54 protein-coding genes and 4 pseudogenes (2 of these 58 running past the window's edge) are annotated in these 55,859 nt (G+C 62.6%); 42 read left to right on the top strand and 16 right to left on the bottom strand.

All coding sequences use genetic code 11. From position 1 onward, the window contains the following. The 5 genes and pseudogenes from AC10V3_RS40725 to AC10V3_RS40705 form a co-directional block, all read left to right on the top strand. Positions 1–1,432, top strand: partial view of an aminotransferase-like domain-containing protein gene (locus AC10V3_RS40725; RefSeq protein WP_022539910.1) — the 3' portion only. Its footprint begins 29 nt before the window's first position; 1,432 of the gene's 1,461 nt are visible here — the last part of the coding sequence; the start codon falls outside the window, past its left edge; it ends in the stop codon at positions 1,430–1,432. Between the two features lie 185 nt (positions 1,433–1,617). Continuing rightward, a pseudogene (locus AC10V3_RS40720) lies at positions 1,618–1,695 on the top strand (H-NS histone family protein); the annotation flags it as partial. Between the two features lie 1,190 nt (positions 1,696–2,885). Then, positions 2,886–3,002 (top strand): annotated as a pseudogene (locus AC10V3_RS40715) (AMP-binding protein); the annotation flags it as partial. A 105-nt stretch (positions 3,003–3,107) separates the two neighbouring features. Continuing rightward, positions 3,108–3,290 (top strand): annotated as a pseudogene (locus tag AC10V3_RS40710) (AI-2E family transporter); the annotation flags it as partial. A 154-nt stretch (positions 3,291–3,444) separates the two neighbouring features. After that, positions 3,445–5,301: a SagB/ThcOx family dehydrogenase gene (locus AC10V3_RS40705; protein WP_022539913.1), complete on the top strand. Its 1,857-nt coding sequence runs from the start codon at positions 3,445–3,447 to the stop codon at positions 5,299–5,301. A gap of 141 nt (positions 5,302–5,442) precedes the next feature. On the opposite strand, the gene AC10V3_RS40700 is transcribed toward AC10V3_RS40705, so the two are convergent. Beyond that, positions 5,443–5,655 carry a hypothetical protein gene (locus AC10V3_RS40700; protein WP_022539914.1) on the bottom strand — a complete coding sequence of 71 codons (213 nt, stop codon included), beginning with the start codon at positions 5,653–5,655 and terminating at the stop codon, positions 5,443–5,445. 517 nt (positions 5,656–6,172) lie between these two features. Here AC10V3_RS40700 and AC10V3_RS40695 point away from each other — a divergent pair. The 3 genes from AC10V3_RS40695 to AC10V3_RS40685 all read left to right on the top strand — a co-directional run bounded on the left by AC10V3_RS40695 (position 6,173) and on the right by AC10V3_RS40685 (position 8,011). Further along, positions 6,173–6,913 carry a hypothetical protein gene (locus AC10V3_RS40695; RefSeq protein WP_022539915.1) on the top strand — a complete coding sequence of 247 codons (741 nt, stop codon included), beginning with the start codon at positions 6,173–6,175 and terminating at the stop codon, positions 6,911–6,913. A 147-nt stretch (positions 6,914–7,060) separates the two neighbouring features. Beyond that, entirely contained in the window at positions 7,061–7,477 is a 417-nt protein-coding gene (locus tag AC10V3_RS40690; RefSeq protein WP_490924404.1) for an NUDIX hydrolase, read from the top strand. 123 nt (positions 7,478–7,600) lie between these two features. Then, the gene (locus AC10V3_RS40685; protein ID WP_349608469.1) at positions 7,601–8,011 is read left to right on the top strand and encodes a hypothetical protein; all 411 of its coding nucleotides are present in this window, start codon (positions 7,601–7,603) and stop codon (positions 8,009–8,011) included. Positions 8,012–8,177: 166 nt separating this feature from the next. Here AC10V3_RS40685 and AC10V3_RS40680 read toward each other — a convergent pair whose 3' ends face one another. After that, on the bottom strand, positions 8,178–8,846 hold the full coding sequence (locus AC10V3_RS40680; protein WP_022539917.1) for a GntR family transcriptional regulator: 669 nt from the start codon (positions 8,844–8,846) through the stop codon (positions 8,178–8,180). Between the two features lie 333 nt (positions 8,847–9,179). Here AC10V3_RS40680 and AC10V3_RS40675 point away from each other — a divergent pair, with 333 nt between their 5' ends. The 6 genes from AC10V3_RS40675 to AC10V3_RS40650 all read left to right on the top strand — a co-directional run bounded on the left by AC10V3_RS40675 (position 9,180) and on the right by AC10V3_RS40650 (position 16,135). Further along, positions 9,180–10,466, top strand: coding sequence for an MFS transporter (locus AC10V3_RS40675; protein ID WP_022539918.1), 1,287 nt, complete (start codon positions 9,180–9,182; stop codon positions 10,464–10,466). A 4-nt stretch (positions 10,467–10,470) separates the two neighbouring features. Continuing rightward, on the top strand, positions 10,471–11,226 hold the full coding sequence (locus tag AC10V3_RS40670; protein WP_022539919.1) for a LamB/YcsF family protein: 756 nt from the start codon (positions 10,471–10,473) through the stop codon (positions 11,224–11,226). A 23-nt stretch (positions 11,227–11,249) separates the two neighbouring features. Continuing rightward, the gene (locus AC10V3_RS40665) at positions 11,250–12,062 is read left to right on the top strand and encodes a putative hydro-lyase (RefSeq protein ID WP_022539920.1); all 813 of its coding nucleotides are present in this window, start codon (positions 11,250–11,252) and stop codon (positions 12,060–12,062) included. Positions 12,063–12,090: 28 nt separating this feature from the next. Next, complete coding sequence (pxpB, locus tag AC10V3_RS40660) at positions 12,091–13,704, top strand: 5-oxoprolinase subunit PxpB (RefSeq protein WP_022539921.1); 1,614 nt, start codon at positions 12,091–12,093, stop codon at positions 13,702–13,704. 29 nt (positions 13,705–13,733) lie between these two features. Continuing rightward, positions 13,734–15,464 (top strand): acetyl/propionyl/methylcrotonyl-CoA carboxylase subunit alpha, encoded by a 1,731-nt coding sequence (locus AC10V3_RS40655; protein WP_022539922.1) that lies wholly within the window; start codon positions 13,734–13,736, stop codon positions 15,462–15,464. A 203-nt stretch (positions 15,465–15,667) separates the two neighbouring features. Then, positions 15,668–16,135 (top strand): nucleoside deaminase, encoded by a 468-nt coding sequence (locus AC10V3_RS40650; RefSeq protein ID WP_022539923.1) that lies wholly within the window; start codon positions 15,668–15,670, stop codon positions 16,133–16,135. Positions 16,136–16,350: 215 nt separating this feature from the next. Here the strand turns inward: AC10V3_RS40650 and AC10V3_RS40645 are convergent, their stop codons facing one another. Both AC10V3_RS40645 and AC10V3_RS40640 read right to left on the bottom strand, forming a co-directional pair. Further along, on the bottom strand, positions 16,351–17,691 hold the full coding sequence (locus AC10V3_RS40645) for a type II toxin-antitoxin system HipA family toxin (RefSeq protein WP_022539924.1): 1,341 nt from the start codon (positions 17,689–17,691) through the stop codon (positions 16,351–16,353). A 3-nt stretch (positions 17,692–17,694) separates the two neighbouring features. Further along, positions 17,695–17,943: a helix-turn-helix domain-containing protein gene (locus AC10V3_RS40640; RefSeq protein WP_022539925.1), complete on the bottom strand. Its 249-nt coding sequence runs from the start codon at positions 17,941–17,943 to the stop codon at positions 17,695–17,697. A gap of 241 nt (positions 17,944–18,184) precedes the next feature. On the opposite strand from AC10V3_RS40640, the gene AC10V3_RS40635 reads away from it, so the two are divergent. Further along, the gene (locus AC10V3_RS40635; protein WP_490924403.1) at positions 18,185–18,622 is read left to right on the top strand and encodes a histidine kinase dimerization/phospho-acceptor domain-containing protein; all 438 of its coding nucleotides are present in this window, start codon (positions 18,185–18,187) and stop codon (positions 18,620–18,622) included. Between the two features lie 217 nt (positions 18,623–18,839). Here the strand turns inward: AC10V3_RS40635 and AC10V3_RS40630 are convergent, their stop codons facing one another. Continuing rightward, positions 18,840–18,980, bottom strand: a complete 141-nt coding sequence (locus AC10V3_RS40630) for a hypothetical protein (protein WP_349608481.1) — start codon at positions 18,978–18,980, stop codon at positions 18,840–18,842. Between the two features lie 439 nt (positions 18,981–19,419). Here AC10V3_RS40630 and AC10V3_RS40625 point away from each other — a divergent pair, with 439 nt between their 5' ends. Then, the gene (locus AC10V3_RS40625) at positions 19,420–19,965 is read left to right on the top strand and encodes a winged helix DNA-binding protein (protein WP_022539927.1); all 546 of its coding nucleotides are present in this window, start codon (positions 19,420–19,422) and stop codon (positions 19,963–19,965) included. Between the two features lie 42 nt (positions 19,966–20,007). Here the strand turns inward: AC10V3_RS40625 and AC10V3_RS40620 are convergent, their stop codons facing one another. The 4 genes from AC10V3_RS40620 to AC10V3_RS40605 are packed head-to-tail and all read right to left on the bottom strand — an operon-like array spanning position 20,008 to position 25,214. Then, entirely contained in the window at positions 20,008–21,417 is a 1,410-nt protein-coding gene (locus AC10V3_RS40620) for an amidase (RefSeq protein WP_022539928.1), read from the bottom strand. A 33-nt stretch (positions 21,418–21,450) separates the two neighbouring features. Then, positions 21,451–22,779 carry a M20 family metallopeptidase gene (locus AC10V3_RS40615; RefSeq protein ID WP_022539929.1) on the bottom strand — a complete coding sequence of 443 codons (1,329 nt, stop codon included), beginning with the start codon at positions 22,777–22,779 and terminating at the stop codon, positions 21,451–21,453. Positions 22,780–22,816: 37 nt separating this feature from the next. After that, entirely contained in the window at positions 22,817–23,839 is a 1,023-nt protein-coding gene (locus AC10V3_RS40610) for a ring-hydroxylating dioxygenase ferredoxin reductase family protein (RefSeq protein ID WP_022539930.1), read from the bottom strand. A 25-nt stretch (positions 23,840–23,864) separates the two neighbouring features. Beyond that, a complete protein-coding gene (locus AC10V3_RS40605) occupies positions 23,865–25,214 on the bottom strand; it encodes an aromatic ring-hydroxylating dioxygenase subunit alpha (RefSeq protein ID WP_022539931.1) in 1,350 nt (449 codons plus the stop codon). A gap of 216 nt (positions 25,215–25,430) precedes the next feature. On the opposite strand from AC10V3_RS40605, the gene AC10V3_RS40600 reads away from it, so the two are divergent. The 9 genes from AC10V3_RS40600 to AC10V3_RS40560 all read left to right on the top strand — a co-directional run bounded on the left by AC10V3_RS40600 (position 25,431) and on the right by AC10V3_RS40560 (position 33,597). After that, on the top strand, positions 25,431–26,537 hold the full coding sequence (locus tag AC10V3_RS40600) for a porin (protein WP_490924402.1): 1,107 nt from the start codon (positions 25,431–25,433) through the stop codon (positions 26,535–26,537). An 88-nt stretch (positions 26,538–26,625) separates the two neighbouring features. Beyond that, entirely contained in the window at positions 26,626–27,747 is a 1,122-nt protein-coding gene (locus AC10V3_RS40595; protein ID WP_022539933.1) for an alcohol dehydrogenase catalytic domain-containing protein, read from the top strand. Positions 27,748–27,784: 37 nt separating this feature from the next. Continuing rightward, positions 27,785–28,330 (top strand): cupin domain-containing protein, encoded by a 546-nt coding sequence (locus AC10V3_RS40590; RefSeq protein ID WP_022539934.1) that lies wholly within the window; start codon positions 27,785–27,787, stop codon positions 28,328–28,330. A gap of 92 nt (positions 28,331–28,422) precedes the next feature. Continuing rightward, the gene (locus AC10V3_RS40585; RefSeq protein WP_022539935.1) at positions 28,423–28,929 is read left to right on the top strand and encodes a bacteriohemerythrin; all 507 of its coding nucleotides are present in this window, start codon (positions 28,423–28,425) and stop codon (positions 28,927–28,929) included. A 2-nt stretch (positions 28,930–28,931) separates the two neighbouring features. Beyond that, complete coding sequence (locus tag AC10V3_RS40580) at positions 28,932–29,873, top strand: 3-carboxyethylcatechol 2,3-dioxygenase (RefSeq protein ID WP_022539936.1); 942 nt, start codon at positions 28,932–28,934, stop codon at positions 29,871–29,873. A 29-nt stretch (positions 29,874–29,902) separates the two neighbouring features. Beyond that, positions 29,903–30,694, top strand: coding sequence for a 2-keto-4-pentenoate hydratase (mhpD, locus tag AC10V3_RS40575; protein ID WP_022539937.1), 792 nt, complete (start codon positions 29,903–29,905; stop codon positions 30,692–30,694). A gap of 13 nt (positions 30,695–30,707) precedes the next feature. Next, entirely contained in the window at positions 30,708–31,676 is a 969-nt protein-coding gene (locus tag AC10V3_RS40570) for an acetaldehyde dehydrogenase (acetylating) (RefSeq protein ID WP_022539938.1), read from the top strand. Continuing rightward, entirely contained in the window at positions 31,673–32,731 is a 1,059-nt protein-coding gene (gene dmpG, locus AC10V3_RS40565; RefSeq protein WP_022539939.1) for a 4-hydroxy-2-oxovalerate aldolase, read from the top strand. The genes AC10V3_RS40570 and dmpG overlap by 4 nt, the downstream gene beginning before the upstream one ends. Next, the gene (locus tag AC10V3_RS40560; protein ID WP_022539940.1) at positions 32,728–33,597 is read left to right on the top strand and encodes an alpha/beta fold hydrolase; all 870 of its coding nucleotides are present in this window, start codon (positions 32,728–32,730) and stop codon (positions 33,595–33,597) included. The genes dmpG and AC10V3_RS40560 overlap by 4 nt, the downstream gene beginning before the upstream one ends. A gap of 261 nt (positions 33,598–33,858) precedes the next feature. Here AC10V3_RS40560 and AC10V3_RS40555 read toward each other — a convergent pair whose 3' ends face one another. Both AC10V3_RS40555 and AC10V3_RS40550 read right to left on the bottom strand, forming a co-directional pair. Next, positions 33,859–35,451, bottom strand: a complete 1,593-nt coding sequence (locus AC10V3_RS40555) for a SagB/ThcOx family dehydrogenase (RefSeq protein WP_022539941.1) — start codon at positions 35,449–35,451, stop codon at positions 33,859–33,861. Positions 35,452–35,644: 193 nt separating this feature from the next. Further along, positions 35,645–35,884 (bottom strand): hypothetical protein, encoded by a 240-nt coding sequence (locus AC10V3_RS40550; protein WP_490924401.1) that lies wholly within the window; start codon positions 35,882–35,884, stop codon positions 35,645–35,647. A gap of 412 nt (positions 35,885–36,296) precedes the next feature. Between AC10V3_RS40550 and AC10V3_RS40545 the strand changes: the two genes are divergently transcribed. From AC10V3_RS40545 to AC10V3_RS40525, 5 genes are all read left to right on the top strand, one after another. After that, positions 36,297–36,431, top strand: a complete 135-nt coding sequence (locus tag AC10V3_RS40545) for a hypothetical protein (RefSeq protein ID WP_349608513.1) — start codon at positions 36,297–36,299, stop codon at positions 36,429–36,431. A 67-nt stretch (positions 36,432–36,498) separates the two neighbouring features. Next, positions 36,499–36,804 (top strand): DUF485 domain-containing protein, encoded by a 306-nt coding sequence (locus tag AC10V3_RS40540; RefSeq protein ID WP_022539943.1) that lies wholly within the window; start codon positions 36,499–36,501, stop codon positions 36,802–36,804. Beyond that, the gene (locus AC10V3_RS40535) at positions 36,804–38,468 is read left to right on the top strand and encodes a cation acetate symporter (RefSeq protein ID WP_022539944.1); all 1,665 of its coding nucleotides are present in this window, start codon (positions 36,804–36,806) and stop codon (positions 38,466–38,468) included. The genes AC10V3_RS40540 and AC10V3_RS40535 overlap by 1 nt, the downstream gene beginning before the upstream one ends. Positions 38,469–38,617: 149 nt before the next feature. Continuing rightward, positions 38,618–40,780 (top strand): 3'-5' exonuclease, encoded by a 2,163-nt coding sequence (locus tag AC10V3_RS40530; RefSeq protein WP_022539945.1) that lies wholly within the window; start codon positions 38,618–38,620, stop codon positions 40,778–40,780. Positions 40,781–40,794: 14 nt separating this feature from the next. Further along, positions 40,795–41,913, top strand: coding sequence for a DUF294 nucleotidyltransferase-like domain-containing protein (locus tag AC10V3_RS40525; RefSeq protein ID WP_022539946.1), 1,119 nt, complete (start codon positions 40,795–40,797; stop codon positions 41,911–41,913). 116 nt (positions 41,914–42,029) lie between these two features. Here AC10V3_RS40525 and AC10V3_RS40520 read toward each other — a convergent pair whose 3' ends face one another. After that, a complete protein-coding gene (locus AC10V3_RS40520) occupies positions 42,030–42,941 on the bottom strand; it encodes a LysR family transcriptional regulator (RefSeq protein ID WP_022539947.1) in 912 nt (303 codons plus the stop codon). A gap of 111 nt (positions 42,942–43,052) precedes the next feature. Here AC10V3_RS40520 and AC10V3_RS40515 point away from each other — a divergent pair, with 111 nt between their 5' ends. Beyond that, positions 43,053–44,219 carry a mandelate racemase/muconate lactonizing enzyme family protein gene (locus AC10V3_RS40515; protein ID WP_022539948.1) on the top strand — a complete coding sequence of 389 codons (1,167 nt, stop codon included), beginning with the start codon at positions 43,053–43,055 and terminating at the stop codon, positions 44,217–44,219. A 36-nt stretch (positions 44,220–44,255) separates the two neighbouring features. Further along, positions 44,256–45,248, top strand: a complete 993-nt coding sequence (locus AC10V3_RS40510; RefSeq protein WP_490924400.1) for a tripartite tricarboxylate transporter substrate-binding protein — start codon at positions 44,256–44,258, stop codon at positions 45,246–45,248. Positions 45,249–45,559: 311 nt separating this feature from the next. Here AC10V3_RS40510 and AC10V3_RS40505 read toward each other — a convergent pair whose 3' ends face one another. Next, positions 45,560–46,474 carry a sterol desaturase family protein gene (locus AC10V3_RS40505; protein WP_022539950.1) on the bottom strand — a complete coding sequence of 305 codons (915 nt, stop codon included), beginning with the start codon at positions 46,472–46,474 and terminating at the stop codon, positions 45,560–45,562. A 317-nt stretch (positions 46,475–46,791) separates the two neighbouring features. On the opposite strand from AC10V3_RS40505, the gene AC10V3_RS40500 reads away from it, so the two are divergent. The 3 genes from AC10V3_RS40500 (at position 46,792) to AC10V3_RS40490 (ending at position 48,516) form a co-directional block, all read left to right on the top strand. Then, entirely contained in the window at positions 46,792–47,079 is a 288-nt protein-coding gene (locus AC10V3_RS40500; RefSeq protein WP_490924399.1) for a hypothetical protein, read from the top strand. A gap of 114 nt (positions 47,080–47,193) precedes the next feature. Further along, a complete protein-coding gene (locus AC10V3_RS40495) occupies positions 47,194–47,487 on the top strand; it encodes an EF-hand domain-containing protein (protein ID WP_022539952.1) in 294 nt (97 codons plus the stop codon). A gap of 264 nt (positions 47,488–47,751) precedes the next feature. Then, entirely contained in the window at positions 47,752–48,516 is a 765-nt protein-coding gene (locus AC10V3_RS40490) for a DUF4410 domain-containing protein (RefSeq protein ID WP_022539953.1), read from the top strand. 247 nt (positions 48,517–48,763) lie between these two features. Here the strand turns inward: AC10V3_RS40490 and AC10V3_RS40485 are convergent, their stop codons facing one another. Continuing rightward, complete coding sequence (locus AC10V3_RS40485) at positions 48,764–48,895, bottom strand: cupin domain-containing protein (RefSeq protein ID WP_349608533.1); 132 nt, start codon at positions 48,893–48,895, stop codon at positions 48,764–48,766. A gap of 558 nt (positions 48,896–49,453) precedes the next feature. On the opposite strand from AC10V3_RS40485, the gene AC10V3_RS40480 reads away from it, so the two are divergent. Further along, positions 49,454–50,722, top strand: a complete 1,269-nt coding sequence (locus AC10V3_RS40480) for a patatin-like phospholipase family protein (protein WP_051370050.1) — start codon at positions 49,454–49,456, stop codon at positions 50,720–50,722. 57 nt (positions 50,723–50,779) lie between these two features. On the opposite strand, the pseudogene AC10V3_RS40475 reads toward AC10V3_RS40480, so the two are convergent. Beyond that, positions 50,780–50,959: pseudogene (locus AC10V3_RS40475) on the bottom strand (integrase); the annotation flags it as partial. Positions 50,960–51,009: 50 nt separating this feature from the next. Here AC10V3_RS40475 and AC10V3_RS40470 point away from each other — a divergent pair. Further along, entirely contained in the window at positions 51,010–51,489 is a 480-nt protein-coding gene (locus AC10V3_RS40470) for an isochorismatase family protein (RefSeq protein WP_490924398.1), read from the top strand. Between the two features lie 526 nt (positions 51,490–52,015). Continuing rightward, positions 52,016–52,585: a cysteine hydrolase family protein gene (locus tag AC10V3_RS40465; protein ID WP_349608539.1), complete on the top strand. Its 570-nt coding sequence runs from the start codon at positions 52,016–52,018 to the stop codon at positions 52,583–52,585. A 66-nt stretch (positions 52,586–52,651) separates the two neighbouring features. On the opposite strand, the gene AC10V3_RS40460 is transcribed toward AC10V3_RS40465, so the two are convergent. Further along, the gene (locus AC10V3_RS40460; protein ID WP_490924397.1) at positions 52,652–53,134 is read right to left on the bottom strand and encodes a YiiX/YebB-like N1pC/P60 family cysteine hydrolase; all 483 of its coding nucleotides are present in this window, start codon (positions 53,132–53,134) and stop codon (positions 52,652–52,654) included. 156 nt (positions 53,135–53,290) lie between these two features. On the opposite strand from AC10V3_RS40460, the gene AC10V3_RS40455 reads away from it, so the two are divergent. The 4 genes from AC10V3_RS40455 to AC10V3_RS40440 all read left to right on the top strand — a co-directional run. Beyond that, positions 53,291–54,052, top strand: coding sequence for a helix-turn-helix domain-containing protein (locus tag AC10V3_RS40455; RefSeq protein ID WP_022539957.1), 762 nt, complete (start codon positions 53,291–53,293; stop codon positions 54,050–54,052). A 254-nt stretch (positions 54,053–54,306) separates the two neighbouring features. Further along, a complete protein-coding gene (locus tag AC10V3_RS40450) occupies positions 54,307–54,921 on the top strand; it encodes a glutathione S-transferase family protein (RefSeq protein ID WP_022539958.1) in 615 nt (204 codons plus the stop codon). Between the two features lie 134 nt (positions 54,922–55,055). Then, complete coding sequence (locus AC10V3_RS40445) at positions 55,056–55,628, top strand: TetR/AcrR family transcriptional regulator (protein ID WP_022539959.1); 573 nt, start codon at positions 55,056–55,058, stop codon at positions 55,626–55,628. 34 nt (positions 55,629–55,662) lie between these two features. Beyond that, positions 55,663–55,859 carry the beginning of an NmrA family NAD(P)-binding protein gene (locus AC10V3_RS40440; RefSeq protein WP_022539960.1) on the top strand. Its footprint extends 685 nt past the window's final position, so only the first 197 of its 882 coding nucleotides appear in the window; it begins with the start codon at positions 55,663–55,665; its stop codon lies off the right edge, out of view.

Raw genomic sequence — 55,859 nt, 5'->3', positions numbered from 1 at the left:
GTATCAGATCTTGGCTGATGATTTGACCGCGGCTATCTCGTCAGGACGTCTTCCCGCAGGGTCCAACCTGCCTTCCCTTCGTGAATGCGCGACACAGCGCAAACTCAGTCTCAACACCGTCACCGCCGCCTATCGGCTGCTGGAAGATCGGGGCCTGATCGTGGCTCGCCCTCAATCCGGCTTCTATGTGTGCAGTGAGCTGGCAGAACCAGAGTTCGCTTTCCGGCGCATTGCTAAGGACGTGGTGGGGGCAGCTCAGGAAGATTTAATGACTGCAGTTCTGGAGGCGCAGCAGCGGCCAGGCTATATCGATCTGGCATTCGCCGCTCCTCGCGGGAAAAAGTTCTACCCCGGCGAACGCTTGGCCCGAATGACCAGTTCGGTTCTGCGCCGCCAAGGCAACGTTGTCGCCTCTTACGCAATGCCACCGGGTTCGGAGCTCTTGCGCGACCAGATTGCCAGGCGCAGCCAGAGATTGGGGATGGACCTTACGGCCGATTGCATCGTGCTCACGCATGGCGCCATGGAAGCACTTCATCTGGCGCTTCGAGCGGTGACTCGTCCGGGCGACTTCGTCGGAATCGAGGCCCCCTCCTACTTCAATCTTTACCCCCTCTTATCCGCACTCGGGCTCAAGGCCATCGAGATTCCGACGCATCCGCAGCACGGCTTGGATGTTGACTCCGTGGAGAGCGTCCTTGCCGAGAAGCGAGTTGCAGCCCTGGTTGCCATGCCGAGCGTCCACAATCCGCTCGGATGCTCAATGCCAGTCGACGCGAAGCAGCGGCTTGCCAAGCTGCTCAATCAATACAAGACCCCATTGATTGAGGATATGGTGTACGCAGAGCTTCAGTTTCTTGAGCCCTTGGCGCCCACCGTAAAAGCCTTCGATCACGGAGGATGGGTGCTGGCCTGCGGAGGATTCTCAAAAACATTGGCTCCCGACTACCGCTTGGGCTGGATCGCGGGCGGGCGCTTCAGTCAGGCCGTACAACGGCTTAAGTTTGCCTCCAGTGCGTCCGAATCCATGCTGCTGAGCGAGACCGTTGGGCAGTTTCTCAAAAGCGGAGGTTATGAACGTCACCTCAGCAGTTTGAGACGGTTGTACTTCGCTCAGGTCGCCACGGTACGCGGATTAGTCGCACAATTTTTCCCTGGGGGCACGCGCGCGACTCAGCCGGCAGGAGGGTTCGTTCTTTGGGTTGAGCTGCCACCTCAGGTGGACAGCTTGAAACTGTTCCACGCGGCTTTGGAAAAGGGCATAGTAATGATGCCAGGCCAAGTTTACGCCAAGGGCCCACGCTATCGTCACTATCTCCGATTGTCCTGTTGCCAGGAGATTGATGAGCGTTTTACCAGCGCCGTTCGGACCTTGGGAGAATTAGCGGTCAAAATGCAAAAGGACGGTAACAAGGCGCCGAAGGGTCGGTGAGCCCTGGCGGTCATCCTGTCACTGAGCACCGTATGTTCTAGCCACCGTAGCGCGGTCAGGAGCGCATTGACGATGGAACCAAGATCTTAGGCGGACTGCGTCTTAGACGGACTGCGCGCCTGGCGGACTACGCTGGACTTGCTCGGCTTGTCGCAATGGCGGGACGCCCGTGATCGCCGCCGCACGGGCAGGGTGAGATGCCGGCGTGGCTGCGGCGGGCGGTCCATGCGGGGCAGAGCGTGGAGTTTTTCCGGATCGGATAGCTTCGACAGCGGATTAGCTTGGGGCGTTCGTCTTGTAAAAGTGGGCTCACGCCATTCCGCGGGACCGCGCGAGGGCGGTGGCCAGCAGGCAGGAGCAGCCAATATCCACGTAGTACCGCGCTCTGTGGCATGGCTGCTCCGGGTGCCCCGGTAGTGAAACGGTCAGCTCGGGTGGCGCTCAGCGCGTGCACATTCCATACTAGAAGTGTTCGTCTCCGCCGGAATGAGCGATGCTCGTGGGGACGTCTCCGTCTTCCGAAAGGAGGTATCCCATGTGCTTCCGGATTCATTATCTGGATCATCCTCGTGAGAATGCGGCCCAGCAGCGGCCTAGCTCGACAACCTTGTCGCTTCGCTCTCGTCTCGATGGGCGTCGGGCGGCGTTGATGGCTTGGCTGCGTCCGTCTCCAAAACCAACCAGCCCGGTGACGGCCACATCCTTGGAGCAGGCCGAGCCGGCTGAAGCCGCGGCGAAGCCGGTCCCTCGGCCCATTGACCAGGCTTGCACCGTCGCCGGCACCGCCCGCGAGCGGGACGTCGAGACGGCGTAGGCCGCCATTACTCCTACATGAGCCTCCCGAGCCCACCGGCCAGGCCAGCGCAAGACCGCTGGGCTCGGGGGGCGTGAAGCCCGCCAATAGGGCTTGGCCGGTGGAGGCAATACGCACGGACTGGCGATCTATATAGAGAAAGGGGGCGAAGCTAGGTATGAAAGCGCTAGGCTTGCTTCTCGCCATATCAATGGCGGTAGGGGTTGCGCCGCACGCCAGTGCAATTGGATGCCAATATGACATGCAGTGCAAAGGGGAGCGAATTTGCGAGCAAGGCCAGTGCGTCTCTTCTGAGCAACCCGCTAGGGTTCCACCAGCGACGAGGAATGTCCCGGCACCCGGGCAGCCCGCCAAGGCTCCCCCAGCGATGAAGAATGTCCCGGCACCTGAGCAACCCGCCAAGGCTCCCCCAAGGACGAAAATCGTCCCGACACCTGAGCAACCCGCCATGGCGTCCCCAGCGATGACGAATGCCCCAGCACTTTCGACTGAGTTTCGTTATTGCTGCACTAAGGTCGGAAAATTCCCCCTCGACCGAGAACCGAACTCGGAAGGAATTGCCGTCAACCGGAGCGATACCTGTTATGGGATAACCAGTTATGGGACGCCTCTCCCAGGTACGCCGTGCAATTGAGTCACCAGTACACCTGCGGCAGCACCGGCGACCCGAAGGGCGTCGTGCTCACCCAGGCCAACCTGCTTGCCAACATCCGCGCCATGCGGCAGGCGGCGCGGGCGACGCCCGCCGACGTGTTCGCCATCCGCCGCTGAACCCTGCCGCAACAGACTGGCAGGCGGCGGTCGCCTTGCGCGACGATGCGCGAGCGGCCACCTCGCGCAACTGGTCGAGCCGGATGCCGGTTGATGTTCGGCGTTTTGGGCGGACTCGCCGCGTTTGGCCTGATAGGCTTGTTCGCCGGGCCAGTGGTGATCCTCGCAGTGCTGCTCGCCGTATGGCGCGAATGGCTGGAAAGGCAGGCGGAGCAGCCGGTGGGGCACCGCCGTCGTAGCGGGGGCGACACCTGTCGCGCATCCCATCGCTAAGGCAGACACTTCCTAAGTCAGCCACGTTGGCGCAGAGCGCGCCGGGTGCTGCAAGCTGCGCTGCAAGGGATGACAACCTGTAGCCTGGCCAGGCGGACAAGGATAGAGTTTAGGCTCCGTCGCGTTCCCACATTTCAGCAAGGCGTGTCAGGACATGGTGCCAAAGATCCTTTGGGTTCTGTTGCCGCTTTCGATGTACGCACTGTATGTCACCGTGTCGACGTGGCGCGGACGGACACCGTCGCGTCAGGCGCTCAATGTGCAAACCAGCCTGCTGTTGATCGCCTACCTGGTGACGACGGCAAGTCTCGGTGTGTTCTGGGTAGCCAATCAGCAGTTGCCGGTGTTCGACTGGCACTACCTGTTTGGCTACTGCACGCTGCTGCTTGTCTCCGTGCATCTGGTTTTCAACCTGCCGGCCGTGTTGCGCGGGCTGCGGCGTGCACCGTCCCAGCCCGCGCAGCAGTCCACCCGCGGCGGCAGGCACGGCCCGGTCGCGGTCGGCAAGGCGCTGACCGTCCTCGCCGCTCTCGGCATGGCGTTCTTCCTCGGCACGCGTCACGGCGCCAGCGAAGTCGCTGTCCGCTGGACCAACGCCGCCGAAGCCGGATTTGGCCCGATCGATGCGGTGGTCCGTTATCACGAATTCTCGTCCGAGTCGCGCAGCCGCGTGTTCCAGCGCGCGCCAGGGGTCGAATGGGGTGCGCCGCCGCCCGCTTTCAAGCGCTACCCCGACGTGCCGCACATCGCCCTCGCGCGGGACAGGACCCACGAGCGCGGCCTGAGCGACGCACTGCGCGCCCCCTCGCCGCGCACGCAGCGCCTGAGCGTTGCCGAGTTGGGCGAGATGCTGTACCTGTCGGCCGGCATCACGGCGCGGCGCGGTGGCCTGGCACTGCGCGCCTCGCCATCTTCCGGCGCCCTGTTTCCCAGCGAGCTCTATGTCGTGGCGCACAAGGTCGAGGGCTTGCCGGCCGGGCTTTATCACTACGACCCGGAGCACAATCGGCTCGACGCGCTGGGCGCTGCACCGGCCGCGCTCGGCGCGCCTCAGGCAGACGGCGCCGACGCGGCCGTGGTGCTGACTGCGGTGTTCCGCCGCACCGGCTACAAGTACCGCGACCGGGCCTACCGCTATGCGGTTGCGGACGCTGGCCACTTGCTCGAGAATCTGCGGCTCGCGGGGCATCAGGCGGGAATGCGGGCGACGCTCGTCGCGCGCTTTGACGAGATGCTGGCCGCCAAGGCCATCGGTGTCGATGGCCTCGAGGAAGGCGTGCTCGCTGTCATGGATCTGCGACCCGCAGCCAGCGGCGTGGCGTCCACCGGCGAAGCTTCGCGCGCGCGCTTCGCAGCGCCGCCGGTACCCTCCGGCCTGACAATCGGCGTGACAGGCATGGTGCACCGGGCCACGTCGCTGCAGCTATTGCCCGACGAGGTGGGCGCCGGGCACATCGCGCTACCGGCGCCTGAGCCCGCCGCCGCAGGCGTGACCGACACGATAGTCCAGCGGCGCAGCCAGCGGCGCTTCCTCGACGAGCCGGTGCCGCTCGCGACGCTGTCATCGATGCTGACCGACATGGCGCTGCCGCCCCAGCTATCGGGCGCCGTCCACATCAATCTGGTCGTCAATCGTGTCGCAGGGCTCCGGCCGGGCGTGTATCGCTACCTGCCTCAGCACGCGCTGGTACGCGTGCGCGACAGCGATTACGCCGCTGCTGCTCAGGCGGCCGCGTTGTCGCAGGAAGTGATCGGCAACGCCGCCGTGGTGCTGGTGCTATCCGCCGATCGCGCGCACATGCTGGCGGAAGGTGCGCGTGGTTATCGCCATGCCTTTCTCGAGGCGGGCATGCTGGGCGAGCGCTGGTTGCTCGGCGCGGTTGCCCGCGGCTTGGCGGCTTGCCCGGTGGGCGGGTTTTACGACGACGAAGCGGCGGCTCTGATCGATGTCGATGGGCAAAGTCAATGGGTGTTGCACTTCGCGGGTCTCGGTGCGTCGACGGGAACGTAGAAGGAGGCCCGCACAGGCTGATGGACGCGCTCGGGCGCCCGACCCGGCAATCAAAGAGATAATGCGTTGCCATTGGCACTTCAACCACCCCCGGGCTGAATGCGAGCGACAGCGCGGGGGCGGTTCTCTCGGCTTTAGCGCCTACAATGCCCCACGCGCGAATTGGTCAAAATTCCATTTGTCTATATCGAAGGTGACAAGGTTGTTTTCGTCTCCGTTCAACATCCCCACCGCGGATCGCCCGCCCGATATCCGGCGCAACTCCTCGCTCGAGAGTGAACGAATCGTCGTGGTTGGCTTGCCTTGCTGCTCGATGTCGAGCGGCAGCAAGTCCTTGATCGTCATTGTGCTCATGGCTTCTCCTAGCTGTGACTTAACGAGTGTGGTTTCAATCGAGCATGTTGCAGTGCTCGATTGAACAGACGCATGGAGCGTGCCGGTTGCGGAGAATAGCCAGAGGATTGTCGAGGTGGCCGCGCAAACGCCGGGTTTCCGGGCGGGACGGTCGGTATGGCCGCGGCGTGGCGAAACGCAACGCGGCGTGGAGTGTTGGAAGGCATCCGGCAGTGCCACGAACCTGTGTAGTGCTACCCAACACCTACAAGCGGCGCGACTAATGCAGGACCGGTGCACTGTGACGCCGCTGACGAGGCGGGGGCGCTGCTTCTCTCCGCGGGCCGCATGGGCGCGCCCGGGCCTATCGGAGCGCCATCAGCCTCGAATCCGATCCGGTGATGCGCCAGTTCCTGCAAGCAGAGCCTTTCGCGAGCCCGGCAATTCGGGCAGACGCGAAGGACGGCATTGGGTCGGGAAGAGCCGTTCGCTGGCGCGATGGCAAGGCGACCAAGGCTGCCGCATTACACTGCTACAAATGAGCTACCCTCCCCTGCAACCCCAGCCCCAAAGCCTCCTGACCTCCTATTTCTGGAGCGGCGACGCTATCCGCAGTCGGCGCGTAAGTGACATCGTGCTGTCTGGCACGGTCGACGTGCCAGAGCCGCCGGCGCGTCTGCTCGCGGATTGGGCTAGGGAGATATCGTCCCGCATGACCTTGGAACCCGGGGATGTTGAGGTGTTGCCTCTGGCACGAGCACGAGCGCGCTGGCCGGACTACTCGCACTGCGTGCAGGCAGTGTCTGATTGGGCAAGCACGCTTGGACTGCCCGGAGTACTTGCCTCCAGTGAGGTCGCTCTCATGGCTTGCCGCGGCGCGAGGTATCACCATGACGGAGAGCAGTACGGCGGTGCGGCCTTCTGCAATCTCTTCCTGAGTGAGGATAAGGGGCAGGACGTACACTTTCCGTCGTTGGGTCTTCGAATCCCCCTGACCCGTGGTTCGGTTCTGATATTCGATACCTGCCAGCCTCATGGGGTCATTCAACGCGGCAGCAGCGGTTTTGATGTGGCCGACTTCCCGCCCGACCAGGATTGCACGCAGCTATTCCTGACCTGGGAGCTTCCCATTGAGGATGTCCATGTCATGCAGACGCTCAACGTCGCCTTCGACATTGACCTTTCGACCTCGCCGAAGGTGAATGAGGAGCAAGTCCGGCTGAATGAGGAACGGGTCAGCGTGCGTCACGAGTCAGGTCGGTGGCGCCGAGCTGACTAATCGTCAGGACTGGTCACGATCCCACCTGACGCACGACGGCGGGCATCCGCGTACGGGTGGATCCAGAATCCTGACCTCCGGAACTGGCGTCGAACGGTCGAAGAAGTCTTGAGAATGCCTTGGCTAGGAAGCGGAACTTGGTCCACCATGTCCTCCCAGAAGAACTGGCCGGCTGCATCGATCTCGCCGTCGCCTGCCGGCCAGGTTCTGCCTGTCAGCGATCCTGTTGAGGCGCCATTTGAACTGCACTTCACTTTGAATCCTGCCGGACAACAGCCGAACCGAAGGCTACGCCGTCCCACTGAAATTGGGTTGTCTGTGCTCGAGCTTCGTTGGGGTGAAGGCTATCTGGAAACCGGACCCTATGGCCACGGCAAGATTGCCCGCTTCTATCTTGCCTTTTCGCCAAGCGGAGACGTGAGTTTGCCGATCAGCGCAGAACTCGGTCGCCCCGAGCACCATGAATATCGCTGGGTTACTTTTGCCGAAGCTCGGCAGCTTCTGCCGTCTCGGTTTGAACCGATTCTCGAATGGGCGTGGGGGACCGTCAGTATGTCCGGCTAAGTGCAAATCCTGCCATGCGATGGAATGAACATGGTCCTTGACGAGTTCTCTCCCTCTTGCTAGCGAGTGGTGGCACGGTGTCCGCATCGCAGGAGAGCATCGTCGAACTTCGCCGTGCCAGCCATGCGGTATATTCAGGCCTTCGACAACAAGCGCAAGACAGACGGCATGGCCCAGAAATCGATTCGGGTTTCACATGTAGGGGTACCCGGCGACCTCAGCGTCCTCAAACTGAAGGGCTATCTGAGATCCGCACTCGCTGGTGTAGCTGAAAGTACTGGCGACGACGAAATCCTGCTGGTCAAGGTGCTGGTGCCGCGGCCTCTGGGCCTGCGAGCCGGTGAAAAACTGTTCGACAAAATTTTGCAAGGGATCGTCGAGAAGGATCCACGCGTGAACCGGGTGTCGGTTGAGTTTATCGACGGCGAAGTCACGCCAGAGAAGATCGCGGCGAGCGAGGCCCGAACGCAGAAGGAAATTGACGCGTACGGGCACTTGCTCCAGAAGTCGACAGACAACGAACAACCCGGCTGAGTATCTAGATGTGGCTTGGCTATTCGTGCGCGGCGACGAATACTCGATAAGCACCCATGTCATCACCCAGAAAATCTTTCAGACCTCACCAGCTGGTGGACGAGAGCCTTGAGGATGCGTTCCATAGGAGGTAAAGGCCGATCTACTGGTCGCCGGGCACCAGCACTCAACGCCCCTTGAAAAGGGGGTGCCGGGCGCAGACTGACAGCACGATTCGCTCTGACTGCACCAGGTATTCGTTAAGGGCTGCGGCACACTCCGCGAGCTTGCCCGACTCGAACAGCTGCTGGATGTGCTGGTTCATCTCGACATAAGGGCCATGCAGGAATTCCGGATCCTGCAGCAAGCCGAAAGCCAGGCGCAATTCAGCCAGGAGGTGGGAGAACATCACGTTCAGCCGCTCGCTGTCCGCCAGTTCCACGATGGCCATGTGGAACTCCATATTGGCAGTCCCCGCACCTTGCCAGTCGCCGCTGTCGCGGCAGCGCAGTCCCATTTCCACAGCTTCGCGCATGTGCTTTTTGGCCGGATGGCTGGGGTAGGCCTGGGCGATGGCCTGGCACTCGATCAGACGGCGCACCCGGTAGATGTCGATGATGGCCGCGATGCTGGGAATGGCCACCGACACTCCGCGATTCGGTTCATGCTTCAGCAGGCCTTCCTTGGTCAGCACGCGAAAGGTCTCCCGCAAGGTATTGCGCGAGATCTGCAGGCTTTCGCTTAGCGCGGCTTCCGACAAGCGCTGCCCGGGCGCGAAGTCGCCACGCACGATCCGCTGGCGAATCTGTTCCGTGACCCGCTCGGCCAAATTTCTTACGTCAGTACTTGTTGTCATGTTGGCTTGAATGGGGCTGGCTGGTACCGGTATGCCCCCCGTGCCGGGATGTTAGCGCACTTTGTTCAACAATATGCACAAGATTGGTGCCAGTGACACCTTCCCCCGGTGGTTTAGGTGTATACCACGATCGATCAAGCCCTAATATTGTTCAACAATACAGCAAGGTGGTTGAGTAATACGTGCCGATAGATCAACATGGTATGTATTTTGCTAAACAGCGCTGGGAAGCAGCGGCGCTGGATAGCGTTCTCGCTCGCTACCGGAACATCGTCGCGAAGACCGCGCGACGAGCCTTTTCCAAGCTTTGTCCTATCCAAAGTGAGCGCAACCATGTGGCTTAAAGAAACAACGCAGGGAGAGCGCAAGACGCTCTTTGCCGCCTTCGTCGGCTACGGGGTCGATGCATTCGACTACATGATCTACACCTTCATGATCCCCACCTTCATCCTGGTGTGGGGCATGACCAAGGCCGAGGCCGGCTATATCGCGACGGGCGCGCTCATCAGCTCGGCCGTCGGCGGCTGGCTGGCCGGCATCCTGGCCGACAAATATGGCCGCGTGCGGATCCTGCAGCTGACCGTGCTCTGGTTCAGTTTCTTTACCTTCCTGAGCGGATTCACCCAGTCTCCCGAGCAACTGTTCGTGACCCGCATGCTGCAAGGGCTGGGGTTCGGCGGCGAATGGTCGGTCGGTTCGGTGCTGATCGCCGAGATGATCCGTGCCCGCCACCGCGGCAAGGCGGTTGGCCTGGTGCAAAGCAGCTGGGCAGTCGGCTGGGGCCTGTCGGCGATTGCCTTCTGGGCGGTCTATGCCGCGTTCGAGCAGCAATACGCATGGCGCGTGCTGTTCTGGATCGGCGTGCTGCCGGCGCTCTTTATCCTCTACATCCGCCGCAATATCTCCGAACCCGAGGTGTATCAGGAAACCAAGGCCAAGCTGGCCCGCACCGGGCAAAGCAATAACTTCATGCTGATCTTCAAGCCCGGCGTGCTGCGCACCACGGTGCTGGCCAGCCTGCTGGCGACCGGCATGCAAGGTGCCTACTATTCGGTGACGACCTGGCTGCCGACCTATCTCAAGATGGAGCGCAACCTGTCCGTGCTCAATACCAGCGGCTACCTGATGGTGCTGATCGCAGGCTCCTTCGCCGGCTATCTGACCAGCGCCTGGCTGTCCGACCGCCTGGGGCGCCGGCGTTGCTTCATGCTGTTCGCAGTGAGCGCAGCCATCCTCGTGATCTGCTATACGCAGCTGCCGATCACCGACGCGGCGATGCTGCTGCTTGGCTTCCCCTTGGGCTTCTTCCTGTCTGGCATCTTTTCGGGCATGGGAGCTTACCTGACGGAGCTGTATCCGAGCCATATCCGTGGCTCCGGACAAGGCTTTTCCTACAACTTCGGGCGCGCGGTCGGCTCGGTGTTCCCGGCCATGATCGGGCATATGAGCGCATCGATGTCGCTGGGCGTGGCCATCGGCTATCTCGCCGCGGGCGCCTATGGGTTGGTCATTATCGCGTGCCTGCTGTTGCCGGAAACACAGGGACGCGAACTACTCGGCGAACGCGAGGCTGGCACGGAAGGACCGGCTGACGCAGCAACTTCGCGGACGGTAGCCTGACACCATGCAAATCGACCTCAACAGCGATCTCGGCGAGAGCTTCGGCGCATGGAGCATGGGCAACGATGCAGCCATGCTGGATATCGTCAGTAGCGCCAACGTGGCCTGTGGCTTCCACGCCGGGGATCCGGCCGGCATCCTGCAGACGCTCAAGGCTGCCAGGATCCGTGGCGCTACGGTGGGCGCCCACGTTTCCTACCCCGACCTGCAAGGTTTCGGCCGCCGCAACATGGACGTGGCCAGTGCAGACCTGGTTGCCGATGTGATCTACCAGATCAGCGCCCTGACTGGAATGGCCGCGACGGTCGGTGCCACCGTGCGCTATGTCAAGCCGCACGGCGCTCTGTACAACACCATCGCCAGCGATGAACGGCAGGCGCGCGACGTGATCACCGCCATCCTCAAAGTCGATCCCGAGCTCACGCTGGTCGCGCTGGCGGGCTCGCCGCTGGTGGGTTGGGCGCGGGAGGCCGGCTTGCGCGTCATTGCCGAGGCGTTTGCCGATCGCGCCTACACGCCGCAGGGCACGCTGGTGCCTCGGCGGGAAAAAGGCGCGGTCCTGCACGATGCCTTGGAAGTGGCGCAACGCATGCTGCGCCTGGTGCGTGAAGGCACGGTACGGGCCATCGACGGCAGCGTGGCCCGCGTGGATGCGCAATCGATCTGCGTACATGGCGACAGTGAAGGCGCGCTGGAAATGGCGCGCGCCGTGCGCGAGGCACTAGAGCTCGATGGCGTGAAAATTTGCGCGTTCGCCTGATTCAAGGCATTGGAGAACCACTCATGCAAGATTCCGCACTGCAACGCGCCCGCATCGCCGCCCTGAACGCCGCGCGTGAGGCGCGTGAAAGCTATCGCGCCGGCACCGTACAGCCGACCGCCGGCATTGCACCGGGGATGACGCAAGCCAACATGATTGCGTTGCCGCGTGACTGGGCCTGGGACTTCCTGCTGTATGCGCAGCGTAACCCGAAGGCCTGTCCCGTGCTCGACGTGATCGAGGCGGGCGCGCACCGGACCGTGCTGGCGGAAGGGGCGGACATCCGCACCGACATTCCGCTGTATCGCGTGTGGCGCGACGGCAAGCTGGTGGAAGAGGTGGCCGATGCCACTTCCCTGTGGGTTGAGCATCCGGACCTGGTCACCTTCCTGATCGGCTGCAGCTTCACTTTCGAGACGCCACTGCAAGAGGCCGGCATCGAGGTGCGGCATATCGCCGACGGCTCCAACGTTCCGATGTACCGCACCAATCGCCAGTGCCGCCCCGCCGGCCGGCTGCACGGCGAATTGGTCGTGTCCATGCGGCCAATCCCTGCGCATCGGGTTGCCGATGCGGTTTCCATTACCGGACGCTTCCCGTCGGTGCACGGCTCGCCGGTCCATGTCGGCAACCCGGCGGCGCTAGGCATTGCCGACATAGCAAAGCCCGACTTCGGCGACGCCGTGCGCATTGAGCCGGGCGAAATCCCCTTGTTCTGGGCCTGCGGCGTCACGCCCCAGGCTGCCGTGATGGCGTCCGGCGTGCCGTTTGCCGTGACCCATGCACCGGGCCACATGTTCATTACCGACGTGCCTGACAGCACGTACCACGTCTAAGACCGCCGGGTCGTTTGCGGAGCTCGTTTTGCGTTTCCTGCCCGTTACCTCGAATGCACTGCTGGTGGAGCTGGCCGACCTGGACCAGACGCTGGCCTTGTTGACCTCGCTGCAGCGCGATCCTCTTCATGGCGTTGCGGAACTGGTGCCCGCCGCGCGCACGATTCTCGTGCACTTCCGCGCGTCGGCCACCAGCGCGGCCGCGCTGGTGCGGGCCATTGCCGCGCGCGACCTGTCGCAGCGCGTCGAGCGCAGCAGCATCCTGGTCGAGATCCCGGTGCGCTATGACGGCGAGGATCTGGCCGAGGTGGCGCAGCTGCTTGGGATCACGCCCGATGAAGTCGTGCGCCGCCACACCGGCAGCGAATACACCGTTGCTTTCACCGGCTTCGCTCCCGGTTTTTCCTACCTGAGCGGCGGCCATCCCAGCTTCGACGTTCCGCGCCGCAGTACGCCGCGTACGCGCATTCCCGCCGGCGCCGTAGGGCTGGCGGGCACCTTCAGCGGCGTGTATCCGCAGGCCAGCCCCGGCGGGTGGCAGATCATCGGCGTGACACCCATAGCCATGTGGGATTTGGATCGCGAACAGCCTGCGCTGCTGCAGCCCGGCTATCGCGTGCGTTTTGTCGATATCGCCACGCGCGATGGCGTGGTGGATGCGGACGGCGGCATCGCCGCTGACGCGCCGGCGCGCCAGCCGTTGCCGGCAGCTAAGGCGCCCGCTGCCGCGGCGCTGAAAGTGAGCGGCACCGGCTTGCAGACTGCATTCCAGGACTTGGGCCGGCACGGCCAGGCGGGGCAGGGCGTCTCGGCTTCCGGCGCGATGGACCAGGCGTCGCTCAAGACCGCCAACCGCCTGGTGGGCAACCGCAGCGATGCCGCGGCGCTCGAGACCATCGGTGGCGGCTTGCAGCTGCGGAGCATGGGCGAAACCGTGCTGGCGGTCACCGGCGCCGATGCACCGCTCACGGTGCGCGCGGCCGATGGCCGGCAATGGAGCGTCCCGAACCACCAGGCTGTGGCGCTCGCCGATGGCGACACGCTGAGCATCGGTCAGCCGCGCGCCGGGGCCCGCTGCTATGTGGCGGCGCGCGGCGGGTTTGCTGTCGCGCCGGTGCTGGGCAGCTGCGCCACCGACACGCTGGCCAAGGTCGGCCCCGCGCCGTTGGCCGTGGGCGATGTGCTCGAGCTGCGACCCGCGCCGGCCGGCGCCGTCGTGGGCGCCCCGGAGCAGCCTGCCGCAGACCTGCCCACGGTGGAGCAGGAGGTCGTGCTGGACGTGGTGCTCGGCCCCCGCACCGACTGGTTCACAGCCGAGTCCGTGGCGCGCCTTGCCGCGCAGCGCTGGCAGGTCACCCCGCAATCCAACCGCGTGGGTCTGCGCCTGGCCGGGGAGGTACCGCTGGAGCGCGCCATCACCGGCGAGCTGCCAAGCGAGGGCACAGCCCTCGGCGCGCTGCAGGTGCCGCCCAGCGGCCAACCCGTCCTTTTCCTGGCCGACCACCCGCTGACCGGCGGCTATCCCGTGATCGGCGCCGTGGCACCCCATCATCTGGATCGTGCCGGCCAGATTCCGGTAGGCGCCTGGCTGCGCTTCAATCCGATCGGCGCCTTTCAAGAACTGAACCCGTCTGCCGCCTGAGCGCGCACACGCACCAACAGAGATTTGCCATGAAGAAAGTCCTGATTGCAAACCGTGGCGAGATCGCCGTTCGCATCATCCGCGCTTGCGCCGACTATGGCGTGGCGTCGGTGGCCGTGTACGCCAATGCCGATATCGACGCGATGCACGCGCGCCTGGCCGATGAAGCCTACGGCCTCGACGGTGACCGTCCGGCGGACACCTACCTGAACATCCCCAAGCTGCTCGATATCGCTCGCCGCAGCGGGGCCGACGCCGTGCATCCCGGCTATGGATTCCTGTCGGAAAGCGAAGCCTTTGCCCGGGCGGTGATCGATGCTGGCCTGACCTGGATCGGGCCGTCACCGGAGACGATCGCCCGGCTTGGCGATAAGGTGGAAGCGCGCAAGATCGCCTTGCAGGTCGGCGCCCCGCTGGTGGCCGGCACGCCCGATCCGGTGGCCGACGCCAACGAGGTGCTGGCCTTTGCCGAGCGGCACGGCCTGCCGATCATCATCAAGGCGGCCTTCGGCGGCGGCGGCCGCGGCATGAAGATCGCCTGGCGCATGGATGAAGTCGAGGAGTTGTACGCGTCCGCCGTGCGCGAAGCGGTCACCGCCTTTGGCCGCGGCGAGTGCTTCGTCGAGCAGTTCCTTGACAAGCCACGCCATATCGAAGCGCAGGTACTGGCCGACCAGCATGGCAATGTGGTGGTGCTGGGCACGCGCGACTGCTCGCTGCAGCGCCGCAACCAGAAGCTGGTGGAAGAAGCCCCGGCGCCGTTCCTGACCGACGCGCAGCGCGCGAGCATCCACGCCGCCGCCCGCGATATCTGCGCCGCAGCCGGCTACATCAGCGCCGGCACCGTCGAATTCCTGCTCAGCGCCAGCGGCGCGATTTCGTTCCTGGAGGTCAATACCCGCCTGCAGGTCGAGCACCCCGTGACCGAGCAGACTACCAGGGTCGACCTAGTGGTCGAGCAACTGCGCGTGGCCGACGGCCTGCCGCTGTCGATCACCGAAACACCCGCGCCGCTGGGCCATTCGATCGAGTTCCGCATCAATGCAGAGGACGTGGGGCGCGGCTTCCTGCCAACCCCCGGCCCGGTGCAGCGCTTCGATGCCCCATCGGGGCCCGGCGTGCGCGTCGATTCGGGCGTGCAGGCGGGCTCGGTGGTGCCAGGCACGTTCGACTCGCTGATGGCCAAGCTCATCGTGACCGGCGCCACACGTGAACAGGCGCTGGCGCGTGCGCGCCGCGCGCTGCGCGAATTCCGCATCGAAGGCGTGGCCTCGGTACTGCCGTTCCACCGCGCCGTGATCGACCACGCCGATTTCCTTGGCGCGAATGGCTTCAAGGTTCACACGCGATGGATCGAGACTGACTTCGCCGAGCCCCTGGCCGCGGCTACCCGCGCCGAGCCGCAGCACGACAGCAGCCTGCTGCGTACCGCCATCGAGATCGATGGCCGCCGCGTGGTGCTCGGCCTGCCGGCGCAACTGCTGCGGGGCCTGGCTGACGCGCCCGCATCCGACAGCGCCGCAGCGCCGGCGCAGGCAACCGCCACCGACGCCGCCGAGCTGCCGTCTCCTATCGCCGGCACCGTGCAGGCCTGGAAGGTCGCGGAGGGCGACGAGGTCAAGGAAGGCGAACTGATCGCCGTGATGGAGGCAATGAAGATGGAAATTCAAGTACATGCCCATCGCGACGGCCGCGTGACCTGGCAGACGCCCGCCGGTGTCTTCCTCGCGGCGGGCGCGCGGCTGGCGAGCATTGAGTGAATTCCTTTAAGGAGTCAGTGCTGGAAGGGGGGAAAGGAACTGACTCCACGAATAGCCAGCAGTACCAAAGCCAATTGCAGGGGCTGGACCAAATACGCCGTATAACAACTCGCAGCACGCCGCGCGCGCACGCTGGCCTATAGTCTGCTGGCCCGCCAACCCATCGGCCTGCCCCGGGCCAGGTCCTTCACCGGAGACAAAGCGTGTCGACCACGGAAGCCTATCTGATCGATTCCATCCGCCTCGCCATGGAAAACGTGCGCGAGCGCAATACCTGGCCTTTCGGCGCCGTGGTGGTCAAGGATGGACAGGTGCTGGCGCGCGCGGTCAACGAGGTGGAAGCCACCTGCGATCCCAGCGCGCACGCCGAAATGCAGGCGGTGCGCGCCGCCAGCAGGGCACTGGGCAAGCCCGACCTGACCGGCTGCACGGTCTACGCCAGCGGCTACCCGTGCCCAATGTGCCTGAGCGCGATGTACCTGGCCGGCGTCGGGGCGATCTACTACGCCTATTCCAACGAAGACGGCGCGCCCTACGACCTGTCCGCGGAACGCGGCTATGTCGAACTGGCGCGGCCGCTCGAACTGCGGGAGATGAAGTTGGCCTACGTGCCGGCGCGCGACGAGGGCCCCGATCTCTATGAGGCGTGGCGCAAACGGCAGGGCTGCTAGCAGTCGCTGGGCCGACGGCCATGAACAGGATTGCTCTGAGGTGCGACGGGCCACACGAAACTGAATCTAGGAATCCCGGTGTGCGGTTTCAACTGCAAACTTTTACCAGGAGAAAGACCATGCAACTCGCATCCCGCCGTCGCGGACGTGCGCGTACCAGCGGTTGACTCTCTGATGATTCGAAGCTGCCGGCCACCGCCGGCGGTTTTGCAGCGCTAACCTGCGTTCACGTCACCGAGTTTCTTGGCGGACGCCTGAAGGCCTTCCAAGATGCTGTCCGAGACACGGGCAGGGAAATTTGGTGGCAGTCGATTGGCCACGTTCGAAACGGCCGCTGGGACCTTGGCAATCAACTCCTCCATGATGGGTTCCGCAGTTGCGCCTGCATAGCACTTAGGTGCCATGGCATTGAAATGGCGGCGCCGAATATCCTTCAACAGATAGTGGCGGTTCTTGCCTGCAACTGCCATGGCGAGCTTAGCCTTGTGGTACGAGACGTGGTTGGGCCCATCCCCGATAATCGGCCAAGCGGACAGAATGTCATAAAGTGGTGTGAGGTTGTAACGTCCCCCTGACAACATATGGATGCTGAAGTTCTTGGCGTGCCCGTCTGTAGCAGCCAGCATCCAGAAAACGACTTGCGCTGCCAAGAATGTTTTCAGGTCATGCTCTGGAGTTTGTGACTGCCGTAGGACTGCCGCAATGTCGACCATCCCTGGTCCGCCTTCTGCTTCGTACTTCAGATGGGGAGGCACGCCGAGGACCTGGCAGAAATCCTCTTGCGGCAAACGCATTATCCATTTGCCGCTGTGATGAAGTTGTCGGTCGAATCGCGTGACGACGAGCACCTTCTGCTTGCCGAAGGTCAATATCTCACAGTCGGCCACCGGAAGTCCGAACTCCTTGAAGAGCTGCATGCAAAGCCATTCGTTCTCTACCGAGGTCGACAAGTCAGCTTTCCGGTTGCCAACCAACCCGAGCGGTAGCTTCAAGATATGTGTGGTCGGCGTTGCCCCATGCGGAAGCAGCCATTTCCCTTCGTGATGGAGCAGGGCGGTCTTTTCTTGGGCGCCTGCAATGGAGATGCGGAAATCTTCATCTTCCATTATTGTTCCAGGCCCCGTTGTGGTAACCGTGTTCTCGAGGAGCTTCTCAATGTCGGCGTCAGACAGCGGGGTGCCTTCAATACGGTCGACGTTCTGGGGGGCGTCGTCTTCCTTGAGAAGCTGGACCGCGCCAACGCAGTCTCGTCCTATTGCTTCCAACAGGTCGAAGGGGTCGGTGGAAGCGGTCTGATATCTGGTCGCGAGCCGCCGGCGGATGTTGTCGTTATCCGGGAGAAGGTTGTCGAAGTAGTTGCGGACCCGGTTGCCCTTCAAAGGAGAGGTGTCGATGCCGAACGGCAGTGAAAGGGACAAGGGGCGTCCTGCGGCAGAGGCCATCCAGTCTTTGTCATACTGGAGCTCCATAGGGCTATGCGGCGGGATGCGCCAGGTGCCAACACGTTGGCCATTGGCCCAGACTGACAACGCCCGAGTGTGTGACTTTCTTCCCATTGATTACCACTCCGTTTCTTGCGATGTCGGGGCGTGGTTCTTCGACTGGAGAATGAGCTCTAAACCATAAAGGCTGACCAAGGCCAGTAACTGTTCCGCGGAGATGGCTTTGGGCTCAATCTCCAAGGCAGACAGCCGGCTTTGGCTTAGTCCCAGCCTGGTGGCGGCTTGGCCTTGCGTGAGCCGTTTGGCTCGGCGAGCGGACCGCAATATTTCGCCTAGCTGAGATGGCGTTGAGAGCACTTGCTTCATGTTGGATACCTGCTATGCGCGTAAATCTATTTTACCTGCATTTCTCGTAAAGGCAAAGTACTTGCTATACAGGTATAAACTACTTACCACAATAAAGAGTAAAGTTGAAATAACTGTTAAGCAAGTATATGTGTGTAGCAGGTATTTCGAGGTCCGCGGCAGTTGAAGTGTGCGCTAAAGTACATCTGACCACCTGGACTGGAGCATTTCCGCCGCCATACCATCCGGGGGCAGGGTGGCCGTGGTCTCGAACGCCACCGACCGGATACGGTTCGAACGCCAGCAGGAGCAACTGAGCGAACGCGAGCAGGCGGCACGAGCCAGCGTCGAGCGACTGAACCGGATGAAGGACGAGTTCATCGCCATCCTGTCGCACGAGCTGCGCAACCCGCTCAACGTGATCTCGGTCTGGACCCATGTGCTGGGCCGCCATGTCATGACCGACGAAGGCCGCCGCGGGCTGGCTGCCGTCGAATGCCATCGAGCAAGGGAAACGTCCCCTGCCAACCGCCATGCTGCGCGGGTCCGGTGGCCTCGCGAGCTTGCGCCCGACCTGGTGCCATCCGCATGGATCGACCCGGCTCGCTTCCAGCAGTCCTGTGGAACCTGCTGTCCAACGCGGTCAAGTACTCGCCGACCGCGTCAGCGATATCGGCTTGCCCGGACGGGACGGCAATGACCTGATCCGCGAAATTTGCATGCGTGCGCCGGCACTCCTTACTACTGGCCTCGCCCATTCGACCCGATGCCGCTCCTGTATTGCCTGGTGCCGCGCATCTTCCTCGCTACGCAGGCAGGCGCTTTGTCGTACTCAACGGCCTGTGACCGAAAGTGCATCGCACAACATGCAAGTCGACTTGCTGGTCAACCATGTGCGAGCCGGCGATATGGAGCGGTCAGTGGGCCGAGGCACTGGCCAGGACTGCGGCCTGGCCCTCCCAGTCGGGCGCGCGCACGTAGACGCCCGGCAGCTGTGGAGGATCGTTAATCTCGCTAGCGGCGGTGGTGCCTGCGACGTTCGATTTCAGGTCGGCCATGCCGGACGGGTAGGGTGATGCTTCTGCAAAGCCATGCGTATGATTTGGGGGGAAAGTATGGGTATTCTGGCGATCTGCGTTCACCCCCAATCTTGGCGGCAGAGCTCTCCACTGATAGTGCTCGAGCGCGTTGCAGGACAAGGCCATCTTTAGCTTGATCGTGTCTTAACAGCCGCCAAACTCGCGACGCCGCCTGCAGCAGCGCCCTATGCGACGGCACATGGAAATCGAGCCGGCGTGTCCAGGCGCCATGGCGCGACAGCGCTTCTGCGCTGGCTCTATAGCGGCTTGGGTTCCCGGCAGCACGAGTGATCGCTGTCGTTGACGATGGCCAGATGCAGCTACACAGCGTTGTGGGATAATCGAGGCTCGCATTTCTGCCGTCTCACCAGGCCTATTGGCAAGTTGGCTCTGAAATCAATGTTGGGCAAGTCAATTCATGGAACCGAAATTTCAACGCGGGTGGCATCTCGCAAAAACTGACCTGGAGCAGAGGGCCACAGAATTCGAGTGGGCGTTGATCCGGTTCCATGAGTCGTTTTCCCGCTTCGTGCTGTCCACCGGGATGGTGACGATTGCCGCCGACGTGGATATCAAGTACGAGGAGCACGTCATTCTCCACGTCATCAGGATGCAGGACCGGCCGAAGAATAGTGCCACCATTGCGCGCCTGATGAACCGCGACGATATCCCCAATATCCAGTACAGCTTGCGCAAGCTGGAGGCGGCCGGTCTGATCGAGAAGCAGCGAGAAAAGAACAGCAAGACCTTCGCGTACAACGTCAGCGAGCTGGGAGTCAAGCTGACCGACGAGTATTACAAGGTCAGGGCCGAGATCCTGGTAAAGCGGCTGGAGGAAATCAGCGAGGTGTCGGAGAAATTTGAAAAGGCGTCGCGCTTCCTGTCGCTGCTGACAGGCATCTACGAGGAAGCTGCGCGGGATTCAGCGACGATCACACCGTTGCGGGAAGACGAGCAGGAGTGAAACCAGGGCCGGGCGTTGCCGGCCTGGTCTCGTCACACGGCCTCAGCGCGAGACCGTGACTTCCGGATGGTGGCGGTGCCAGTCGGTGGCCTGCTGGAATGCCATGCCGGCACGGCACAGCAGCGCTTCCTCGCCATGGCGCGCCACCAGCTGAAATGCGATCGGCATGCCGGCCGCGGTGAATCCACACGGCAGCGTGATCGCGGGATGTCCGGTGGAATTGAACGGCGCCGTGAACTGGATAAGGCGGCTGTTCAGCTCCGGGTCTTGCGCGAGCGCGCCCAGCTGTTCATGCGTGGGGGCGGCGAATGGCTGCACCGGCACGATCAGGAGGTCAATGTCCTGCATCAGCTTGTTGACCTTGCCACGGAAGGCGGCACGGTTCAGCAGTGCTTGCTGATAGCGCATGCCGCTGGTATTGCGGCCAATCTCGATAAGCCTGGAAAGCGCCGGCCCATACTCCGCCGACAGGCGCGGGAACGTGTCCGCATGCGCCACGGCGACTTCGACGCCGCAGTTGATTTCCCATTCGTCGACCACGGTGTGCACGGCGGGAAAGCGAACGTCCCGGATCTGCGCGTCAAGCGCCTTCAGTATGTCGATGGCCCGGTCAATGGCATGGTTGATGACGTCATCCGTGCCATTGCGATTCCATTGCGCATCGACACCGATGCGAAGGCCGCGCAGGTCGCGCCCCTCGGCGGGCAATTCCAGGCGCGATGGCGGCAGAGAAGTCGGATCGCGTGGATCGTGGCCGGCAATCACCCCCAGCATCAGCGCGGTATCGGCGGCACTGCGGGCAATCGGACCCACATGGTCCAGGCTTGCACCGAGCTCGAATACGCCGTGGCGGCTGACTCGGCCCCACGTCGGCTTGATGCCGGTCAGTCCGTTGGCCGCCGCCGGGAAGCGGATCGAGCCGCCGGTATCCGTGCCGATCGACGCGTAGCAAAGCCCAGCGGCGGTGGCGACACCGGAGCCGCTGGAAGAGGCGCCGGCCCAGTGGTTCGGGTGCCAGGGATTGACCGGCTGCGGCACGCTTGGATGATGGGTGGCGAAGGCGCCTTCGGTCAGCTGCAGCTTGCCCAGCACGATGGCGCCGGCATCGCGCAGTTTGCGCACGACGGTGGCATCTTCCGTCGGGATAAAGTCCTTGTGGATCGTGGTACCAGCGGCGGTCGGGGAACCTGCCAGCCAGCAGAGGTCCTTGACTGCCACCGGCACGCCGTGCAGCGGGCCCAGCGGAGCGCCGTGCATCAGCGCACGTTCGGCTTCGCGAGCCTGTTCCAGCGCCTGTTCAGGCAGGACCAGGGCGTAGCTGTGCAGGGCCGGATCGAGGTCGGAGATTCGGTCGAGGATTGCTTCGGTGACGGCTACAGGCGAGATCTCGCGCGCGCGGATCTTGCGCGCAAGTTCCGCGGCTTCCCAGTAGTGGATATCTTCGTTCGGCATAAGCAATTGGTCGGGAAATGTTGTCGGGTATCCTCAGCGCAGGCCGAGTTCCGCGCGATTGCGCGTCAGCGTATCGATCGCGGCGTACAGGATCTTGTTCGCGCAAGGCAGCAAGTCCGGGATGTAGGTGGCACCCATGCCTCCCAGGCCCTCGGCCACGCTTTCGGGCGACCCTTGCGCCGGCCATGGCCAGCCGATGCGTGCGGTCGGAATGCCGAAGCGACGCAACGCCGCACCGTCGGTCTGTCCGCCAAGCAAATCGGGAACGCCGTGCGGGCGCGCCTCGACATGCTCCCAGCCGCGCCTGGCCGACTGGATGATCCAGTTGGACGGCGCGGTGGTGCCACCGGGCACGGAGCCATACATCTCCCAGTCCAGATCCAGCGCCGGATGCCGCGCGCGCAGCTCCGCGACAAACTGTGCGAACTGGGCTTTGACCTCGGCGGGGCTGGTGCGCGGATTGATGCGCACGTCGAAGAAGATCTCGGTGACCGCCGAAGGAAACGCCGGCCGCTCCGGCCAGCCGGCGCGCACGCCGCCGATCCAGCCGTGCGGCTTGACCACGCCGGAGGTATTGCGCTCGGCATATTCGACCAGCCACTGCTCCAGTTCCAGGATGACCTGCGCGGCCGGCACCACCGAGCTGCGGAAGCCCGGCGTGCCGCGCGGCACGCCGGCGTAGCCCATCGTCCCGTTTACGCTCACTTTGAACCAGCCCATCCCCGGCTCTTCGTGGTAGACCCAATTCCACGGCTTCATGATCATGGCGAAGTCCGGCGCGACACCGCGCGACAGCAGATGCACGACACCGCCCGACATGCCGGCGTTATCGCGCTCGGCCACATTGACGGGCATGCCGCCGTCGGCCGTCGCCAGGATGAGGTCGCCGACCAGCGGGACGTCGGCCTCGATCAAGGCGGTGGCGACTTCGGTGAGCGTGGCCACCATCGCCTTGGGATTGGACGAGCCCAGGCCATAGACCCAGTCTCCTATCACTCGCGCGGCAGGCTGCAGGTCGACATGGTCGGTGTTGCCGGTCCATGGACGGTCAGTGGCATCGCCTTCCAGGTGCGTGTCGATCGGCGCGTATAGCATCAGCGCGGCGCCGCCGCCGCTGCCGCGCTTTTCGCCCACGGCGTTGCCGGTGCGGGCGTTCATTGGGCGGTATGACGCGGTCAGCCCCACCTTGGACATATAGCCCGCCATGAACTGGTTGACGTCGCGCACGGCGCCCGTCGGGCTATGGATGTCCGTCAGGTCGGACAGAAGTTGCTGCAGGCGCCGGGCGTCGATCCTGGCGCAGGCCTTTTCGTACCAGCCTTGCTGTTCGGGCGAAAAGGGAAGGGCAATGGTGGGCTCCACGATGGCTGTCTCCCGTAATTCCAGTGGTGATCCGCAATCAGTTCGAAGGTGCGAACTGCTCGGCGTAGATGTTTTCCGGGCGGACCCCGATCTGGGCGAGGCGGCGGGTAGCGGCCTCGATCATGGCGGGGGGGCCGCACAGATAGGCGACGGTGTCGGTGTGCGTGGCATCGTCTTCACGGATGGCATCGACGGGATTGCCGCTCAGCAGGTCACCGGTCGCGCCCCGGTCCACCGAGATCCGCGTTGACAGGTTGGGCAGCCATTGCTCGCGCAGCCCGATGTCATCCAGGCAGAACAGCGTATCTGGCGTGGCGCAGCCAAAGCTGAGCATCACGGGCGGCTTGCGGCCCGACGTGTTGCGGATGGTGTCGATCATGGAAAGGATCGGCGCCAGTCCCGTCCCGCCCGCCACCATGATGTGGGGTGCCCGCACCTTCTCCCGCAAGAAGAAGCTGCCATATGGGCCCTCAAGCTCCAGCACGTCGTCGCGCGCGGCGCGATTCTCCAGATAGCCGGACATGACGCCGTCATGCAGCAGGCGGATCAGCAGTTCGATCTTCGGCAGGTCGGCGGCAGTGCTGGCAGGCGAATAGCTGCGCACTATGTCGGTGCCGGGGACGTGGACCTGGATGAACTGGCCCGGCTTGAAGTCGAAGGACTCGCCTTCGGCCAGCTCAAGTGTGAGTCGCACGACATTGGGCGCCAGCTTTTCGACGCTGTCGACAAACGCGTTGAGCTTGACGGCACGCCCGGCGCCGGCATCGCTCTCATAGTTCAGGTCGAACGTACAGTCGGTTTCGGGCTGGGTCAGGCACAGCAGGCGCTCGCCCGCCTCATATTCGCTGCGCAGCAGGGTCGAGCTGGCGCCGGCGCGCATGCCTGCCTGGCCTTCGGCCAGCCGCGCGGTGCAGCTCGAACAACTGCCGGAGCGGCACTGGTGGATCAGCGGCACGCCGGCGGCGAGAGCGGCGTCAAGCACGCTCTCGCCGTGCGGCACGGCAACCGATCGGGTCGTTCCGTCGCGGAAACGCAGTGCGACGTTCTTAATAGTAGACATTCAGATACCTCGGTTGCCGCGTGGATTACTCGTCTTCTTCGATCTTCGTGACGAAGTACGCCGTGGCCTGCTTGCCTTCCGACGCCTTCTTCAGCCGCATGGCCGACGCCTTGACGGCGCCATCCACACCGCGGCCCGGCCTGGCAATGCCCCGGTTCCAGCGCGATGCGAGCTTGCGCCAGGTGATCGGGGAGATGTCGGTTGCCATCAGCTGCTCGTTATCCCAACCGGTGCCATCCGCGTAGAAGTCCTGCATCGCTTCGCGCGCATAGAGGTCGCAATCATTGAAGCCGTGCAGGCACAGGGGTTTGTACAGGTAGTCGAAGCGGTACTTGTAGTCCTTGCGCTCTTGCTCCGTGTTGCAGACCTTGACCAGGACTTCCCAGTACTCGTAGGTGTCGTCGGTGACCGGCACATACCACTCGTACTGGACGACATGCTCTTCCGGCCAGTTCTCCACCATGAGGACGCCCGGCAGGACCACGGAGGTGCGATACGGGCGTGCGTTCAGGTTCTCCACCTTGAGGCCGACCTTCTCGTTTTCGAGGATGGGCTTCCACTTCTCGGTGAACAGCCACTGCACCAGCCCCTTGGGGCCGTTGTCGTCTTCGACCACGGCAATGCAGTCGTCGGCGGTCGGCACGATGCCCAGCGGCAGCACCCAGTCCTTCGCGTGGATGATGGCGTTGTCCTTGTGGACCAGGATGTGCGCATTGTCGAAGCCGTTCTCGCAGGCAATGCGCCAGTTGGCATAGCCGGTACGGTGCATGCCGTGGGCGACAACGTTTTCATCGAGCAGGCTCGGCGCGGACGGCCACAGCGGGTGCGGGAATTTCTCGCTGTTCTCGGGGAAGCGGAACGGCAGGTCGTGCGACAGCGGGGGCACGTCTTCGTCCGGGTAGTCGTCCTCGCGCACGAAGACAAAGATCATGCCGGCGACTTCCTGCACCGGGTAGGTGGTGAGGCCGGTGGTACCGATCAGCTTGTCATCGGGGTTGCCTGCGATGGTCGACAGGTTGCCGCTCTCGAGGTCGAAGGTAAAGCCGTGGTACCAGCAGCTGATGGTGTCCTTGGTGAGGCACATCGGCTTGGCCGAGAGACGGACACCGCGGTGCACGCACTGGTCCTTCAGGGCAAAGATCTTGCCGTCCACGCGGCGCAGCACGATCGGAATGCCGCAGATCTGGATGCCTTCCACACCGTCTTCCGGCAGTTCCTTGCTGAACAGTGCCGGGTACCAGTGATTGATGAACCCCCAGGCCGCGTCCTTGTAGGGCTGGTACTGGCTCTGCACCTTTGCGTCGTTGACGCGTGCGTTGCTGATCTCGTGTTTTGTCTCGCTGCTGCGCCGGCGGATGACGGGCTTGTCGCTCATCTTCAGGTTCTCCTCGTGTGGGGCTTTGGGCTGTAACCCTGGCGGTCGGGCCAGGGGTGATCGAAGATTACGAAATCGTAGATTGACTGTCAATCGAAGTTCAATCAAACTTCCAGCAACAATGGATCGATAAACGATTGATTGTGTAGAGTCGGACGCACCGAAGCCCGGGAATCGCGCTCACCGAGGGTTAACCCCGGTCGATGCGCCAGACCCGTGCTTACCAATCAAGAAACGGGGAGACATCAAATGAGGAGACTGAAGGCGATTGCCGCCTGCAGCGTTGGCCTGGCGGGCGCGGCGCATGCAGAGGGCAGCGTGCAGGCATACGGCATCGTCAATACCGGTGTGATGTATGTGTCCAACCAGGGCGGGAGCAGCAACCTGGTTGCGGATCCGGGAACCCAGGCGCCGACCCTGTTCGGCTTCCGGGGCACGGAAGACCTGGGCGGCGGCCTGCACGCCGTGTTCAAGCTGCAGGGCCAGTTTTCAATGAAGAACGGCCAGTCCATCGGGAACCTGTTCGGGCACGAAAGCTATGTCGGCATGGGTGACGACAGGCTCGGGACGCTCACATTCGGGAATCAGATCGATTTCATGTTCTATTCGCTGGCGCTCGATCACTGGGGCTCGGCGTTTCCGTTCATCAGCTGCATCAGCCTTCGGCAGGGGCCGTTCTCGGGTCTGGGCGTGCCCAACACGCCGGGCGGCTCCTTCGACTTTGACCGGGTGGCGGGCCTTGCCATGCCGAACTCCGTCAAATACCAGAGCCCGGCCTTCGGCGGACTGTCGTTCGGCGCGCAATACAGTCTTGGCGGGCAACCTGGTTCGTTCGGGAATAGCAGTGGCCAGAGCGCCGGCGTGAATTACCACGTCGGCAACCTGAGGCTGAATGGCGCCTACACGTACGTCAAATATCCGCAACTGAATGCCGGCAACGATGGCATCAGGAACTTCGGGTTTGGCGCGTCCTACGCGATCGGGCCCGCGGTGGCCGCGCTGATGTACACGAATACCGAAAACACGGCGAGCGGCGCACGGGTTGCGGTTTACGAGGGCGATGTGACCTGGGCTTTTTCCCCCGCCTGGCACCTGAACGCCGCCTACCAGTACATGCGGGGCAACGACACGCTGGACCGGCAGAGCGCCATGCAGGGAACGCTGACCCTGCTTTATTCGTTCTCGAAGCGCACCAGCGTCTACGCCGATCTGGTCTATCAGAAAGCGTCGGGGGCGGGGCAGGCCTGGATCAGCCTGGCGCCCGGGCCTTCGTCTGGTGCCACGCAGGTGGCGGCCAACATTGGCGTGCTGCATTCCTTCTGACACGCAAAAATTTTTTTGACCATATCAGTTGAATATCAATGGATATTCAACTGAAAAAACATCGACAAACTTGCAGGAGACGAAGCAAATGAGCGACCCCCACCAGCCCGCCATCCAGGCCGCGCGTGTCCATGAGCCGGGCGGCCGGTTCCGGCTCGACACGATTCCGCGTCCGATCTTGCTGCGCCCCACCGATGTGCTGATCGACGTGAAGGCGGCGGGCGTCGTGCCCAACCTTCGCAACGTGATGAGCAACTACGGCGAACGCGCCTACCTGACGGTCCCCGACCTGCCTGCGATCTACGGCCTGGACACCGCCGGCATCGTGGCAGAAGTGGGAAGCCAGGTAACCGGCGTGGTCCCAGGGGACCGCGTCTATCTCAATCCGGGGCGCTCGTGCGGCTCCTGCCATGCGTGCCGGACCGGCGAGCCGATCAACTGCACGGCCTATACCTTCCAGGGCTATTTCGGCTTCGGCCCGGAGTCGAAGCGCATGTACCAGCAGTATCCGTACGGCGGCTTCAGTGAATTCGCCACCGCGCCGGCGGATGGCCTGGTCAAGCTGCCCGACGCGGTCACCTTCGAACAGGCCGCGCGATTCGGCTACCTCGGCACGGCGTACTCCGGACTGCGCAAGGCCGGTATCGCGGCAGGGCGCACGGTGCTGATCAGCGGCGCTACCGGCACTCTCGGGCTCGGCGCCGTGCAGATCGCGCGGGCCATGGGTGCGACCAGGATCCTGTGCGTGGCGCGCAATCTCGACCTGCTGGAACGCGTTCGTGCCCTGGATCCGCAGCGCATCCGCATCCTTTCCTACGGCACGCAGCCGCTTGCCGACTGGGTTCGCGCCGAGACGGACGGCATCGGCGCCGATGCCTTTGTCGATGCGATCGGTCCGGGCGCCTCGCACCAGATCACGCTGGACTGCATTGCAGCATTGCGGCGCGGCGGCCGCATGGTGGAAATCGGGGCGATGTCGGACCCGTTACCCGTGAACCTGCATCAGCTGATGTGCGCGCAGGTCAGCCTGGTCGGATCGCTCTGGTTCTCGGTGGCCGAAGGCCAGGAGCTTGCCGCCATGGCGGCGGCAGGGACGCTCGACCTGAACGTCTTCGAGCATCAGCGGTTTGGCCTGCATCAGGTCAACGAAGCCCTCGCCACCGCCGAAAAACGCGCCGGCGGGTTCGTCAACGTGGTTGTCGTGCAGTGACCCGGCAACCGATCTTCAGCGGATTAAGGAGCAAGCAATGGTAAGACGCATCGTCACCGGCGAGCGCGACGGCCGTTCCGTGATTGTCTCGGATGGCCCCGTATCCACCACGCACGACTATGCCGCGGTCCCCGGCTTCCAGACCACGCTGGCGTGGGCCACGCAGGCCGTTCCGTCGCTGCCGCAAGATGGCGCCGATCCGGTCGTGACGGTCAAGTTCGTCACGCCGGACCCGCACGGAACGCGGCTGATCGTCGTGCAGTTTCCGCCGGACACCGTGATGGCATCGGGGCAGTTCGATCCCGTGGCGGCCGGCGAGGAGTATGCGCGCCACCTGCCCGGGCTGGCCGAAGCCTTCGAGCCGGATGGCTCCGGCATGCACAAGACCCAGTCGGTCGACTACGACATCATCGTTTCGGGTGAGCTCTGGCTGGAAGTGGATGGCGGGGAAACCCGTCACCTCAAGGCAGGCGACATCGTCATCCAGAACGGCACGCGGCACGCCTGGCGTAACCGCAGCGAGCAGCCCGCCGTCATGGTGGCAGTGCTGATTGGCGCCGACAGGCAAAGAGGTCAAGGCTGAGGCAACTCGCGTGCAGATCGGTGGCACCAATGCCACCGATCCAACGCAGCGGCATATCGGTGCCGCTGGCGACCTTGCCAGGAGAGTTTGGAATGAAAGACACAGCGGATATCGGCACGCTGCCCAACGCGGACGAGTGCCTGGGGCTGGCGTGGACGGATGCCATGCTGCTGGGCCATGGGCCGATCGATGAGGCGCACCAGGAGTTCGTTGAGGTGGTGAACGCTCTGGCCAACTGCTCGCCGGACACGGCGGCCGCGTGCCTTCAGGACCTCGAGGCGCATGTGCATTCGCATTTCGCCGTCGAGAAGGCCTGGATGGAGAAGACGGATTTCCCGGCCGCCGATTGCCATCTCGACGAACACGAGCGCGTCATCGACGCCGTGCAGAAAGTCAACGCAAAACTGCTGCTCGGCGAACTCGGGCTGCAGGACATCAGGCGGCTGGCAAAAGCATTGGCGGATTGGTTTCCAGGACACGCTGCGTATATGGATTCGGCGTTGTCTGCCTGGATCAACAAGAAGACCTATGGCGGTGCGCCGGTCGTGCTCCGGCGCGATCTCCGTGGGGACCAGCGTCACGCCGAGGCAGGAGCATAAACATGCCGATTCACCTCGAATGCCTCTCGCACACGCCGTTGCACGGCTATTTCGACCCGATTCCGGAGATCCTTGCCGAAGTCGAGCGGGCGCAGGCTGCCGCCCGTGCCCGCGTCGAAGCCTTTGATCCCGAGCTGGTGATTGCCTTCGTGCCGGACCATTACAACGGCTTCTTCTACGACCTCATGCCGCAGTTCTGTGTCGGCATGGCTGCCTGCGCGGTGGGTGACTTCAAGAGCCTGGCCGGCCCGCTGCCGGTCCCGTCCGGTACGGCGCTGGCACTGGCACAGGCGGCGCTGGATGCCGACGTGGACGTGGCGGTCTCGTACCGCATGCAGGTCGACCATGGCTGCGCGCAGGCGCTGGAAATACTGACCGGCAGCCTCGACCGTTATCCGGTGGTTCCGGTCTTCATCAACTCGGTGGCCCCGCCGATGGCGAGCTGCCGGCGCGCCCGGTTGCTGGGCGATGCCATCGGCCGCTTTGCCGGCCGTCTCGGCAAGCGCGTGCTGGTCGTGGGTTCGGGCGGCATTTCGCATGAGCCACCGGTGCCGGAGATTGCCACCGCCACGCCGGAAAACGTCGAGCGGTTGATTGCCGGGCGCAATCCCAGCCCGGAGTCGCGTGCCGCGCGGCAGGCCCGCACCCTTGCCGTCGCGCAGGCGTTTGCCGCCGGCAACAGCCACCTGCGTGCACTCAACCCCGAATGGGACCGCGCTTTCCTCGACACGCTGGCGAGCGGGGACCTCACGGCCGTGGATGGCATGACCAACCACGCCATCACGCGCGACGGCGGCAAGTCAGGCCACGAGATCCGGACCTGGATCGCCGCCTTTGCCGCGCTGGCGGCCAACGGGCCTTACCGGGCCGAACGCGACTACTACCGGGCCATTCCCGAATGGATTGCCGGCTTTGCTGTCATGCACGCACAGCCGGCCGCCTGAGGCCCTACCTGACTGACAAGGACAATGACATGACCACCCCTCAATCCGTGCTCGCGCTCGCCGAACGCCTGCGCCGCGCCGAGCAGAGCCGCACGCCCGTTGCGCCGCTGCGCGGGGACATCGCCGCCGGCGACGTCGCCACGGCTTATGCCGTGCAGAGCGCCAACGTCGAGGCTTGGCGCGCGCAGGGCCGCCGCGTGGTCGGCCGCAAGATCGGGCTGACCTCGCTCGCGGTCCAGCGCCAGCTTGGCGTGGACCAGCCTGACTTTGGCACGCTGTTCGCCGACATGGTGTACGGCGACGACGACCCCATCCCCGCTGCGCGCACGCTGCAGCCCAAGGTCGAGGCCGAAGTGGCGCTGGTGCTCAAGCGTGACATCACCGCCCGCGATGCCACGGTGGTGGACCTGATCAATGCGGTCGACTACGTGCTGCCGGCCATCGAAGTAGTCGGCAGCCGTATCGAGAACTGGAACATCTCCTTTGTCGACACCGTGGCTGATAACGCTTCCAGCGGCCTCGTGGTGCTGGGCGCGGTGCCGGTGCCGCTGGCCGGCCTGGACCTGAAGGGCGTGCAGATGGAGATGTTCCGGGGCGAGCAGCGCGTCTCGGCCGGCAAGGGCGCCGACTGCCTCGGTCATCCGCTGAACGCCGCGGTGTGGCTGGCCCGTACGCTGGCATCGCTGGGCGAGCCCCTGCGCGCCGGCGACCTGGTGTTGACCGGCGCGCTCGGGCCGATGGTGCCGGTTGAGGCCGGCCAGTGCTACGAAGCGCGTATCAGCGGTATTGGCAGCGTCCGTGCGGCGTTTGCCGCAGAATGAAAGTGAGAACGACATGACTTCCAGGAAACTCAAGGCAGCGATCATCGGCTCGGGCAATATCGGCACCGACCTGATGATCAAAATCCTGCGCAACGCCAGGCATCTGGAGATTGCGGCAATGGTCGGCATCGATCCGGCCTCCGACGGACTTGCCCGGGCCGCACGGCTGGGCGTGGCCACTACGCATGAAGGCGCCGAAGGGCTTACCCGCCTGCCGGTCTTCGATGACATCGACTTTGTGTTCGATGCCACCTCCGCCAGTGCGCACGTGAAGAACGACGCGCTGCTGCGGCAGCGCAAGCCGGGCCTGCGCATGATCGACCTGACGCCCGCCGCGATCGGCCCGTACTGCGTGCCGGTGGTCAACCTCGATGCGCACTTGGACGCGTCCAACGTCAACATGGTCACCTGCGGCGGCCAGGCCACCATTCCCATCGTGGCCGCGGTGTCGCGCGTGGCGAAGGTCCACTACGCGGAAATCGTCGCATCGATCAGCAGCAAGTCCGCCGGTCCGGGCACGCGCGCGAACATCGATGAGTTCACCGAGACCACCTCGAAGGCGATCGAAATCGTTGGCGGCGCCGCCAGGGGCAAGGCCATCATCGTGCTGAATCCCGCCGAGCCCCCGCTGATGATGCGCGACACCGTGTACACGCTGTCGGAACTTGCCGACCGCGACAGGATCGAGGCGTCGATCGAAGAGATGGTGTGCGCGGTCCGTGCCTATGTGCCCGGCTACCGCCTCAAGCAGACCGTGCAGTTCGACGAGATCCCGGCCAGCGCACCGCTGAACATTGCTGGCCTGGGACGCTTCAGCGGCATGAAGACATCGGCCTTCATCGAAGTGGAAGGCGCTGCCCATTACCTGCCTGCCTACGCAGGCAACCTCGATATCATGACTTCCGCCGCCCTGGCCACCGCCGAGCGGATGGCGCAATCGCTGCTGAGCGCCGAAGAGACCACCGTAGGAGCACGCGCATGAGTACCCCGAGCAAGAAACTCTTTATCTCCGACGTGACGCTGCGCGACGGCAGCCATGCGGTCCGCCACCAGTACTCGATCCGGAACGTCCAGGACATCGCACGCGCGCTGGACCGCGCGAAGGTCGACAGCATTGAAGTTGCGCATGGAGACGGCCTGCAAGGGTCGAGCTTCAATTACGGCTTTGGCGCGCACAGCGACCTCGAATGGATCGCCGCCGTCGCCGAAGTGGTGGAGCACGCGAAGATTGCCACGCTGCTGCTGCCCGGTATCGGCACCACGCACGACCTGAAGGCGGCCCACGATGCCGGCGCGCGCGTGGTGCGCGTCGCCACGCACTGTACCGAGGCCGACATCTCGAAGCAGCATATCGAGTACGCGCGCGAACTCGGCATGGATACGGTCGGCTTCCTGATGATGAGCCACATGACCACGCCGGAAAATCTCGCCGTCGAGGCGAAGAAGATGGAAAGCTACGGCGCGACCTGCATCTACGTCGTCGACTCGGGCGGCGCGCTGACGATGAACGATGTGCGCGCGCGCTTCCGAGCGCTCAAGGACGTGCTGCACGCGGACACGCAGACCGGCATGCATGCGCACCACAACCTGTCGCTCGGCGTCGCCAACTCGATCGTGGCTGTCGAGGAAGGCTGCGACCGCATCGACGCGTCGCTGGCCGGCATGGGGGCGGGAGCGGGCAATGCGCCGCTGGAGGTGTTCATCGCCGCCGCCGAACGCCTTGGCTGGAACCATGGCACCGACCTGTACGCGCTGATGGATGCGGCTGACGACATCGTGCGTCCGCTCCAGGACCGTCCGGTACGCGTGGACCGCGAAACGCTGGCGCTTGGCTATGCCGGCGTCTATTCGAGCTTCCTGCGCCACTCTGAAGTGGCGGCGAAGAAATACGGCCTGAAGACGGTCGATATCCTTGTCGAACTGGGCCGGCGCCGCATGGTTGGCGGCCAGGAAGACATGATCGTCGATGTCGCGCTGGATCTCCTCAGCAAGCGCGCGTCCGAAGCGCGGCAGGGACAGGAAGGAACATCATCATGAACGCGACAAGACAAGCCATCACCGAAGCCTCGACGAGCCGGTTCGTCTCGGTGCAGGACGGAGAGACCACTTTCCGGATTCACTACAACGATGCCGGCTCTGGGACCGAGACCGTCGTCATGCTGCATGGTTCGGGGCCAGGTGCAAGCGGTTGGGCTAACTTCAGCCGCAATGTCGAGCCGCTGGTGGCGGCAGGCCACCGCGTGCTGCTGGTGGACTGCCCGGGCTGGAGCAAGAGCGATCCCGTGATCTGCACCGGTTCCCGCTCCGAGCTCAATGGCAGGGTGCTCAAGGCCGTGCTGGACGCACTGGCGATTGAGCGGGTGAATGTCATCGGCAACTCGATGGGCGGCCATAGCGCCGTGGCCTTTGCACTGGCCAATCCGCAGCGCATCGGCAAGCTCGTGCTGATGGGTGGGGGCACCGGCGGTCCGAGCCAGTTCGTGCCGATGCCGACAGAAGGCATCAAGCTGCTCAACGGCCTCTATCGCGATCCGACCATCGAGAACCTCAAGCGCATGATGAGCGTCTTCGTCTACGACGCGAGCGCCCTCACGGAGGAACTGATGCAGGCTCGCCTCGACAATATGCTGGCGCGGCGCGACCACCTGGAAAACTTCGTCAAGAGCCTGGCGGCGAATTCCCGGCAGTTCACCGACTACAGCCCGCGCCTGGGCGAGATCGTCGTGCCCACGCTTGTCATCTGGGGGCGGGACGACCGCTTCGTGCCGATGGACGTGGGCCTGCGGCTGCTCGCCGGTATTCCGGATGCGCAGATGCACGTCTTCAACCGTTGCGGCCACTGGGCGCAGTGGGAGCATGCCGAGGCGTTCAACCGGATGGTGGTTGATTTCCTCGCCCATTGAATTCGCAAAAATCTGGGTGGCATCCCGGTAAAGATCGTCAGCTTTACCGAGATGCTGGACGCCGTTTGGCCGATGATCAGCGGCGCACTCGCTGCGTCGCAGATCGGCCAGATGCGCTCAAACTGATGACGGTCCGCGGCGGTCCGCTGTGGCGGAGCTTGGAGCGATGAGGGGCAAACGGCGCATTCTGGCCGGGAAGGGACCGAAGTGTGCAGCCGGTCAGCCGGCAGACCCCGTTATAGAAAATCCGTCCCGGGTGCATTACTCCTGATCCGGTTCCAATACCGACAGGCGCTGATCAACCATGGCGCCGCCGACGGTAAAGTGATACAGGCTTTGCCAAGCGTGGTCCTGGATTCCGAGCATGGCGTGCATTTCATCATCGAAAAAGCAGCCAATCCCCGTGGCGCGCACTCCGGTAGCTTCGGCTTCAAGATAGAGCGCTTGGCCGAGCATGCCGCATTCCCAGAAAAGATGGCGATAACGCCATGGTTGCTTCAGGGCGATTTCAAAGTTCGCGAGCATCCCCAGCGCAAAGCAGGAATCGGCGGCAATATCTTGGTGACAGCAGATCAACTTTGCCACCGCGCGCAAATCGTAAGGCAGCAGAAAATAGAGTGGCAGAAGGTCCGGTCCAGTCCGTTGCCACAGCCATTCCGGGCGCATAGCCTGCTTGAGGCTCGGAAGCGCCCCGGGATTCCTCACCAGCACATACAGGCCCGGCTCCAGATCGTCCACGCGGTGCACCAATAGCGCCGGATGCACCGCGACAGGAGACACCAGCGCATTCCACGGTGGCGTGTCGCGACGTACCAACAGGCACGCCAGCATGGTAAAAAAAGCCGAGGTGGTGATGCGCGTTGTACCATCGAAACTCGTAGCGCTGCGGCGCTGCCGAGCGATCCGAGCAAAGCTCAGATCGAGGGCGGGCGTGGCAGACCACAGGGTCGGCTCCGGACTTAGCGAGGTCGGTTCGCAAGTACGAGACTTGTGCGTGGCGCGATGGATCGAATCGATATCCGGCCACCTCTCATGTCCCGCGCTTAGCTGATTCGCGCATCCGTACCAGTGTGCCTTATCCAAAGCAGGCCATAGGCGCTCCAGGTCAGGCTGTGCTTCAGGATTGCCGATCCAAAGCAGAACATCCGGCACCTCTGGTTCGGCTGCTCCGAAATCCTCGCTGCGATCCAATCCAAGCAATGCGGCCAACGCATCGTCCGCAGCCGCCTCCACCAGCCGCGTCTGCCAGCCGAGAGCCGCTGCCGCGTAACTTACTGCGGCGATAGCATGCCCGCAGTCATGCTGGCAGTAGCGCCAGGCGCGCATTCCGTATTTCCAAGCCTCGCGCCAGTGGATCGAGCTGATGCCGACCAAGATACCACGGTCCGAAAACGCCTCGGTCCATCGCGGATCATCCACTGCAGCGCGATGCTCAAGCACGTGGTCGCGGCTCAGGTAATGGTAGATCCCGCCGGACAAGCCAGGCAGCGCTGGACACAGAAGATAGCCCTCGGTCGGATGCAGATTCCCACTCGAAGGGTTGCAGCGCAGTGCCCACCGCTGAGCGCCATAGGATTTCCACGCTGACAGGCCGAGGGAGAGTTCGAACAGGATTGCCAGGGTACGAAGGCTGAATCTCTGCGCGGGCGGAAGAGTGCCGGAGCGCAGCGCGTTGTAGCGTGCGGCCAGGGTGTCCCCGGCCAGCGGCAGAGCAATCCGCGGTGTGCCGTGAAACACCCGGAACGGGTCTGGCTGGGTTGCCCAGTCGAGTCCTCGGGGGCCAGGGGCATAGCTATTAACACGGTGCTTGCTGCGTTCGTGATAGTCAAGCAACGCCTGCGAGAATCGATCCATGTTCCTTCAGCCCAAGAATACCGGCCGCGCCCCGCTAGGACGCCAGATGGCTCGCGTTGCCGCGCGGTCGGCATCAAGTTGGACAGGGCGCGCTGAGGTCGGTTGCTCTAACCGTCGCCGCTCCTGTCTGGGGCCCGGCTCTGGCCGTGTCTCCGCAAAGCCCGAAAGAATTTCCCAGGGTTCAAATCGCACTTTAGATGGGTTTGACGGTGTTCTGGGCTGATGACGTAAGATTGCGCAGCTTTCCGGCCTGTGCCGCAAATTGCCTGGCCCCGTCTTCTGCGCCGAAGGTCTTACCGCGCAATGCTGGGCGAGTGGTGATGATGGTCTTCCGACGGCCGGCAGATTGGGTCAATATCGCATCGGTGCCTATACGGTTCCTATACCGGCCCGGTTGTGCGTATTCGGCTTTCGGGATGCGCAGCTTGAGCACGGCCGAAACTGCCCCTCAAGACAGATGCCTAGCTTCGGCGAGTGTCCGTTATCGGGTAATCCGCGCAAGATCTACGGTCAGCCAAGCGCAGACCTTCGCAAAGCTGCCTGCGCGGCATTCGGTGCTGGCAAGTTCCGGGCCGAGCGTGCGTCGAACTTCGATTCGCTTGGGTGGCTTCCCTTTAGCTTGATGTGTCAAGTCGCGACGGGAAATCCTGTCTACACTTCCTTAGGGGAGGACACAGCCAGCCCCCAGAAGATCCACGCTATTCCGCCGTACGCGTCGAACATGCCACACCAGGTGCGCCGAGATGACTTCCACGGTACCCCACGGCGAGACGTAAAAGGCAATTCAGGCCGACCCCGGCCTTTCCTCTAGCGACGAGCGCGGCCGATTTTCATGCGAGGACACCATGTCTACCATCGAACCCGGAGATGCCGACGCCGCGGCACTTGAGATTCCTCCGGTCAGCCATGCAACCATCGACGGCATGGATGCCTACCCTAGGCTGGTGACGGAGGCTTCGCAGTTCGCCAAGCCGGTCTGACCGCGGCATTGCTGGCGTATTGCACAACCTCTGCGCATTCTCTTTACAAAAAGACCGGAGATACAACATGGAAGAAGATCTCGCACAACGGATAATCGCGAATCCCAATTATCAGCGGCTGGTCTCGACACGTTCCACGTACGGATGGGTGCTGGCCGGCATGATGATGGTTGTGTACTACGGCTATATCCTGCTGGTTGCATTCGGAAAGTCCCTGCTTTCCGCCAGGATTGGCGATGGCGTGATGACGTGGGGCATCCCGATTGGTCTCTTCGTGATCGTTTTTACCGTGGCCATCACGGGCATTTATGTCTGGCGCGCAAACCGCGAGTTCGATGATCGGACGGCGCAGATTCGCAAAGAGGTGCTGTAATGAAAAGACACCACCACATCCTATGCGCACTGACGCTGTTTTCTGCCGCCGCTGCCGTCCTCGCAGCAGGGGGGGATCTCGGTGAATTGCAGAGGCAACCGACCAACTGGACTGCGATTGCGATGTTCGCTGTCTTTGTCGTGTTCACTCTGTTCATCACCAAATGGGCGGCCAGCAAGACAAAGTCCGCAGCGGATTTTTATACGGCCGGTGGCGGCATCACCGGCTTCCAGAACGGTCTGGCGATTGCTGGCGACTACATGTCCGCGGCCTCCTTTCTTGGCATCTCGGCTGCGGTCTACTCCAATGGCTACGACGGCCTGATCTATTCGATTGGCTTCCTGGTCGGCTGGCCTGTCATCACCTTCCTGATGGCGGAGCGCCTGCGCAACCTCGGTCGCTTCACCTTCGCCGATGTTGCAGCGTATCGCTTCAAGCAGACGCCCATCCGGGTGTTCGCGGCTTCAGGCACGCTTGTGGTAGTGGCGTTCTACCTCATCGCCCAGATGGTCGGCGCCGGCCAACTGATCAAGCTGCTGTTTGGCCTGGAATACTGGCTCGCCGTAGTGATCGTCGGCACGCTGATGATGATTTATGTGCTGTTTGGGGGCATGACCGCGACCACGTGGGTCCAGATCATCAAGGCATGCCTCCTGCTCGCCGGCGCATCGTTCATGGCCTTCATGGTGCTGGCGCAGTTTCATTTCAATCCTGAAGCGCTGTTTGCCAAAGCGGTCGATGTCCATGCCAAGAAGGACGCCATCATGGGCCCGGGCACGTTTATCAAAGACCCGATCTCTGCCATATCGTTCGGCATGGCTTTGATGTTTGGCACAGCGGGCTTGCCGCATATCCTGATGCGGTTCTTCACCGTGCCGAGTGCCAAGGAAGCACGCAAGTCGGTGTTCTGGGCGACGACGTGGATCGCCTACTTCTACGTCCTGACATTCATCATCGGCTTTGGCGCCATCGTCCTGGTCAGCACCAATCCGGTGTACAAGGATGCACTGGGCGGGTTGCTGGGCGGTAACAACATGGCTGCCATCCATCTTGCAAGCGCCGTTGGCGGCAATGTCTTCCTCGGCTTCATCTCCGCCGTTGCCTTCGCAACGATTCTTGCGGTGGTCGCGGGACTAACCCTGTCCGGCGCCACCGCTGTCTCACATGACCTTTATGCGACCGTTTTCAAGAAGGGCAATGCTAGCAGCGAGAAAGAACTGGGGGTCTCGCGTCTTACGACAGTTGCGCTGGGCATCGTGGCGGTGATCCTGGGGATTGCGTTCGAGAAGCAGAACATCGCCTTCATGGTGTCGCTTGCGTTCGCCGTTGCGGCATCGGCTACCTTCCCCGTGCTGTTCATGGCTGTGCTGTGGAAAGATTGCACCACACGTGGGGCAACCATTGGCGGCTTTATCGGCCTGATTGTTGCTGTCGGCCTGACCATCGTGTCCAAGTCGGTTTGGGTGGATGTATTTGGCTACAAGGATGCGATCTTTCCCTATACCTCGCCCGCTTTGTTCTCGATGACGGCCGGCTTCGCCGGTATCTGGCTGTTTTCGATACTCGACCGGAGCGCGCGCGCCCTTAGCGACCGGGCGGGCTATCCGGCGCAGAAGGTAAGGTCGGAAACCGGTATCGGCGCTGCGGGCGCTTCCGGCCACTGAAGGGCCATGCGTCCGGCAAAGGGACGCGACCTGCATGTGAGCAATGGTCTCGCGCCAGGGCGTTCGTGCTTGTATCACCAGCCGCTTTTCCCCCAGTGATTGGTGGAGAAGTGGCGCGCTTTGCGCATGGGATGTTAGTGAGACTTCGAATGATTCGAGAGGCGATCGCCAGACACCATTTTGGCCTGGCATTGCTGCTGCTCTTCGTAGTGCAACTGCTCATCGTCTGCGGGATCTTTGCCTTTCTTGCGCTCGACATGACCAAGGTGCAGCGCGCATGGTTGGGCGAGATGCTGTGGCAACGCCTCGCGATAGGCGGTGCGCTCGCGGTGCTGCTGCTATTCGCGTTGGCCTTTGGTCTCAGAAAGCTGTTTGACGCCTATGTGACGCCCGTTGCCCGCCTGGCCGAAGACGCAGTGCTGCTTGCGGCCAACCCCGGCCATCGCATAACGGCACAGGGCGGTCGCGACGTGCGCATTCTCGCCGAAAAGCTCAACCTGCTGGCAGCGGCTCATCAATCGCTGCACGAAGAGGTGCAGGAAAAGATTGAGGTGGCAAACCGCGCGCTGGCGCAAGAGAGGAATCGGCTCGCCGCGCTCATGGCTGAGCTTACCCTGAGTGTGCTGGTCTGCAATATCGACGGGCGTATTCTCCTCTACAACGCCAGTGCCAGGCATTTGCTAGAGAGCCGAGATGATGGTGTCTTCCCGCCTGGCGGCGCCGCAATTGGTCTGGGCCGCTCAGTGTTCGGTGTGTTGGAACGCGGGCTAATCCTGCATGCGCTCGAACAAATCCAGTATCAGCTCGGGCAGCATGGAGATGGCATGACGCGACCGGTATCCGGCTTCGTCACCACGCTCGCAGGAGGGCGGATCGTGCGCGCCCACATGTCCCCTGTGTTTGACGGTGGGCATGTCCTGAACGGCTTCGTGCTGACACTGGAAGACATCACGCGCAATGTCGAAGCAGCAAGCCGCCGCGACGCCTTGCTGCTGTCGCTTACCCAGGACGTTCGCGTCGGACTGGAAAAGATCCATACGGCGGTGCAAGCCATGCAGTCATCCCCGGAAACGGACTGCGTGGAACGGGCCCGGCTGACCGGGATCATCCACAGCGAAACGAAGCACCTGAAGATGCACTTCGACCGCGCCGCGGATCGGCATGGTGACAGTATGGACAACCGCCAGGAACTGGAAGAGATCCGCGGGGCCGATCTGATCGCGCTGCTGCTGCGGCGCGTCGGCAGTGCGACGCTCAGCGCCACCGCCAGCCCCTTGATCGACGCAACAGTCTGGCTCAGGGTGGACAGCTATGCACTGGCGCAGTCGCTCGTCTATCTGTCACGGCAGCTTGGCAACGAAGCCGGCGTTACCGAGGTGCAGTTCGCCCTGTCTCGGACCGACCGGCTGGCTCAGCTTGACCTTACCTGGCGCAACGCGCCGTTGGCCGCTGACAACCTGGCAGCATGGGCGAATGCGCCTTTGCAAATCGGCGCGAGTGGCCAGGTATTTACGCTGAATGCGCTGATTGCCCGTCACGGAGGCGAGGCAATATATTGTGTAGACGCGCCTCCGGGTGTGGCGCGCTACCGCTTGATGTTGCCGGTTTCCGAGCCGCGGCCGGCGTTGAGCATCCCGCTCACACAGGACGGCCGGCCGGAATTCTACGATTTCGACCTGTTCCACCAGGCGGGCCAAAGCGCCGAGATCGACCACCGTCCGCTTTCGCAACTTAGTTACACGGTGTTTGATACCGAGACCACCGGACTTGACCCCGCCGGCGGCGACGAGATCATCTCTGTTGGCGCGTTGCGCATCGTCAATGGCCGCTTGCTGCAGCAGGAGAACTTCGACCAGCTGATCCAGCCGCGGGCTCCACTGAGCGCGGACTCGATTGCGATTCATGGCATCACGCGCACCATGCTCGATGGCCAGCCACCGATCGAAGCCGTGCTGCCGCAGTTTCACCGCTTCGCCGCTGACACCGTGCTCGTCGCGCACAACGCCGCCTTCGACATGAAATTCCTGCAATTGCTGGAAGCAAGAACCGGAACGGCCTTCACGCAGCCGATCCTGGACACGCTACTGCTATCACAGGTGATTCACCCCCATAAATCCGACCATACACTGGAGGCGCTCGCCGAGCGCCTTGGCGTTGCGGTAATCGGACGCCATACTGCCCTGGGCGACGCCATCGTCACTGGCGAGGTCTTTCTCAGGATGCTCCCCCTCCTGGCGGAAAAGGGAATCTTTACCCTCAAGGAGGCCCGCGATGCCGAGCAACAGACGGCCTACGCGCGTATCAAATACTGAGGGACGTAGCGCCCATGGATAGCCATTCCACGATCAATCCTGATGCTGCTCCCGATCCACGCAGCCTCGACGGAAGCGTATTCGCGCAAGATATTGACCGTATTCGTCTGGGCTTCGTCAGCGCGACGGACGAGGCGGGCTTGCAGCGGGCAGCCGCTGAGATTCGAGCGCTTATACATCGCCTGGTTGGCGAAGTACCCGCGGAAGCGTGCACCCGCCTGATCTCCAGGCTGAATGATGCGCTGACGCGCCGCATGATCGAACTGACTTGCGCAGACGCGCGGATGCCTGCTGCACGCTGGTGCTGGATAGCGCTCGGCAGCGAAGGCCGCGAGGAACAGACGCTGTCGACCGATCAGGACAATGGCATCATCATGGCTGGCCGCGACGGTGCTGAAGGACTGCGCGAGAGGCTGTTACCGCTGGCACTGCGTATCAACGAAGCGCTCGACGCGTGCGGATTTCCGTTGTGCACGGGGAAGATCATGGCGAGCAATCCGCAATGGTGTCTTGACTTGCATGAATGGCGGGAGCGCTTCGCTAGCTGGATCATTGATGGTGATCCGCAGGCGCTGCTCAACGCAACCATCTTCTTTGACCTGCGCGCGCTTTTCGGTGCTCACGACCTGGCAGCGGCGCTGGCGGACTGGTTAGCGGAGATTGGGGCGGACAGTCCCCGCTTTCTGTTCCAGATGACCGAAAATGCATTGCGGCGTAAGCCGCCGCTCGGTGTGCTGCACGACTTTGTGGTCGAGAAAGGCGGGATGTTTGCTGGCACCATCGATCTCAAACGGGATGCCGCAACGCTATTCGTCGACGCGGCCCGCATCTATGGCTTGGCCTGTGGCGCCCGCACCAGCAACACGGCGGATCGCCTCAGACTGGCCGCTGACGCGGGGCGTCTTCGTCCGACCGATGTGCAAGCTTGGATAGGCGCGTTCTATTTCATCCAGATGTTGCGCCTGAAAAATCAGCAGTCCCATTACGAACAGGGCTCGATCATGCACAATCATGTGGATCCAAATGAACTGGGCGGCGCTGAGCGGCGCGAGTTGCTCAACGCCTTGCGCGAAGCCCGCGCACTGCAAAGACGTCTGGCGCTGGAATACCTTGGCACAAGCCAGGGCATCTGAGCAAGGTCTCTGCTGCGGATCGAAGATGACGCTGAATGTAAGCCGTTGGATGGTAGCACCTGACATGTCGCTGCGGGCCGGTCGTCAAACTCGAAACGGCCGTTCGCTACCGCCCGCTATCCCTTCTCTTCAAGCGATTTCTGAAATTTGTTTACCAAGAAGTCAATGAAAGCGCGCGCGCGCGCTGTCTGATTACGGCGCTGCGAGTAGTAGACAAAGAGGTCAGCCGATGGCAGCTTGAACTGCGGTAAGACGACTCGCAAGCGGCCGCTCTCCAGATACTTTGCCAAGTCCCACTCGGAACGGATCAGGATGCCGTGCCCGTCAAGGGCCCAGCCAAGAACAATATCCCCATCGTTACTGGATAGCGCCCCTGCGACCTTCACGCTTTCGTGACGACCATCATGCTCGAAGCGCCAGATGACGTGGGCTTCGTCGTTCTGTCTGTGAATGATGCATCGATGGTTGGAGAGATCTGGCAGTGACTTAGGCGAGCCGAATTTCTCCAGGTAGACCGGGGACGCGCAGAGGAAGCGACGGTTCGACATGATTCGCCTTGCACTAAGCCGCTTGTCCGGCAGTGTCCCGAATCTGATCGCCAGGTCGACGCCACTGTCCACGAGGTCGACAGGGCGATCCGTGACCTCAAGCTGTACCTCGACTTGCGTATAGCGCTTCGCAAACTCTGAAACGAGAGGCGCAATGGTGGTGCGTCCGAATCCGAGTGTCGCATTGACGCGCAGCAATCCGCGGGGTTCTGCGCCGCTGCTCGCTACAACGCTCTCCATCTCGCGCAGGTCCGCTAGGATTTTTTGGGCATAGCCCAAGTATGTCTCGCCTTCGTTCGTCAGGCTGATGCTCCGTGTGGTGCGGTTGACCAGACGGACACCGAGCCTGCTTTCCATCAAGGCAAGCCGCTTTGTCGCTGCCGGCGGCGTCAGGTCCAGTTCGCGCGCAGCGGCAGCGAGGCTGCCATGCCGGGCAATCAGGACAAAGAACTCCAATTCGGAGGCAATCTCAGTCTTCACTTTTGGCGAATAATGAAATGAATTCGGTTCAATTCTAGTGCATCGTTCCGCGCCTAAGCTACGGATTCCCACGCCCCGCGCATCTGCGTAATGTGAACCAGGAGACGTATTGTGAAAATCGTTGAAATCCGCGAAAAGACCTTCCCGATCAGCTCGCCCATCCGGAATGCATACATCGACTTTAGCAAGATGACCTTGAGCCTGGTCGCGGTAATCACCGACGTGATCCGCGACGACAAGCCCGTGGTCGGATACGGCTTCAACTCGAACGGCCGGTATGGCCAGGGAACGCTGATGCGCGAGCGTTTCATCCCGCGCATTCTGGAGGCCGACCCCGAGTCGCTGGTCGACGCCACCGGTAACAACCTGGATCCGCACAAGATCTGGGACACTATGTTCAAGAACGAAAAGCCGGGCGGCCATGGCGAGCGCTCAGTGGCCATCGGAACCATCGACATGGCGGTCTGGGACGCCGTTGCCAAGATTGAGGGCAAGCCCCTGTTCCAGTTGCTGGCCGACCGCTATGGAAACGGGGAGCCGGACCGTAAGGTGTTTGTCTATGCCGCCGGCGGTTACTACTATCCCGGCCAGGATCACGGCAAGCTCAAGGACGAGATGCGCAGCTACATCGACCGCGGTTACACGGTGGTCAAGAAGAAGATCGGCGGCGCCTCGCTTGATGAGGACCTGCGCCGTATCGACTCGATTCTCAGCGTGCTGCAGGATGGCCAGAAGCTGGCTGTCGACGCCAACGGCCGCTTCGACCTCGACACAGCCATCGAGTATGCCAAGGCACTGTCGCAATACGACCTGTTCTGGTACGAGGAGCCTGGCGATCCGCTCGACTTCGAGCTGCAGGCCACGCTGCGCAACTACTACGACAAGCCGATGGCCACCGGCGAAGACCTTTTTTCGATGCAGGATGCCCGCAATCTGATCCGCTACGGTGGCATGCGTCCCGACCGCGACTATCTGCAGTTCGACTGCGCGCTTAGCTATGGACTGGTCGAATACCTGCACACGCTCGACATGCTCAAGCAGCACGGCTGGTCGGCCAGCCGATGTATCCCACACGGCGGGCACCAGATGTCGCTGAACATCGCCGCAGGTCTGGGACTGGGCGGCAATGAGAGCTATCCCGACCTGTTCCAGCCGTTCGGTGGATTCCCCGATGGCGCCAAGGTCGAGAAAGGCTACCTCACGATGCCGGACCTGCCCGGTATTGGCTTCGAAGGCAAGTCGGACCTCTACAGCGTGATGCAGCAACTGTCGGCTTAAGCCGTCAGCATCCCAAATACACAAACGGAGACAACCATGTGGATCAACCAAGCGGCAGCCCGCGCCGCAACCCTATGCATTGCTAGCGGTCTCTTCGTCATATCGGGCTACGCTCATGCCGATTATCCGGAGAAACCTGTCACCTTGGTTGTCCCGTTCGTGGCCGGAGGCCCGAGCGACAAGATCGCGCGAGACGTCGCCGAATCGCTGCGCAAAACGCTCGGCACGACGGTCGTAGTGGAGAATACTGCTGGTGCCGGCGGTACGATTGGCACGGCACGTGTCGCGCGTGCGAACCCTGATGGCTATACGCTGCTGGTACACCATATCGGCCTGGCGACGGCGCCCGCGCTGTACAAGAAGCTCGGCTACAAGACCTCGGACCTGGAGTTCCTGGGGCTGATTAACGAGGCGCCGTCGACACTGATCGGCAAGACCGACCTACCGCCGAACAATTTGACCGATCTTCGGAAGTTCATTACCGCGAATGGCGGAAAGCTGAACCTGGCAAATGCAGGCGTGGGCTCGGCGTCACACCTCTGCAGCCTGCTCCTGCAGAGCACGCTGAAAAGTAACATGACCTTCGTGCCGTACAAGGGAACGGCGCCCGCGATGTCCGACATCATGGGTGGGCAAGTCGATCTGATGTGCGAGCAGGCCACGAACAGTACGCCGCAGATCGAAGCCAAGAAGGTCAAGGCGTATGGGGTGACGAGCGCCCAACGCTCGATGGTGCCGGCTTTGGCGGGCATTCCGACGCTTGACGAAGTGGGCCTGTCGGGATTCAACTTCACCGTATGGCGTGGATTGTATGCGCCACGGGGCACGCCGCCAGCCGTACTCGAGAAAATCAACAAGGCCCTCCGCGCAGCGTTGAAGGATCCGGCGCTAATCAAACGTGAAGAGGCATTGGGCATCACGGTTGTCGCCGACGACCGGCTCTCACCGGCAGGGCATAAGAAGTTCTTCGACGAAGAAGTTAACAGGTGGACGAAGGTCATCAAGGACGCTGGCATTCAGCCGGAGTGATTGCATAGCGCTCCCCACCGGGCACGGCACGCATGTCTGGTGCCCTCCAGCCTTTCACCAATATCAATGATCGCCAGGCGGCTCCGATGTACTGGAGCTGCCATACTGGCAGCGGTCCGCTTCTGGCCGGGAAGCGGCCATGCTTCCAAGACCTGGACATTTCAGGGGGCGCTCGCCACGCTACCCGAATCGCCATGTGCCGTTCAGCCTCGCTGCTCAGCGCGGTCCACCCAACCTTCTGCTGCCGCGAGTCGGCAAAAATGAAGAACGGGCAGCTCACGCTGCCCGCTTCCCCGCCGCTCTCCTTCCTGTTATCTCGTGCTCACCGCTACCGCATGCTCCGCTGCCTGCTGCTGGCGCAGGGCTTCCGTCGTTTGGCCCTTGCCGTCCGGTGCCCAGCCCGGGGGCATCACCAGGTAGCCGACCGCGTTCAGCAGGCTGCCTGACTTGATCATGTCCTTGCCCAGGCTGACCCAGTGTTCGAACTGGTTGACGAACGGGTTGTGTGTGGTGGTCGGGTGGACCAGGCCGAATCGGCACGGTTCGTCTTCACGCTCTTCCACATAGGTGCCGAACAGGCGGTCGAAGAGGATCAGCACGCCGCCGAAGTTGGCGTCCAGGTAGTCGATGTTCGAGGCATGGTGCACGCGGTGCGCCGACGGGGTGTTGAACACGTATTCCAGCCAGCCCAGCTTGGGGATCCAGGTGGTGTGCAGCCAGAACTGGTACAGCAGGTTCAGGCTCAGCGTGGCCAGCACGACCTCGGGACGAACACCCAGCCAGACTAGCGGCGCGAAGAAGATGGCGGTGCCGGTGATCTTGCCGGTCCAGCCCAGGCGGTAGGCGGTGCCCAGCGTCAGTTCATTAGGCGAGTGGTGCACCGCGTGCGTGGCCCAGAAAAAGCGGATGCGGTGCGAGGCGCGGTGGTACCAGTAGTAGCAGAACTCTTGCCCGATGAAGAGCAGCAGCACGGCCAGCACGCTGTTGATCTCGACCGTGAAGATGCGGTGTTGCCAGGCGAACGCGAAGATCGGCGCGGCCAGCGACAGCGGCAGCAGCGCCATCAGCTTGCGCCCGACCATGTCGATCAGCGACAGTCCCATTTCGTGCCAGGGGTAGGCTTTGCCTTGCTGGCGTGCCTTGCGTGCCAGGCAGAAGGCCTCGACCATTGAAACCGCCACGACGAAGACCGTGGCGAAGAGTGTGATCTTGTGGAGGTTGTGCATGATCGTCCTGTGTGGGGAGAGGGGACGCCTGGCTTTGCGGAGCCCGCGTTGCTGCGTCGGTGAGGCAAATGTAGTGGTCGATCGCGGCCGGCGCCATGTGGGAAATATGTCGCTGCATGTCATGACTCGCGGAGCCTCGCCGGGCGATGAATTGCCGTCGATGCCGTCGCATTCGGACATCTTCCTGGCCGGCAAGTCAGCGCGCCGTCGTGTAACACCGCGACATGTTTTCCACCGCGAAATTCGCAAGCCACCGACCTATAGTTCGGTCCGTTGCCGCGCTGCACCGGCCGGCTGAAACCGAAACTGAAGGACCTGTGATGATCTCGCGCTTCTCCCGATTCCCCCGCTTCCTTGGCGCAGCCGCCGGTACGTTGATCCTGCTGGCGAGCAGCCAGGCCTTTGCCTCGACCGTGGTGGTCGCGCCGGCTACCGTGTATGTCCGCCCGCCGAAGGTCGTGGTCACTACCGTGCCCAAGGTGGTCGTCATGCCCGCGCCGAAGGTGGTCGTCGCGCCAGCGCCGCTGCCGACGGTGGTCGTGAGGGCCACGCCGCTGCCGCGTACCGTCTACGTCGCATCTCGCCCCGTCTACGTGATGCGGTGATATCGCCGGACAATTGCACGGGCGCCGTGTGAGCACCCATGCACCTCATCTGGATCTGTCGCTGAACTGATTTCGCAACCCCGCCGGCACAGGGCGGCTAAACGGAGAAACATCATGAAGAAGATGATTGCAGTGCTCACCATGTGCGTGGCGTCCGCTGGTGCGTTCGCGCAAAGTGTCGAAATGCCCGCTGCCGTCAGCCCGCGGGTGGAGCGTGCGATGCAGCAATTGCAGGGCCGCTTTTCCGATGCAAACACTACGCACGACGGCAAGCTGACGCGCGAGCAGGCGGCCGCCGGCATGCCGATGGTCGCGAAGCATTTTGACCAGATCGACGCCCAGCGAAATGGCTATGTGACGATGCCGCAAATCGAGGCCTTCATGGGGCAGATGGTGCTGTCGCGGTGACCCCTCCGATGTTCGGAATGCACGGCGAGGCCGCCGGATGACTACGCGCGCAGAAAGCCGTGACATCGGACGAAATATTTCCCGCCTGGCGTACGGCGCCGGCGTTTTCCATACTCTGGTCACCGCGCCGCAACGACAGCCGCACTGAAGCCCGACGCGATGACATGCTCTCCGATGGTTTGTGATCCTGTTGTGGATCCAGGGATTGTCGGTGAAAGATCTTCAGACCACCGACGGCACACGGGTGCCAATGAAGGATTCAAGATGCAGAACGCTTTCCAAGCCATTGCCACCAAGACCAAGCGCCTGGCCATGGCCGCCCTCGCGACCGGCGCGATGCTGGCGGCCGGCTGCGCCAGTGCCGGCGTCACCGGCATCAACCAGATGGGCCTGATGCAGACCGTGCAGGCCGACGTCATCTACGTGCATGCCTTCAACGCCGATGCCGGGCAGGTGCAGCTTGACGGGGGCCTGATGCAGAAGGTGAAGACGATGGCCACTGGCGGCTCGGCCGCCGGCGCGCAATCGCAGGCCGCCACCGAGGCGCGCGAGCAGGTGGCCAACGAGATCGTACGCACGCTGCGGGCGCAAGGCCTGAACGCGGTCCGCTCGGACGCACCGGCACCGGCAAATACCAATGCCCTGATCGTTGAGGGCGACATCCGCAAGATTGATGAAGGCACCAGCCGCCGTCGTTTGCTGATCGGCCTGGGTACCGGCAATAGCGAGGTCGGGGCACAAGTACGCATCTCGTACAAGCCGGCCAACGGTGCGCCGGTGCCGCTGCAGAGCGTTGTCGCCGACGCCGACAGCGGTCATATGCCGGGCGTTGCCGAAACCGCCGGGGTTGGCGCCGTGGCCGGTCACGTGGCAATGGCCGCTGCGGCCGGCACGGGTGTGCACGGCGTGTCCGAAGTCAAGCACGACACCATCTACGCGGACGCCACGCGCCTGGGCGATTCGATCGCCAAGCAGGTGGCGGCGGCGAGCCAGGAGGAGGGGTGGATGGCGGTCCGGCCGGTCATCTGATGGCAGGGCGCCGAGCTGGCGGCTGGCACGGAAGGAACCGCGGCTGCTACTCGTCGTCTCTTTCCGAACCGAAGCGGTCAGGTGGGTATTCCGAAAGCAGACATTCAACGTCCGGGTACAGGCGCTGGCACCAGCCCATACTCGGACATGACAGCGATAAGCTTCGCGCGGTCGGGCGGCCCGCCTGCATTGACAATGGCTCCGACATCGCGGGAATACTGAGCCCCAATGTCGGGCGTAAGGACGATCAGTGCGCGGGCCATGTCACTGTGCGGTTGCTGAAGTGATGGACAGATCTGCGTGGGGTGAACATCCATTGTCCTGGCGATAGGTCTCGGACTACCCCATCGACCGAGTACCGAAGTATGCCTTCCAGCACATGGACGCACTCTTCCTTGGGCCGGGAGGCACATTCAACTCGAATACACCCATCCCGCCTGTGGCGGCTCCGATAACTTGGAGGAGATTGAAAAATGACCGCTAGCGGCGTGGCACCAAGCCAACCAATCAAGGTCGGTCAAGTTAGCATTCAGTACCAGATTGATCTTCGTCCGCCCTCAAACTTTTTCCCGAAGCTGCTCAGGCGCCATCTGCGGGTCGTGCGACCCCCTTGGAGATGCCGTAATATTCCGAGGGAACCGGACACACCGGATCCTGGCGGCAACGAAATTCGACCTTCCCTTCCTGCGGGCCGCCACCACGCCGAGCACGTTCCTGACCTAGTCCAATGTGGAAGTTTCGACATGACCACACTCTTCGCCGCAAGAGCAGCCTGCCTTGGCGAATGGAGGGGGCAGGGAGAGAGCGACACGCCTGCGGCAGGGCCTACCGCACTCTGATGCTGCTTTTACTTGCGGGACTCAGTGCCTGCGGGTCGCTTCCTCACAATGCTCCGCGCAATCTGCCTCAGGCCGCGGCTGGCAGCGCATCCGCGGCCATGCGCGAACCCACCGACGTCGCCGGCCAGACAACCGTCGCCATGTCGTTCTCTGGCGGTGGCACGCGAGCCGCAGCCTTCGCCTTCGGCGCGCTGCAGGGGCTCGACGCCATGAGAGGTCCGGCGGGCGCATCCCTGCTCGACGACGTCGCATTCATTAGCAGCGTGTCCGGAGGCTCCATCACCGCTGCGTACTACGGTCTGCACGGCAAGGCCAGCCTGGCGACCTTTCGATCAGTGCTCTTGACGGACGGAGAGGCGGGACTTCGCTTCAGTCTCCTGAATCCGGTCAACCTTGCGCGCCTCTTCGCGGGGGGCCTCAACGATCGGGAAGATCTCCAGACATGGCTCGACGAAGACGTGTTCAAGGGCGCGACGTACGCCGACATGTTCCGCCGCGGCAAGCCAATCGTTTGGATCAACGCCACAAACGTCTACTACCGGGTCGCGTTCCCGTTCAGCCAGCTGGCATTCGATGCACTATGCAGTGATCTTGCGAGCTTTCCCGTTTCCGAGGCCGTCGCCGCATCCATGGCGGTCCCGCTCTTCTTCGCACCGATCGTCCTTCAAAAGCATCCCGAGGCTTGTAGTGCACCGCTGCCGAACCTTGACCACGCCCAGGCGCCTGGGCGATCGCTGCTGCTTGGCGCGTTGGCAAACGCCGTTCGCGGTCACCGGGATATTTCGAAGGGAAAGTACATCAAGCTGGTCGACGGCGGGGTGACCGACAACTACGGCTTGGCCACCATTCTGCAATCGCGCCTGCTGCTGGGCACGGCTTACGGTCCCATGAGCGAGAATGACGCGATCAAGGTGCGGCGGCTACTTTTCATCGTTGTTGACGCCGGTCAGGGCCCACGCGGCGATTGGAACCAAAGCCAGGCTGGCCCATCCGGAATCGAAGTCGCAAGCGCGGCCATCGACGCGGCAATGGCGACCAACGTTCGAATGAGCTATGACGCCTTCGTTCCCATGATGCAGCAATGGCGCGACGACCTCGTGGCCTATCGGTGTGGGATGCCGCATTCTCGGCAGCAGGAAATCGCTGCACGCCTCCCAGGCTGGCGGTGCGACGAAGTCGAATTCTCCGTCACGCGGATCTCGTTTGAGGCCCTCGACAAGGAGCGTGCTGCAAGTCTGAACGATCTGCCGACCAGACTTCGTCTGCCCGAGAGGGACGTCGATCGCCTGATCGAAGCGGGAAGGGATGCCATCCTTGGCAACCCGGTGATCCGTGAGTTCGAGCGCGAATCGACTGCGGCGCGATAGTCCCGCGGCACGCGGCGTGGGTGAGGCCGCGTTCTTGCTGCTCGGCCGCGGCGCTCTGGCGGAGGCACGCTCCGCACGGCCGATGATCAACGAAACCTTGGTGCGTCGCATTGGGTGCGTGCCGTATGCTATATCGTCGAGGCCGATGGATGCAACCCAGCTATGTACGATTCGGGAGTACTGCCTGGTTGAGAGATGCGGGGATGAATGCAGCCGGCTTGGGAACAGGAAGTCGGCCCCTGCTATGCTTCCGATCTGCGTTGTTCGGCGAAATAAGGTGGGAAAACATGCGTCAGGTGCTTCTTATCGTGGACATGCAATCCACGTTCTCTCCGCCAGTATGGCTGGTCGAAGGCGTCAGAGATTTGGCACAACACATTCCGTCAGTGGCAACTATCGAGTTGCATGATGAGGCCAGGACTCCCTTTCGGGGTCAGCTAGGCTGGTGTCCCGCCGTTGAGGACAAGTGTCTGGTGGAGGCAGATAAGATTTTCATCGAGCACGGGTATGGGCCGTCGGCCGAAACAGTCGAATACCTGAAGCGAATGAACCCGGATCGCGTACTGGTCTGTGGCGTCCAGACAGAGACATGCGTGCTCGCTGCTGGATTCTCGCTGTTTGACGCAGGGTTGCATCCCACGTTGATTACTGATCTTACAGTCGGCTCGTCGCTCGATAGATCAGGCCGGCTCGGGATCAGCCTTTGGAAACATCATTTCCGACAGACTATTTCGAAAGCTGAACTGCTCCCTGACGTGAGCGTTTGACGCCGAGCGTACTCATTCGACGTCCATTGAAGGATCTTGCACTCGGGGCAGTTCGACCAGCGTCCTGACGCGGGTAACCCAGCCCCTTCACTGCCGTCCGTACTGAACTTTGGCAGAGAAAATCCCGCCGGCAGGGGCCGGCGGCCACATATGAAGGGCATTGCTCGGCAGGCCACAGCGCCGTACAGCGCCCGCGCTGCGCAATTCGCCGCCACGCAGACCGGTATTCCTGCTCCTCGCCCGCAAGGCTTAACGCGTCCTTCCTTTCGGGCAGCACAATCCTGACGTGCTGGAGTCCCGCAGTTGCCTGGCAATCGCTCGGGCAACTGCGATGGTGATGGCCTCGCGCAGCCCGAGCATCGGTCGTCCTATTCCGACCCAGAACGGTCAACCGATTGGTCGTGGTAGAGTCAATCATCATTCTTTATCGCGTAGCCTTATGTCGCCACCCGTTGAACGTGGACCCGTCGATTCAGCAGGCCATCGAAAGGGCACGGAAAGCGCCGCTGATGCGCGCAGTGTGACCATGCAGATTCCGGCAATTGTTCCTGCGCAAACTGCTCTGGTGGTCATGCACTATCAGACCGACATCCTGGCGTTATTTCCATCGGTGGCGCCCACTTTGCTCTCCAATACGCGCAAGCTGTGTGACGCTGCGCGGGCCAGGGGCGTCAGCGTCTATTTCGCCAAGATCCACTTCCGTCCAGGCTATCCGGAAGTCAGTCCGTTGAACAGGAACGGGCAGGGTATCAAGCAACTTGGTCTTTTCGTCGACGACCAGATCTCGCCGGAACTCGGCCAGCAGGCCACTGAACCGCTCATTATCGCGCATCGTGCTAGCGTATTCTTTGGTACCGACCTGCAGGTGCGGCTTTCCGCGCAGGGTATCGATACCCTGCTCATGGTGGGCATTGCGTCGACCGGTGTGGTGCTGTCCTCGGTCGCGTACGCGAGCGATGCGGACTTCCGTTTATTCACGGTCAAGGATTGCTGCTACGACCCAGATCAGGTCGTGCACGATCATCTTTTTTCAACGGCGTTCGATTCGCGCACAACGGTGCTCTCGCTCGCTGATGCCTTGCTGTTGCTTGCCTAGCATTTACTGGCATTTCGACCGTTTTGGGGGCAAAGCAGTGGCTCCACCGCGCGTCGTGCGGCTCGCTCAACGGCCGGGGGTGGGCGAGGGCGTCGCCTGAGCCAGCAGCGCCTTGAAACTTTCCACCTCACCGACGCTGACGTTGGCTGCTTCCGACAGGACTTCTCGTACAAAGCGAGAACAGAACTGGCGGCCGGACTGAAGATTGAAGCCCGAGTCATACCAGATGCCTGTCCGTCGGCGGGCGGCTTCCGACAGTCGGATCTGCCGTGACGGTGTCAGCGGTGCCCGGGGCCGGCCGAAGGCAATGCGCCCATGCTCGGAACGGCCTGCAAACCGATTGAAAGTGGTGGTGCGGCTGAACGGGAACGTGCTCTCCGCTATCAAGGTCTCAGTTCGCGAGTTCCCGACCACGATGCCGACGTGGTTCGTCCATGAGGCGGTAGCGGCGGCAACTTCCCGAAAGGGGCGGGCATGAACGCGGATGAATACAACATCTCCAACTTGCAATCTCGCGGCAAATTCTCGTGCGTTGGTGTCGGTTTTCATGACTGGCTTCCTGGCGACGCACTGCTGATGCGCGTCAGCATGCCACGCGGTATCACAAAACGAGAGCATCTGTTGTCAACGTAGCACTTTCATGGCTATTTAGTATCGAAAATCGATACCATATGGTGTGGAGCTCATTCTTTCGTTTGGGGACCTATGAACGAGGTCAAACACCTCATTGCCACGATCAAGCATCAGCTCAGGGCACAGGGGCTGACGTATCGCGACGTCGCTGAAGCACTGGCGCTTTCCGAGGCAAGCGTCAAGCGGATGTTCGCCAGCGAGCGGCTGAACGTGGACCGATTGGTGCAGATCAGTGCAATGCTCGGTTTTACGCTGGCCGAGCTCACTCAGGAGGCGGCTGTGGTACCGCCGGCGTTGCGGGTGCTTACCCGGGAACAGGAAGCGCAACTGGTGTCAGACCGAAAATTGCTGTTGGTCGCCGTCTGTGCTTTAAATCACTGGTTCGTGGAAGAAATCATCGCCACTTACAGGATCACCCGCGCTGAATGCGTGAAGCGGTTGCTAATGCTTGATCGCATGGGCCTGATTGCCCTCCTGCCAAACGACCGTATTCGGCCGCGCGTCATGCGCGATTTCGACTGGCTGCCCGATGGCCCTATTCGCGCCTTTCTCCGGCAGGATGGGCTGGAGGATTTCCTCGACAGTCGTTTTGACGGGGCGGGCGAGACCATGGAATTCGCGCATGCCATGCTGACCGGCCCGGCGCTGGAACAACTCCGGCTGGAGTTGCAGAGGGTTCGGGCGCGTCTTGCGCAATTGCATGACGAGTCCGCGTCGGCCCCTCTGGCACAGCGGCGTGGCATCGCCATGCTCCTGGCCGCCCGGGAGTGGGAGCCGGCGGGATTTGCGCAATTGCGCCAGCCAGTGCCTTCATCCGCACGCAAGCGCGTGTGAGAACTGCCGAAACAGGGCGGCGGAATGTCGGCTGGCAGATGATCCGCATAGGAGCACGCTGTCTCTTCGTAGGCGTCTCTTCGTTTTCCGGAAGCAGTCGCTCTAGACACGGTCTACGACCGGCCCCCGGCGTTCGAATGCTCTTGCGGTAGTCAGACTTTTGCGAGCGATTCATACAGCCAGCCTCACTTGCAGTCTTTTTCAAGCGAAGCGCTACACTAACCAAGTGCGAGACACCTGGTTGGAGAGGGCGCATGCAAAATCCGATCGAGCTGTATGGCGCCTTGACTGGCAACTGCATCCGGGCCGCGATTGCGCTTGAGGAGGCGGGCGTCCCGTATACGGTCAAACGTATCGACTTGGCAGCGGGCGAGCAACTGGGCTCCCAACATCGGGCTCTGAATGCGTTCGGCAAGGTTCCGGTGCTCGTTGAGCATCGGCGCGAAGGCACCTTCGTCCTAACGCAATCCAACGCGATCATGTTTTTTGCGGCGGAGCGTTCCGGAAACGGACTTCTGCCCGCGGATCCAGTCGCGCGAGCCAGGGTCTACGAGCGGTTCTTCTATTTCCTGACCGACGTCATCGCGGTAAGCCATGGTGCATTCCGGCTCGAGCAAATGGGCGCGAGGGCCCAATCCACGCACCTCAATGGCATGGCAATGGCGGCGCTTGCCGAGTCGGAACGATTTTTGGAGTCGACACCATTCATGGCCGGCGACGAATTTACTCTTGCTGACATTTCGGCATTCACTATCGCCAGTGCTTTTCGCGAGGATCTTCAGTGGGCAAGTCATCCTGCCCTTACGCGTTGGTTTGAGGCCGTCTCGATGCGACCTGCCGTGATCAACGGTCTCAAGGCCTTTGCCTAGGAGCCACGGCCCTCGATTTCAGGTCAGGTAATCCGCACTTTGCTTCGCAGGATCTTCTCTTCTTGACTTCCATTTGGATGGTGACCACCATCTATTTAAGATGGTTAGCGACCACACACAACAGGAGCGGCGAGATGAGAAAGACGAAGGTCGAGACGGCGGAAACCCATCGACGCATTGTCGAGGTCGCCGCGCGGGAATTCCGGCTGAACGGCATCCAGGCGACGGGGCTGAACGATGTGATGTCTCCGTTGAACCTTACGCAGGGCGGCTTCTATCGGCATTTCGCCTCGAAGGACCAGTTGATTGCAGAAGCGTGTTCTCAGGCGATGACGGAAGTGATCGAGGGGCTGACAACGGTCGCTCGCGACAGTCGGGCTGCCAGCGGTTTTGCCGCCATGGTCGAAGCCTACGTGTCTCAGGCCCACCGCGACACACGGACAGGCGGATGCCCTCTGGCGGCAATGGGAAGCGAACTCGCCAGGGCCGATAAACAAACGCGCGCGGCAGCCGCGCAAGGTTTTGACGATCTGGTTGACGTACTGGCGAAACATATGGCGGACAAGCCGTCGCAGGAAGCCAGGTCGTCTGCCGTGTTCGCTTTGGCGGCCATGATTGGGGCCGTCACGATGTCAAGAGTCGTTGAAGATTCCGACGCTTCAACGGCGATTCTGGAGGATGTGAAGCAGCACCTCGGGGCGATGTAAACCTGTCGGACACATTCACAGATTGGAGCAATTCATGGAACAGCGTAAATACCTCATCACTGGCGCCACGGGTAAGACCGGCGTCCACACCATCCGATTCCTGCTGAAGGCAGGGCACGCGGTTCGCGCCTTCGTACACCAGGAGGATGAGCGCAGCGCAGCCCTGCGCGAAGAGGGGGCAGAGATTTTCGTCGGTGATCTCCTTGAGCACGACGACGTGATTCGCGCCAT

This window comes from Cupriavidus sp. PB-02, from assembly GCF_058252315.1.
Note: the sequence above shows the minus strand (reverse complement) of the source record. Positions and strands in the feature narration are given on the sequence as shown.

What these genes read in the sequence shown, in the direction of transcription:
- AC10V3_RS40555 (WP_022539941.1), bottom strand. Translation starts at nt 35,451, where the DNA reads ATGGATCGATTCTCGCAGGCGTTGCTTGACTATCACGAACGCAGCAAG.
- AC10V3_RS40705 (WP_022539913.1), top strand. Translation starts at nt 3,445, where the DNA reads ATGGTGCCAAAGATCCTTTGGGTTCTGTTGCCGCTTTCGATGTACGCA.
- AC10V3_RS40630 (WP_349608481.1), bottom strand. Translation starts at nt 18,980, where the DNA reads ATGGCCGACCTGAAATCGAACGTCGCAGGCACCACCGCCGCTAGCGAG.
- AC10V3_RS40465 (WP_349608539.1), top strand. Translation starts at nt 52,016, where the DNA reads ATGCAGATTCCGGCAATTGTTCCTGCGCAAACTGCTCTGGTGGTCATG.
- AC10V3_RS40545 (WP_349608513.1), top strand. Translation starts at nt 36,297, where the DNA reads ATGTCTACCATCGAACCCGGAGATGCCGACGCCGCGGCACTTGAGATT.
- AC10V3_RS40490 (WP_022539953.1), top strand. Translation starts at nt 47,752, where the DNA reads ATGCAGAACGCTTTCCAAGCCATTGCCACCAAGACCAAGCGCCTGGCC.
- AC10V3_RS40680 (WP_022539917.1), bottom strand. Translation starts at nt 8,846, where the DNA reads ATGACAACAAGTACTGACGTAAGAAATTTGGCCGAGCGGGTCACGGAA.
- AC10V3_RS40525 (WP_022539946.1), top strand. Translation starts at nt 40,795, where the DNA reads ATGGATAGCCATTCCACGATCAATCCTGATGCTGCTCCCGATCCACGC.
- AC10V3_RS40445 (WP_022539959.1), top strand. Translation starts at nt 55,056, where the DNA reads ATGAGAAAGACGAAGGTCGAGACGGCGGAAACCCATCGACGCATTGTC.
- AC10V3_RS40665 (WP_022539920.1), top strand. Translation starts at nt 11,250, where the DNA reads ATGCAAGATTCCGCACTGCAACGCGCCCGCATCGCCGCCCTGAACGCC.
- AC10V3_RS40695 (WP_022539915.1), top strand. Translation starts at nt 6,173, where the DNA reads ATGAGCTACCCTCCCCTGCAACCCCAGCCCCAAAGCCTCCTGACCTCC.
- AC10V3_RS40535 (WP_022539944.1), top strand. Translation starts at nt 36,804, where the DNA reads ATGAAAAGACACCACCACATCCTATGCGCACTGACGCTGTTTTCTGCC.
- AC10V3_RS40495 (WP_022539952.1), top strand. Translation starts at nt 47,194, where the DNA reads ATGAAGAAGATGATTGCAGTGCTCACCATGTGCGTGGCGTCCGCTGGT.
- AC10V3_RS40590 (WP_022539934.1), top strand. Translation starts at nt 27,785, where the DNA reads ATGGTAAGACGCATCGTCACCGGCGAGCGCGACGGCCGTTCCGTGATT.
- AC10V3_RS40460 (WP_490924397.1), bottom strand. Translation starts at nt 53,134, where the DNA reads ATGAAAACCGACACCAACGCACGAGAATTTGCCGCGAGATTGCAAGTT.
- AC10V3_RS40450 (WP_022539958.1), top strand. Translation starts at nt 54,307, where the DNA reads ATGCAAAATCCGATCGAGCTGTATGGCGCCTTGACTGGCAACTGCATC.
- AC10V3_RS40480 (WP_051370050.1), top strand. Translation starts at nt 49,454, where the DNA reads ATGCGCGAACCCACCGACGTCGCCGGCCAGACAACCGTCGCCATGTCG.
- AC10V3_RS40645 (WP_022539924.1), bottom strand. Translation starts at nt 17,691, where the DNA reads ATGGGAAGAAAGTCACACACTCGGGCGTTGTCAGTCTGGGCCAATGGC.
- AC10V3_RS40620 (WP_022539928.1), bottom strand. Translation starts at nt 21,417, where the DNA reads ATGCCGAACGAAGATATCCACTACTGGGAAGCCGCGGAACTTGCGCGC.
- AC10V3_RS40560 (WP_022539940.1), top strand. Translation starts at nt 32,728, where the DNA reads ATGAACGCGACAAGACAAGCCATCACCGAAGCCTCGACGAGCCGGTTC.
- AC10V3_RS40530 (WP_022539945.1), top strand. Translation starts at nt 38,618, where the DNA reads ATGATTCGAGAGGCGATCGCCAGACACCATTTTGGCCTGGCATTGCTG.
- AC10V3_RS40585 (WP_022539935.1), top strand. Translation starts at nt 28,423, where the DNA reads ATGAAAGACACAGCGGATATCGGCACGCTGCCCAACGCGGACGAGTGC.
- AC10V3_RS40605 (WP_022539931.1), bottom strand. Translation starts at nt 25,214, where the DNA reads ATGAGCGACAAGCCCGTCATCCGCCGGCGCAGCAGCGAGACAAAACAC.
- AC10V3_RS40625 (WP_022539927.1), top strand. Translation starts at nt 19,420, where the DNA reads ATGGAACCGAAATTTCAACGCGGGTGGCATCTCGCAAAAACTGACCTG.
- AC10V3_RS40470 (WP_490924398.1), top strand. Translation starts at nt 51,010, where the DNA reads ATGCGTCAGGTGCTTCTTATCGTGGACATGCAATCCACGTTCTCTCCG.
- AC10V3_RS40510 (WP_490924400.1), top strand. Translation starts at nt 44,256, where the DNA reads ATGTGGATCAACCAAGCGGCAGCCCGCGCCGCAACCCTATGCATTGCT.
- dmpG (WP_022539939.1), top strand. Translation starts at nt 31,673, where the DNA reads ATGAGTACCCCGAGCAAGAAACTCTTTATCTCCGACGTGACGCTGCGC.
- AC10V3_RS40685 (WP_349608469.1), top strand. Translation starts at nt 7,601, where the DNA reads ATGCGGTATATTCAGGCCTTCGACAACAAGCGCAAGACAGACGGCATG.
- AC10V3_RS40580 (WP_022539936.1), top strand. Translation starts at nt 28,932, where the DNA reads ATGCCGATTCACCTCGAATGCCTCTCGCACACGCCGTTGCACGGCTAT.
- AC10V3_RS40670 (WP_022539919.1), top strand. Translation starts at nt 10,471, where the DNA reads ATGCAAATCGACCTCAACAGCGATCTCGGCGAGAGCTTCGGCGCATGG.
- AC10V3_RS40655 (WP_022539922.1), top strand. Translation starts at nt 13,734, where the DNA reads ATGAAGAAAGTCCTGATTGCAAACCGTGGCGAGATCGCCGTTCGCATC.
- AC10V3_RS40610 (WP_022539930.1), bottom strand. Translation starts at nt 23,839, where the DNA reads ATGTCTACTATTAAGAACGTCGCACTGCGTTTCCGCGACGGAACGACC.
- AC10V3_RS40455 (WP_022539957.1), top strand. Translation starts at nt 53,291, where the DNA reads ATGAACGAGGTCAAACACCTCATTGCCACGATCAAGCATCAGCTCAGG.
- AC10V3_RS40640 (WP_022539925.1), bottom strand. Translation starts at nt 17,943, where the DNA reads ATGAAGCAAGTGCTCTCAACGCCATCTCAGCTAGGCGAAATATTGCGG.
- AC10V3_RS40595 (WP_022539933.1), top strand. Translation starts at nt 26,626, where the DNA reads ATGAGCGACCCCCACCAGCCCGCCATCCAGGCCGCGCGTGTCCATGAG.
- AC10V3_RS40505 (WP_022539950.1), bottom strand. Translation starts at nt 46,474, where the DNA reads ATGCACAACCTCCACAAGATCACACTCTTCGCCACGGTCTTCGTCGTG.
- mhpD (WP_022539937.1), top strand. Translation starts at nt 29,903, where the DNA reads ATGACCACCCCTCAATCCGTGCTCGCGCTCGCCGAACGCCTGCGCCGC.
- AC10V3_RS40570 (WP_022539938.1), top strand. Translation starts at nt 30,708, where the DNA reads ATGACTTCCAGGAAACTCAAGGCAGCGATCATCGGCTCGGGCAATATC.
- AC10V3_RS40675 (WP_022539918.1), top strand. Translation starts at nt 9,180, where the DNA reads ATGTGGCTTAAAGAAACAACGCAGGGAGAGCGCAAGACGCTCTTTGCC.
- AC10V3_RS40540 (WP_022539943.1), top strand. Translation starts at nt 36,499, where the DNA reads ATGGAAGAAGATCTCGCACAACGGATAATCGCGAATCCCAATTATCAG.
- AC10V3_RS40690 (WP_490924404.1), top strand. Translation starts at nt 7,061, where the DNA reads ATGTCCTCCCAGAAGAACTGGCCGGCTGCATCGATCTCGCCGTCGCCT.
- AC10V3_RS40700 (WP_022539914.1), bottom strand. Translation starts at nt 5,655, where the DNA reads ATGAGCACAATGACGATCAAGGACTTGCTGCCGCTCGACATCGAGCAG.